31 protein-coding genes (1 of these 31 cut by a window edge) are annotated in these 49,354 nt (G+C 71.7%); 16 read left to right on the forward strand and 15 right to left on the reverse strand.

Annotated features, from left to right (window positions below):
- The 4 genes from ACGFNH_RS28155 to ACGFNH_RS28170 form a co-directional block, all read left to right on the forward strand.
- Nucleotides 1-737: the 3' portion of an FtsK/SpoIIIE domain-containing protein gene (locus ACGFNH_RS28155; protein WP_393658465.1), read on the forward strand. It extends 3,151 nt beyond the left edge of the window; the window shows 737 of its 3,888 coding nt (coding positions 3,152-3,888); its start codon lies beyond the left edge, outside the window; the stop codon is at nt 735-737.
- 1,133 nt (nt 738-1,870) lie between these two features.
- Nucleotides 1,871-3,274, forward strand: coding sequence for an ABC transporter substrate-binding protein (locus tag ACGFNH_RS28160; protein WP_393658381.1), 1,404 nt, complete (start codon nt 1,871-1,873; stop codon nt 3,272-3,274).
- Nucleotides 3,275-3,289: 15 nt separating this feature from the next.
- Complete coding sequence (locus ACGFNH_RS28165; RefSeq protein WP_393658383.1) at nt 3,290-4,657, forward strand: carbohydrate ABC transporter permease; 1,368 nt, start codon at nt 3,290-3,292, stop codon at nt 4,655-4,657.
- Nucleotides 4,654-5,589, forward strand: a complete 936-nt coding sequence (locus tag ACGFNH_RS28170) for a carbohydrate ABC transporter permease (protein ID WP_393658385.1) — start codon at nt 4,654-4,656, stop codon at nt 5,587-5,589. The genes ACGFNH_RS28165 and ACGFNH_RS28170 overlap by 4 nt, the downstream gene beginning before the upstream one ends.
- A gap of 113 nt (nt 5,590-5,702) precedes the next feature.
- On the opposite strand, the gene ACGFNH_RS28175 is transcribed toward ACGFNH_RS28170, so the two are convergent.
- Complete coding sequence (locus tag ACGFNH_RS28175; RefSeq protein WP_393658387.1) at nt 5,703-7,220, reverse strand: glycosyltransferase family 39 protein; 1,518 nt, start codon at nt 7,218-7,220, stop codon at nt 5,703-5,705.
- Between the two features lie 416 nt (nt 7,221-7,636).
- Here ACGFNH_RS28175 and ACGFNH_RS28180 point away from each other — a divergent pair, with 416 nt between their 5' ends.
- Both ACGFNH_RS28180 and galE read left to right on the forward strand, forming a co-directional pair.
- A complete protein-coding gene (locus tag ACGFNH_RS28180; protein WP_393658389.1) occupies nt 7,637-9,328 on the forward strand; it encodes a glycosyltransferase family 2 protein in 1,692 nt (563 codons plus the stop codon).
- Between the two features lie 61 nt (nt 9,329-9,389).
- The gene (galE, locus tag ACGFNH_RS28185; protein ID WP_393658391.1) at nt 9,390-10,376 is read left to right on the forward strand and encodes a UDP-glucose 4-epimerase GalE; all 987 of its coding nucleotides are present in this window, start codon (nt 9,390-9,392) and stop codon (nt 10,374-10,376) included.
- Between the two features lie 128 nt (nt 10,377-10,504).
- Here the strand turns inward: galE and ACGFNH_RS28190 are convergent, their stop codons facing one another.
- The 3 genes from ACGFNH_RS28190 to ACGFNH_RS28200 all read right to left on the reverse strand — a co-directional run bounded on the left by ACGFNH_RS28190 (nt 10,505) and on the right by ACGFNH_RS28200 (nt 16,692).
- Nucleotides 10,505-11,650: a glycosyltransferase gene (locus tag ACGFNH_RS28190; protein ID WP_393658393.1), complete on the reverse strand. Its 1,146-nt coding sequence runs from the start codon at nt 11,648-11,650 to the stop codon at nt 10,505-10,507.
- Nucleotides 11,647-14,571 (reverse strand): CDP-glycerol glycerophosphotransferase family protein, encoded by a 2,925-nt coding sequence (locus tag ACGFNH_RS28195; protein ID WP_393658395.1) that lies wholly within the window; start codon nt 14,569-14,571, stop codon nt 11,647-11,649. The genes ACGFNH_RS28190 and ACGFNH_RS28195 overlap by 4 nt, the downstream gene beginning before the upstream one ends.
- A 138-nt stretch (nt 14,572-14,709) precedes the next feature.
- Entirely contained in the window at nt 14,710-16,692 is a 1,983-nt protein-coding gene (locus ACGFNH_RS28200; protein WP_393658397.1) for a stealth conserved region 3 domain-containing protein, read from the reverse strand.
- Between the two features lie 272 nt (nt 16,693-16,964).
- On the opposite strand from ACGFNH_RS28200, the gene ACGFNH_RS28205 reads away from it, so the two are divergent.
- Nucleotides 16,965-18,173 (forward strand): hypothetical protein, encoded by a 1,209-nt coding sequence (locus ACGFNH_RS28205; RefSeq protein WP_393658399.1) that lies wholly within the window; start codon nt 16,965-16,967, stop codon nt 18,171-18,173.
- Nucleotides 18,170-21,007, forward strand: coding sequence for a stealth conserved region 3 domain-containing protein (locus ACGFNH_RS28210; protein ID WP_393658401.1), 2,838 nt, complete (start codon nt 18,170-18,172; stop codon nt 21,005-21,007). The genes ACGFNH_RS28205 and ACGFNH_RS28210 overlap by 4 nt, the downstream gene beginning before the upstream one ends.
- A gap of 198 nt (nt 21,008-21,205) precedes the next feature.
- Here the strand turns inward: ACGFNH_RS28210 and ACGFNH_RS28215 are convergent, their stop codons facing one another.
- Nucleotides 21,206-26,161 (reverse strand): NAD-glutamate dehydrogenase, encoded by a 4,956-nt coding sequence (locus tag ACGFNH_RS28215; RefSeq protein WP_393658403.1) that lies wholly within the window; start codon nt 26,159-26,161, stop codon nt 21,206-21,208.
- Between the two features lie 416 nt (nt 26,162-26,577).
- Between ACGFNH_RS28215 and ACGFNH_RS28220 the strand changes: the two genes are divergently transcribed.
- The gene (locus tag ACGFNH_RS28220) at nt 26,578-27,144 is read left to right on the forward strand and encodes a DJ-1/PfpI family protein (protein ID WP_393658405.1); all 567 of its coding nucleotides are present in this window, start codon (nt 26,578-26,580) and stop codon (nt 27,142-27,144) included.
- Nucleotides 27,145-27,643: 499 nt separating this feature from the next.
- Here the strand turns inward: ACGFNH_RS28220 and ACGFNH_RS28225 are convergent, their stop codons facing one another.
- The gene (locus ACGFNH_RS28225; RefSeq protein ID WP_393658407.1) at nt 27,644-28,327 is read right to left on the reverse strand and encodes an HAD family hydrolase; all 684 of its coding nucleotides are present in this window, start codon (nt 28,325-28,327) and stop codon (nt 27,644-27,646) included.
- A 38-nt stretch (nt 28,328-28,365) separates the two neighbouring features.
- Nucleotides 28,366-28,881, reverse strand: coding sequence for a DUF6912 family protein (locus ACGFNH_RS28230; protein WP_393658409.1), 516 nt, complete (start codon nt 28,879-28,881; stop codon nt 28,366-28,368).
- 286 nt (nt 28,882-29,167) lie between these two features.
- Between ACGFNH_RS28230 and ACGFNH_RS28235 the strand changes: the two genes are divergently transcribed.
- The gene (locus ACGFNH_RS28235; RefSeq protein ID WP_393658410.1) at nt 29,168-29,770 is read left to right on the forward strand and encodes an Rv3235 family protein; all 603 of its coding nucleotides are present in this window, start codon (nt 29,168-29,170) and stop codon (nt 29,768-29,770) included.
- A gap of 392 nt (nt 29,771-30,162) precedes the next feature.
- On the opposite strand, the gene secA is transcribed toward ACGFNH_RS28235, so the two are convergent.
- Nucleotides 30,163-32,991, reverse strand: coding sequence for a preprotein translocase subunit SecA (gene secA / locus ACGFNH_RS28240; RefSeq protein ID WP_393658412.1), 2,829 nt, complete (start codon nt 32,989-32,991; stop codon nt 30,163-30,165).
- 360 nt (nt 32,992-33,351) lie between these two features.
- Here secA and ACGFNH_RS28245 point away from each other — a divergent pair, with 360 nt between their 5' ends.
- Nucleotides 33,352-34,521: a winged helix-turn-helix domain-containing protein gene (locus ACGFNH_RS28245; RefSeq protein WP_393658414.1), complete on the forward strand. Its 1,170-nt coding sequence runs from the start codon at nt 33,352-33,354 to the stop codon at nt 34,519-34,521.
- Nucleotides 34,522-34,879: 358 nt separating this feature from the next.
- Here ACGFNH_RS28245 and ACGFNH_RS28250 read toward each other — a convergent pair whose 3' ends face one another.
- From ACGFNH_RS28250 to mtnA, 7 genes are all read right to left on the reverse strand, one after another.
- Nucleotides 34,880-35,623 (reverse strand): response regulator, encoded by a 744-nt coding sequence (locus ACGFNH_RS28250; protein WP_393658416.1) that lies wholly within the window; start codon nt 35,621-35,623, stop codon nt 34,880-34,882.
- 266 nt (nt 35,624-35,889) lie between these two features.
- Complete coding sequence (gene hpf, locus ACGFNH_RS28255; RefSeq protein WP_393658418.1) at nt 35,890-36,579, reverse strand: ribosome hibernation-promoting factor, HPF/YfiA family; 690 nt, start codon at nt 36,577-36,579, stop codon at nt 35,890-35,892.
- A 475-nt stretch (nt 36,580-37,054) separates the two neighbouring features.
- A complete protein-coding gene (locus ACGFNH_RS28260) occupies nt 37,055-37,765 on the reverse strand; it encodes a ComF family protein (RefSeq protein ID WP_393658420.1) in 711 nt (236 codons plus the stop codon).
- Between the two features lie 162 nt (nt 37,766-37,927).
- On the reverse strand, nt 37,928-39,718 hold the full coding sequence (locus tag ACGFNH_RS28265; RefSeq protein ID WP_393658422.1) for an LpqB family beta-propeller domain-containing protein: 1,791 nt from the start codon (nt 39,716-39,718) through the stop codon (nt 37,928-37,930).
- A gap of 37 nt (nt 39,719-39,755) precedes the next feature.
- Complete coding sequence (gene mtrB / locus ACGFNH_RS28270; protein ID WP_393658424.1) at nt 39,756-41,696, reverse strand: MtrAB system histidine kinase MtrB; 1,941 nt, start codon at nt 41,694-41,696, stop codon at nt 39,756-39,758.
- 1 nt (nt 41,697) lies between these two features.
- Entirely contained in the window at nt 41,698-42,387 is a 690-nt protein-coding gene (gene mtrA, locus ACGFNH_RS28275; RefSeq protein WP_393658426.1) for a two-component system response regulator MtrA, read from the reverse strand.
- Between the two features lie 4 nt (nt 42,388-42,391).
- Nucleotides 42,392-43,540: an S-methyl-5-thioribose-1-phosphate isomerase gene (gene mtnA, locus ACGFNH_RS28280; protein WP_393658428.1), complete on the reverse strand. Its 1,149-nt coding sequence runs from the start codon at nt 43,538-43,540 to the stop codon at nt 42,392-42,394.
- A gap of 185 nt (nt 43,541-43,725) precedes the next feature.
- On the opposite strand from mtnA, the gene ACGFNH_RS28285 reads away from it, so the two are divergent.
- The 5 genes from ACGFNH_RS28285 to ACGFNH_RS28305 are packed head-to-tail and all read left to right on the forward strand — an operon-like array spanning nt 43,726 to nt 49,211.
- Nucleotides 43,726-44,973, forward strand: coding sequence for a hypothetical protein (locus ACGFNH_RS28285; protein WP_393658430.1), 1,248 nt, complete (start codon nt 43,726-43,728; stop codon nt 44,971-44,973).
- 7 nt (nt 44,974-44,980) lie between these two features.
- Complete coding sequence (locus tag ACGFNH_RS28290) at nt 44,981-45,670, forward strand: DUF4129 domain-containing protein (protein WP_393658467.1); 690 nt, start codon at nt 44,981-44,983, stop codon at nt 45,668-45,670.
- Nucleotides 45,667-46,920, forward strand: coding sequence for a DUF4350 domain-containing protein (locus ACGFNH_RS28295; RefSeq protein WP_393658432.1), 1,254 nt, complete (start codon nt 45,667-45,669; stop codon nt 46,918-46,920). Before ACGFNH_RS28290 ends, ACGFNH_RS28295 begins: the two co-directional genes overlap by 4 nt.
- Nucleotides 46,917-47,882 (forward strand): AAA family ATPase, encoded by a 966-nt coding sequence (locus tag ACGFNH_RS28300; RefSeq protein WP_393658434.1) that lies wholly within the window; start codon nt 46,917-46,919, stop codon nt 47,880-47,882. The genes ACGFNH_RS28295 and ACGFNH_RS28300 overlap by 4 nt, the downstream gene beginning before the upstream one ends.
- Before the next feature lie 18 nt (nt 47,883-47,900).
- Nucleotides 47,901-49,211: a DUF58 domain-containing protein gene (locus tag ACGFNH_RS28305; protein ID WP_393658436.1), complete on the forward strand. Its 1,311-nt coding sequence runs from the start codon at nt 47,901-47,903 to the stop codon at nt 49,209-49,211.
- Nucleotides 49,212-49,354 lie beyond the last annotated feature (143 nt).

Below are 49,354 nucleotides of genomic sequence, written 5' to 3' on the forward strand. Positions count from 1 at the left end.
GTCCGCAGGGCGAGCGCGGCACATCCGGCGAGCAGAGTCCGTACGGCGAGCGGGGCCCCCACAGCGACAGCTCCTGCGCCGAGCGGGGCGACCAGCAGGCGGCGGAGCGGCGCGGGGACCTCGGCGACGTGGAGTCGACGCGCAGCGGAACGCTGAAACTGCGCGCCGCCGGGCCGACGCCCGAGGACACACGAGCGCAGGAGGACCGGCTGCCACGACTGGTCGTCCTCGTCGACGACTTCGACGAGTTGGTGGACCCCGCCCTGGGAAGCCGGGGCCGCCCCTCGGCGGGTTCTGTCGTACGGGCCCTGGAGTCGGTGGCACGAGACGGCGCACGGCTCGGGGTGCATCTGATCGCGGCGGTCGGCCGGCCGGACCGTACGGCGGAGACGGCCGCCGCCGCACGGGCGGGCCTGCGGGTCACCCTGGACCTGCTGCCCGCGCGGGCCGAGGGCCCGGACGCCGGAGAGGCGTCGGCGGGCCGCGGGCGGCTGGTGCGCAGCGACGGTTCGCAGGCCGCCTTCCAGGCGGGGCGGGTGACGGGCCGTATCCCGCGGACCGCCACCCAGCGGCCGACGGTGGTGGCGCTGGACTGGGAGCGGATGGGCGACCCGCCCGCGCGCCGTCCTCTGCGTGAGCTCGGCAACGGACCGACGGACCTCGCCCTTCTGGCCAGCGCCCTCCAGCGCGCCGCGGAGCAGTCCGCGCCGCCGTCCACGCCGCTCCGGCTGCTGTGACCTTCTGCGGCTGACCGCCGGTCTCCCTGTCGGCCCCGGCCCCTCTCCGGATCCTGTGCGGACGGCGGCGAACTGCCAGGAGTCGTAAGTGCGTTGGGCGTGGCCGCCGCGGGCCGTGCGGCGGTCACGCCAGGGCGGCCCGCGGGCGAGCCGGGTCCGAAGCCGGGGAACAGCACGGGAAGGTCAGGGCCCACTCCTCGTGGACGCGGGACCCGCGCGCGTGGTCGAGTTCGTGCGCGGCGGTCGACTCGGCGCAGATCCGGCAGAGTTGCGGGCGCGGGGGCGTGCACACTGCCGGCGAATCGTTCGTGAAATGCCGCGTCAATCGTGGTCAGGCTCCCCGATCGCGGACCAGCCCCGTACCGGCCGGTGGGTGGCCTTCGGTCGCAGGAGCCGCGGATCGCGGATCGCGGATCGCGGATCGCGGATCGCGGATCGCGGATCGCGGATCGCGGATCGCGGATCGCGGATCGCGGATCGCGGATGGACGGTGGCCTCCCTCTCGTACGCCGATCTCGGCGGCGAGGTCCGACCGTCGGTCGATCAGCGGTCGGAGCGGAGGAGCGGTCCGTGCCGGAGAGCGCGTGGCGCAGCCGGGCCAGTTGGAGTTCCGGGCGGGCAGGCCACAGGACGGGCCGTGCACGAGGACGAGCCGTGCACGAGGACGAGCCGTGCACGAGGACGAGCCGTGTACGAGGGGCGACCGCCCCGGTCGTCCTCCGCGGCGGGAACAGGCATGGGCGCGGGCGGAGCCGGATCAGGCACGGACGGGTGGCGGCGCCCAAGGCCACCCGCACCCGTACGCCACCGGGTTCGGCCGGTGCACACGTACCTCGCGTGGTGCGGTCGTGCCCCCCACGCCCCGTCCCGCGTCACCCGGCAGGCCCGCGCCGCCCCTCTCCGCGCAGGTGGCGCGGCATCCGCACCGGTGGCCGGCATCGCGTCGAGAGGCGGGGGCGCACAGGCGGCGGTGGCCAGGATCACAGCACGGTCACATCCGGCATTCGCGTCGAAGGCGGTATTGCGGGTGGCGACGATCCGGGCGTAGGACTGTCCGCACCGGACGTACGGAGCACCTGTGCGCGGCCGTCGAGCCGGGTCCGCGACATGGCGCAGCGGGGAGGACCCTTCAGATGCGTACAGCCACCAGACACACCGCCCGATCACCGCGCTCCGGCAGACGGAGCCGGGCGACGCGCGCCTCGCTGGCGGTTCTCGCCGCGGGCGCCCTCGCGTTCACCGCCGCGGGCTGCGGCGGCAGCGAGGACGGGAAGAGCTCTTCCGGCAGCGGCGGGAAGGACGGCGCGCCGTCGGTGAAGCTGCCCAAGCTGGACGGTCAGAAGCTCCAGGTCGCCGCCGTGTGGACGGGCGCCGAGCAGAAGAACTTCAACGCCGTCCTGGACGGGTTCGAGAAGCAGACCGGCGCCGAGGTCTCCTTCGTGCCGACCGGCGACAACATCTCCACCTTCCTCGGTACGAAGATCGAGGGCGGTGAGCCGCCGGACGTGGCGGTCCTCCCCCAGGTCGGCGTGCTCCAGCAGTTCGCCGACAAGGGCTGGATCAAGCCCGTCGGCAGCACCGTCGAGGACGAGCTCGGCAAGAACTTCTCGCAGGGCTGGCGGGACCTCGGCGCCCACAAGGGCAAGCAGTACGGGGTCTACTTCAAGGCCGCCAACAAGTCCCTGGTCTGGTACAACACGGCGGCCTTCGAGGCGGCGGGCACCTCCGAGCCGAAGACCTGGGAGGAGTTCCTCGACACCGCCGAGACGATCTCGGCCTCCGGTGTCTCGCCGGTCGCCATCGGCGGCGCCGACGGCTGGACCCTCACCGACTGGTTCGAGAACGTCTATCTCTCCCAGGCGGGCCCGGAGAAGTACGACCAGCTCGCCCAGCACAAGATCAAGTGGACGGACCCGTCCGTGAAGAAGGCGCTGGAGACGCTCGGTGAGCTCTTCGGCGAGAAGACGCTGATCGCGGGCGGGCAGAAGGGCGCGTTGCAGGCGGAGTTCCCGAAGTCGGTCACGCAGGCCTTCGCGGGCGGCGACTCCCCGGACGCGGCGATGGTGTTCGAGGGCGACTTCGTCTCGATCAACATCGCCACCGACACCAAGGCGAAGATCGGCACGGACGCCAAGGTCTTCCCGTTCCCGGCCGTGGGCGAGGAGTCCCCGGTGGTCAGCGGTGGTGACGCGGCGGTCGCGATGAAGGACGGCAAGGCCGCTCAGGCTCTGCTCACCTACCTGGCCTCCGCGGACGCGGCCGAGATCTGGGCCAAGGCGGGCGGCTTCATCACGCCGAACAAGAACCTCGACCTCGCGGCCTACCCGAACGATGTCCAGCGCGACATCGCCAAGGGCCTGATCGCGGCGGGCGACGACTTCCGCTTCGACATGTCGGACCAGGCCCCCGCGTCCTTCGGCGGTACGAAGGGCGAGGGCGAGTGGAAGGTGCTGCAGGACTTCCTCAAGGACCCGGAGGACGTGGCCGGAGCCCAGCGGAAGCTGGAGGCCGAGGCCGCCAAGGCGTACAAGAACTGACGGGTCGTCACCGAGATGGCGACAGCGACCGCGGGGGGCGCGGCCGTGCCCGGTACGCCACCCCCCGCCGTACCCCCGAAGAACAGGGGTCGGGGCGCGCTGGGCACCCGCCCGTGGGTGGCCGTCTGCTTCCTGCTGCCCGCCCTGGCCCTGCTCGGCGCGCTCGTGGTCTACCCGATCGGGTACACGGCCTACCGCAGTCTCTTCGACGCGTCCGGCACCTCGTTCGTCGGGCTGGACAACTTCGTCGAGATCTTCTCCGACGAGGGCACCTTCACCGCCATCAAGAACAACCTGATCTGGGTGACGGTGGGGCCCACGGTCGCCACCGCACTCGGGCTGATCTACGCGGTGCTGACCGAACGCGTCCGCTGGAGCACCGCGTTCAAGCTGATCGTCTTCATGCCGATGGCGATCTCGATGCTCGCGGCGGGCATCATCTTCCGCCTGGTCTACGAGCAGGAACCGGACCGCGGTGTGGCCAACGCCGTGTGGGTGGGGGTGCACGACAGCTTCGCCGAGGCGTCGGCCTATCCGGGCGCGCATCCCCTGCCCGTCTCGGGTCTCGCGGAGTCGGGTGGCGGCTCCTACACCACCAAGTCGTCCGTACGGGCCGGGGACGCGGCCGATCTGCCGCTCGTCGGCGTCAAGGCCGGATCGATGCCCGGGGACGCGCCGGACGCGAAGACCGCGCCCACCGCCGACGGAAAGATCACCGGCACGGTCTGGCTGGACTTCGTCAAGGGCGGGGGCGGCAGGCCGAACGTCATCGATCCCGGCGAGAAGGCGCTGTCCGGGATCACGATCGAGGCGGTCAAGGACGGCAAGGTCGTCGCCACGGCGAAGGCGGGCGCCGACGGCACGTACGCCCTGCCCGCCGACAAGGCCGCCGGGGCACAACTCCGGCTCCCCGCCTCGAACTTCGCCGAGCAGTACAACGGCGTGGACTGGCTGGGCCCGTCCCTGGTCACCCCCGCCATCATCGGCTCGTACGTGTGGATGTGGGCGGGCTTCGCCATGGTGCTCATCGCCGCGGGGCTGGCGGGCGTCCCGCGCGAACTGCTCGAGGCGGCGCGGTGCGACGGCGCGAGCGAGTGGCAGGTCTTCCGCCGGGTGACGGTGCCCCTGCTCGCGCCGGTGCTGGTCGTCGTCCTGGTCACGCTGATGATCAACGTGCTGAAGATCTTCGACCTGGTCTACATCATCGCGCCGGGGTCGACACAGCAGTACGCCAATGTGCTGGCGCTGGAGCTGGTCCTCACCTCCTTCGGCGCGGACGCCGACCAGGGTGTCGGCAGCGCCATCGCCCTGCTGCTGCTCCTGTTCGTCGCCCCCGTCATGATCGTCAACGTCCGCCGCATACGCAGGGAGGGCCGGCGATGACCGCACCGACGTCGACCGACGCGCTGCCCGCACCCCCGACCGGTGCCGCCGAGGCGCACACCGAGAAGGTCAAGGGCGCCCGGCCGTCCCTCGCCTCCCGCCTCGCGGCGCGGGCGAGCGGCGGTGCGGTGCAGGTCTTCCTGATCCTGGTCGCCCTGTTCTGGCTCATGCCGACCGTGGGGCTGCTGATCTCCTCGCTCCGGGACCCGACCGACATCGCCACCTCGGGCTGGTGGGAGGTCTTCACCGCGCCGGCCCAGCTCACCACGAGCAACTACGCAGGGCTGCTCGACAACGACGTGATCGCGGGCTCCCTGCCGACGACCGTGCTCATCACCGTCCCCTCCACCGTGCTGGTCGTGGTCATCGGCTCACTCGCCGGATACGCCTTCGCCTGGCTGGACTTCCCCGGCCGCGACTGGTGGTTCCTGCTGGTGGTCGGGCTGCTGGTGGTGCCGGTGCAGGTGGCGTTGATCCCGGTGGCCAAACTCTTCGGCGTCCTGGGGATCTTCGAGACGACCGCGGGGGTGGTCGTCTTCCACACCGCCTTCGGGCTCCCGTTCGCGATCTTCCTGTTGCGCAACTTCTTCGCCGAGATCCCGCGGGAGCTGCTGGAGGCGGCGCGGCTGGACGGGGCGGGCGAGGTAGGGCTGTTCACTCGGGTCGTGATGCCGCTGGGCGGGCCCGCGATCGCCTCGCTGGGCATTTTCCAGTTCCTGTGGGTCTGGAACGACATGCTGGTGGCGCTGATCTTCGCGGACGCCGGATCACCGCCGATCACGGTGGCGCTGCAGCAGCAGGTACGGCAGTTCGGCAACAACATCGACATCCTCGCGCCCGGAGCGTTCGTGTCGATGGTGATCCCGCTCGCCGTGTTCTTCGCCTTCCAGCGGCAGTTCGTCACGGGTGTGATGGCGGGCGCGGTGAAGTAGCGCGTGGGCGCGCGTACCCACAAGGGGCACGCATGCGCGAGGGGCGGGCGCGCCCGGAATGGCTCGCCCGCCCCTCGACATCCGCCCGTACGCGGCCGGTTGCGTCCGTACGGTCAGTTGCGCACGTACAGATGCACGCTGCCGCCGTGCAGCCGCTCCACCCCCTCCCGGTGGAACCGGTCCGACAGCACCTCCTGCTTGACCCGCTCCCCCTCGCTCCGGAACACCCGCCGCTGATCGGAGTCCTCCCGGTCCAGCAGCCACACCCGCTGGGCCTTCGACAGCGCCTCCTTCAGCCGCCGCGGCGGCAGTTCGGTGCCGTAGAGCGTGCCGGAGGGGCCGGCCGGCTTGTCCAGCGCCACATCGTGCAGGCCCGCGAACATCTCCGGGTAGGTGACGGCGACCTTCCGCCGCGGGCTCGCCAGGAAGAGCACCGCGTCCCCCGGCTTCGCCTCCTGGCGGATCATCTGCGCCATCGGCAGCAGATCGTCCAGCCGGCTCTCCCCGGACCGTACGTGGTGGTGGGCGCCGAGCTGCCCGCCCAGCACCAGGGACACCATCATCGCCGCGGTCGCCGACATCGCCAGCGGCATGGCCCCGCGGAAGAGTACGAGTCCGGTGAGCCGGTCGAGCCCGGAGGCGGCGAGCAGACAGAGCCCCGGCAGCGCGTACAGCACGTATCGCTGGTCGTAGACCGGGTCGATCTGCGAGACGGCGATGAGCAGCGCGGGCGGGACCACCAGAAGCGGCAGCGCGACCGTGACGACCGAGACCGGGGGCCGGTCGAGGCGGGGTCGGCGCGGGGCGACGAGCGAGGCGGCCGCGAGCAGCAGGAGCAGGCAGGCGACCCAGCCGGACGGCCCGGCGAAGGACCGTACGAGCCGGGTCACGGCCTCCCAGCCGGGCTCCGGGATCCAGGTGAGGGCGTCCTCCTGCTGTCCGCTCGCCATCCACGCGACGGGTGCCACGGCCACGACGGCGGCGGCCGCCGACACGCTCCAGAGCCGCCACTGCCGCGCGCTGCTGCGGGACAGGAGCAGGGTGACGGCGTGCGCGGCCGGCAGCAGCAGGGCGAAGGCGTGCAGCAGCACGGTGAGCGCGGTGGCCAGGGCGTACCAGCGCCACCAGCGCGCCTCACCGGTCTCGCACGCGCGGACCAGGAAGTACGTGGCGGCCGTCGCGCCCGCCACCACGAGCGCGTGGCTGCGGCCCTCCTGCGCGTACAGGCTCACCAACGGCAGGACCGCGAAGATCATGCCCGCCACCAGTCCCACCCGGGCCCCGGCCAGCCGTGTGCCGATCGCCGAGACGAGGGCCGCGGCGAGGACCATGCCCGCGACGGAGGGGAGGCGCAGCATGAACGCGTCCGGGCGCAGCGCCAGCAGACCGTGCATCAGGAGGTAGTAGAGGCCGTGGATCGCGTCGATGCTGCCGAGCAACTGCCAGAGTTCGGAGGGGGTTCGGCGCGCGGCGCTCCAGGTGGCGGCCTCGTCGCTCCACATCCCGCGGCGGCCCAGATCCCACAGCCCCAGAAGCGCCATGGTGGCGGCGGGCAACAGCAGGGTCGCCACCGGGGTGCGGCGCACCAGGGGGACGGGCCGAAGCGGGATCTTCACCTCGGTTGTGACCATCGGCGTGCTCCTGTCGTTGGCGTCGGCTGTCCGCTTCTTGGTTCGGCATCAGCCAGGTGTGGCTTGAACTGGTGTCCCACCCGCGTGGGACGCCCGGAGCCGGCGGGAGAGGAGGAACGGGTGGAGGGGAGGGAAGTGGCCCCCGGCCGCTGTGCTCGGGGCAGGCGGACCGCGCACAGGCGGTGGGGCCGGGTGGAACGCGCGCGGGTCGGGGCTCGCGGACCTCGCGCGCGGTGGGGCGGGCGGGGAGGGCTGGCGACTCCCCGGCGGGTGTCCGGGCACCGACGGCGGGCATTCAGGGTGCCGCCGCAGGAGGTTCGCGGCGGGTACGCGTGGGCTTTTATGCGGCTCAGACGGAAAGCCCGGTATTGATGAGTTATGAACGGTTCGCGGGGAGAAATAGACTGATGTCACCTATGGCACCCAGGACTCCTCCCCCGTCGCCCGCGGCGCAGGTCAGCGTGATCGTGATCGGCTACAACGACGCCGCGCACCTCGCGGGCGCCGTGCACTCCGCCCTGCGCCAGGGCACGGCGGTCGCCGAAGTCATCGCCGTGGACGACGCCTCCACCGATGCCACGCCCGAGGTGCTGCGCGGCCTGGCCGCCCGCTACGCCCGGCTCCGCGTGGTGCGCCGCGAGACCAACAGCGGCGGCTGCGGCACCCCGCGCAACGACGGGCTGCGCCTCGCGACCGCGCCGTACGTGATGTTCCTGGACAGCGACGACGTCCTCGAGGCGGGCGCCGTCGAGGCCCTGTACCGCGCGGCCGTACGCCATGACGCGCAGGTCGTCGCGGGCCGGTGCGTGCGGCGCGAACTGCCCGGCGGGCGCGATGTGCCGTGGCAGCGGGCGCTGTTCACGGTGGAGGCCGCACACGGTTCCCCGGCGGAACTGCCCCGCCTCGTCCACGACACCGTGTGCGTCAACAAGCTCTACTCCCGGACCTTTCTGGAGGAGCACGGCATCGCCTTTCCCGACGGGGCCTTCCGCTACGAGGACTTCGTCTTCACCGCCCGCGTGCTCGCCGCCTCCCCCCGTATCGCCGTCGTTCCCGACACCGTCTACATCTGGCACGTCCGCCGCTCGGACCGGCCGTCGATCTCCCTCGCCCGCGGCGACATCGGGAACTGGCGCAGCCGTCTGGAGGCGCAGCGCCGCACCGTCGAGATCTTCGAGGAGGCCGGGCAGAAGGAGCTGACGCACGCCGCCCAGGTGAAGTTCCTCGACGACGATCTGCGCATATACGCCCGTGAACTGGCCACCCGCGACCCGGACTACCGCGCCGCGTGGTGGCGGCTGACCCGGGAGCATCTGGCGGATGCCGACGAGGCGGTGCTGCGGGCCGCCCGCGCCCCCGCCCGCTGGATCGCCCGCGTCGTCGCGGCCGCGGACGGCCCCCGCGACCTGGAGCGGATCGCCGGGCTGGCGAACCGGCCGGCCCGGCTGCTGCCGCCGTACGTGCGCGCCGGCGGGCGCCCGGTCTGGGACGCCGGCCTGCCCGGTGTGGTCCTCGACGGCCTCGACACCAAGCCCATGCACCGCCTGCCGGTCACGGTGGACGCCGAGCCCCGCCTCGAACGCGACCCCCGGCCGGGCCGGCCGGCCCGGCTGCGCCTGACCGTGCGCGTGCACGAGCTGTACGGGCGCCTGGCGGCCGCAGGTCCGTCGGCCGTGGACGTGGAGCTGCGCCACCGCGACGACGGCCGCCTCGGCGTGGCGCGCGACGCGGCCCTCAACGCGGAGGACGGCGTGTGGACGGCCGACATCCTGCTGGACCCGGGGGCCGTGGCGGCGTCCGGCCGGCGCCGGGAGGGCCGCCCGGAGCCGGACGTCTGGGACGTACGGGTCCGGCTGCGCTGCGCCGACGGCTCCTCGCTCTACACCGCGGCGCGCGCCACCGGCCCCGGTCTGCGGCGCGCGGCCGTACCGAGCGGCCGGCGCGGCCTGGTGCTGGTCCAGCCGTACGCCACCTCGGGCGGATCACTTGCGGTGCGGATCGCCGCGGGGCCGGGCGCGGCGACCGCCCTCGTGCGACGTAGGCTGCGACGGCTGGCGGTGCGCGGCCGGCGGCGGCTGGGCGTCCGCCGGGCGCACGGCGGCCGGTGACCGGGCGCCGGCCCGGCCCGGGTCCGGTGAGACGGCTCGATGCGGAGAACTGGGGAGAGGCATGTCCTTCTTGATCACAGGCGGCGCCGGTTACATCGGAGCCCATGTCGTACGCGCCATGACACAGGCGGGCGAGCGGGCCGTCGTGGTCGACAACCTCTCGTCGGGCGACGCGGCACGGCTGCCCGAGGGCGTGCCGCTGGTCGTCGGCTCGGTCCTGGACCGCGAGCTGCTGGACCGTACGATCGCCGAGCACGGGGTGACGTGCGTGGTGCACCTGGCCGCGAAGAAGCAGGTGGGCGAGTCGGTCGAGCAGCCGCTGCGCTACTACCGCGAGAACATCCACGGCCTGGAGACGCTGCTCGCGTCCGTAGTGGCGCAGGGCGTGCCCCGCTTCGTCTTCTCCTCCTCGGCAGCGGTCTACGGCATGCCGGATGTGGACCTGGTCACCGAGGAGACCCCGTGCCTGCCGATCAACCCGTACGGGGAGACCAAGCTGGCCGGGGAGTGGCTGGTCCGGGCCACCGGCCGGGCCCATGGCATCACCACCGCGTGCCTGCGCTACTTCAACGTCGCGGGCGCGGCCGCCCCGGAGCTGGCCGACACCGGGGTGTTCAACATCGTCCCGATGGTATTCGAGCGGCTGACGGCCGGTGAGCCGCCGCTGATCTTCGGCGGCGACTACGCGACCCCCGACGGCACCTGCATCCGCGACTACATCCACGTCGAGGACCTGGCCGACGCCCACCTGAGCGCGGCCCGGAGGCTCGCCGAGCCGGGCCGGACGGGCGACCTGACCGTCAACATCGGCCGCGGGGAAGGCGTTTCGGTGCGCGAGATGACCGATCTCATCGCGGAGGTCACCGGCTACCGCGAGCCGGTGCCCGAGGTCGTCGGGCGCCGGGCGGGCGACCCGGCGCGGGTGGTTGCCTCCGCGGCCCGGATCGCCTCCGAGCTGGGCTGGAAGGCGCACCACGACGTCCGTTCCATGATCGCTTCGGCGTGGGAGGGCTGGTGCCTCAACCACCCGGAGGCCCGCCGGGCCTGATCCCGTACGGGCGCCCCGGCCGGACGCACGACCGGCCGGGCCGTCACCCGCCGGGCACCGTCACCGCGGGAGCCATCACCGCCGGGCCCGTCACCCGACCCGGCGGTCCGCCGGGTCGGCCCGCCAAGTCAGCGCTCCAGGAAGGCGAAGAGCTCCTCCCAGCGCCGGACGATCTCCGCGGGCACATAGCGCCGGACGTTCACCCGCGCCGCCTCCCCCATCCGGTCGCGCAGCGGCTGGTCGGCCATCAACAGGCCCAGGCGCCGGGCCAGTTCACTGGTGTTGCCGGGCGGCGCCAGCAGGCCGTCCTCGCCGTCCCGGATGATGTCGCGTACCCCGGGGGCGCAGTCGAACGCCACGCAGGGAACGGCCGTCGCCATCGCCTCCATCAACGCGAGCGGAAATCCCTCCCCGCGCGAGGACTGGACGAACAGCGAGCTGCGGCGCAGCGCGCCCGGTACGTCGTTGGTCCGCCCCATCCACGCCACCGAACCGTCCAGGCCCAGATCGGTGCACTGCCGGCGCAGCGCCTCCTCGTCCTCCCCCGCCCCGTAGATCCGCAGGGTCCAGCCGGGGTGGCGGGGGGCGGTCTCGGCCCAGGCGTCGAGCAGCATGTCGATGCCCTTCTGGTCCGTGAGCCGGCCCATGCTGGCGACGGTCTTCTCGGTGCGCGGCGAGGGCTCACCGGGCATGAAGGGCAACGGGTTCGGCATGTAGCCGGTGTTGTCCAGGCCCCGGCGGATCCACAGGTCGGCGTCCTCGCGGGTGAGGACGAGCATGCGGTCGGCCGCGGGGTAGTACTGCAGCACCCGCTGGTAGCGGGAGGTCCGGCGGGAGTACTCGTAGCTCTCGTGGCTCATGCCGATGACGGTGGCTCCCGCGGTGTCGGCGAGGACCACCCACTCCATGGCCCACACCTGGGTGACGATGACGACCGCGCCGGGCCGGGCCGCGCGGAACATCGCGCTCAGCTTCGCCGCCTGGCCGCGCATACCGGCCGCGCGGGCGCGGCGGCGGTACAGCGCCACAGGGTCGAGCATCCCCCACACCCCGCTCACCGGGCGCAGCTTCTGCGGCTTGACGTCGTAGAGCGTGGTCGTCGGGTAGGGGAGGCCGTCGCCGAGGTCCTGCGGGACGTCCGGGGCGGTGATGCCGACGACGTGCACGCGGTGGCCGCGCTCGGTGAACAGCCGGGCCATCTGGTGGGACCAGCTCGTCACGCCCCCCAGCTCGTCGACGCTGTTGGAGACGAAGAAGATGTCGCGGCCCCTCACGCGCCACCCCCGATGGTGAAGAAGGTCTGCACGACGCTGCGGGCAGCGTCGCCCCGGTCGTACTCGCCGAACTCCTCGGCGAAGCGGCGGCGGGCGTCGGCGTACTCGGTGTCCGCGCGCTTGAGTTCGGCGACCGCGGCGAAGAGCGCGTCCTCGCTCTCCACCACCGGTCCTGGCGCCTTCTCGCGGAGGTCGAAGTAGGTGCCGCGGGCCTCTCCCGCGTACTCCTCCCAGTCGTACGCGTAGAAGATCATCGGCCGGTCCAGGAGCGCGTAGTCGAACATCACCGAGGAGTAGTCCGTGATCAGGGCGTCGGTGAGGGCGAGCAGCGGGGTGACGTCGTGCCGGCCGCTGACGTCGAGGACGGTGCCGCGCACCGACGGCGGCAGCACCACGTGGTTGAGGTAGTGGGAGCGGATCAGCAGGACGAAGCGGTCGCCGAAGCGGTGCGCGAACTCCTCGACGTCAAAGGGGAGTTCGAAGCGGCGGACCCGGCCGGAAGCGGAACTGCGGAAGGTCGGCGCGTACAGCAGGACCTGCCGGTCGTCGGGGATACCGAGTTCGGCGGCCAGCGGCCCGCGCTCGCGCGTCCCGGTCCCCTCCGTCCGCCGCCGGACGGCGACGAGCGCGTCGTTGCGCGGGTAGCCGGTCCGCAGCAGCACGTCCTCCCGCAGCCGCAGGGCACGGGCCAGGGTGCGGACATCGTGCTCGGAGCGGACCAGGAAGTGGTCGAAGCGGTCCAGGACGCGCTGGTAGTCCTCCTGCTCCGTCCGGCTGAGCAGCTTCTTGCCCGGCTCGTCGAAGCCCATCCGCTTGAGCGCCGAGCCGTGCCAGGTCTGGATGTATGTGGTGCCGGGGCGCTTGGTGAGCTTCAGCGGGAAGCCCTGGTTGTCGATCCAGAACTCGGCCTGCGCGAGGGCCCGCAGATAGGGCCAGCTCCAGCGGCGTACGAGCACGGCGCTGTCGGGGAAGCCCTGCGGCTTGCGGCCCGCGTAGGACCAGACGGGTTCGAAGACGACGTCCTGCCGCCGCATCTCCTCGTAGATCGCTCGCGGGTTGTCGCTGAACTGCTTGCCGAGGTGGCTCTCGAAGACGACCAGGCCCTTGCGGATGGGGAGTCTGCACAGCACCGCGTGGTACGCGCGGATCTTCGTGTCGCCCGAGTCCAGCCTGCGCTTGGCCTGACGGGCTGTGCGGAAGCCGGACTTGGCGAGGTCACCGGCCCGGCTGTGCACGGCCGCGTCGACGGCCCGGCGTGTGCGCTCGGCCGCACGCCCCCGCGCGGCCAGGACGAAGGAGAGATGGCCGCGCCGGGAGATCCGCGGTTCGAGGCGGTCGGCGACCAGCCGGGTCAACCGCGGCCGTACGTGCAGGGGGCGGGCGCGTTCGAGAGCCAGGCCGTCCGCGCTGAGCCGGGTGCGCAGCCGCTCCCCGCCGACGTCCAGCAGCAGCCGTACGTCCCACACCGCGTCGATGACGCCCAGCGGTCGCAGCTGCCGCCCGAGGTCGGCCTCGGCGGTCCACTCCAGGTGCTCCCCCGCGTGCCGCAGCGCGAGCAGGGGGAAGCGGAAGGTCTGCAGGCTGCGGCGGCGGGCCCGGAACTCCAGCTGCCCGCGGACCGGTACGTCCGGGCGGATGCGGCCGAGCGGATTGACGACCGCGCCGGAGAGGCGGATGGTGCCGCGGCCGTCGTCCGCGTAGTCGGTGAGGCGGTTGCGCAGGAAGAAGGTGCCCAGCTCGGCGGTGTGGTAGCCGAGGTCGGTGACGTCCAGGACGCGGCGGCCCTCGGGGTCGTCGAGGTGCTCGGCGCACCAGTAGATGCGGCCGTCGCGCTCGGCGAGCGGTGAGGAGATCTTGTCGCGGTTGGTCAGGGTGTCGGCGGCCGGCAGGAGGTTGTCCCAGTCCTCGCGGGCCAGCAGATACGCGCAGATGGCCTGGATGGGCTGGGCCTCGGCGTACGCCTCGGGCCCGATGGACTCCAGATAGCCGCCCACCAGCTCGGCGAAGCGGCGCCGGTACTCCTCGTCCAGCAGGGGCAGGTCGCGCAGGTGGAGGACGAGGTCGTGCTTGAGGAACTTCACATCCTTGTGGAACTTCAGCTCGGGCAGCCGCCGCCGCTCCAGCAGTTCGTCGATACGGCGGTGGATCTCCATGCGCTGCGCGAAGTTGGCGATCTCGTGGCGGCGGTTGCTGATGGACCGCGCACCGTCGGAAGCGGTCGGCTCGGCGACGTTCCAGTAGTAGACGTGGTTGGGGATGAGGGCGATGCGGCCGGCGGCGAGGTAGGCGCTCGCGGAGAAGAGCAGGTCCTCGTAGTGGATGCCGACGGGGAAGATCAGGTTCTGCTGGAGCAGGAAGTCCCGGCGGTAGCACTTGTTGGTCGAGAGGGTGTCGTAGACGAACAGATCGGGGAGTTCGGCGACCGAGTCCAGCGTGCGGGTGGCGGAGTAGAGCCAGGGGTACCACTCGACCGTCTTGTGGTGGCGGCTGTCGACATGGACGCGGAGGCAGAGGCCGGAGACGAGGTCGGCGCCGGTCTCCTCGGCGGCCTCCAGCATGTTGCGGCAGGCGTTCCCCTCCAGCTCGTCGTCGCTGTCGAGAAACATCAGATAGCGGCCGCGGGCCTCCTGCATGCCCCGGTTGCGCGGCGCCCCGCAGCCGCCGCTGTTCCGCTCCAGCCGGAACGCCCGGACCCGGTCGGGATGGTCCGCGGCCAGCCCCCGCGCGACCTCGTACGTGCCGTCGGTGCTGCAGTCGTCCACGATCACGATCTCCGTGGAGCGCAGCGTCTGGGCGAGGGCGGAGCGCACGGCGGTGGGGAGCCGTGCGGCGTCGTTGTAGGCGATCACGATCACCGACACATCGGGTTCGGGCGCCGGGGTGTCCGTGCGTTGCGTACCTGTGGTGTCCGTGGCGCCCATCCGCCCCTCCGATCGGCCGAAACCAAAGCCGATCATAACGCGGCAAACTAGACATCTCGCTTGGTGGGAGGCCGTGCGGGGACGGCGATGAGGACCGGGCCCCGGGGGTGACCGGGGACGGCGGCGGACCGGTCCCCGTCAGCCCGGCAGCTCGTACGGGGCGGGCAGCGGGAAGTATGCGTCGAGGAAGGGGTGCAGCAGCGCCACCTGCCCCGTGATGTCGGCCTCGTCCGACTGGGTGTCGTTGAGGCAGAAGACCGCCCGGTCGCGGTCGGCGAGCAGCCGGTCGAGCCGGGCCGCGGCATTCGGCCGGGAGAGGTCGATATAGGCGTAGTCGAGATCGCTGGGCAGCGCCCGCCCGGTGTGGAACGCGTAGTAGTGGTGCAGCGAGGACGGGATGGCGATGTCCGCGCGGCTGCGGAAGCGGTGGGCGGCCGTGGCCCGGTGCTGCTCGCCGAACTCCTCCTCGATCTCCGCCAGCACGCTGCGCCGCAGCGCGTGCGGCACATGCTTCATCTTCTGCACCGGGGTGGTGCCGAAGCGGGCCTCGATCAGCGCCCGGTTGTTCTTGCCCGCGACCGAGACGGGCACATCCGTCTCGGACGGCGGACCGAGCGGTACGAGCGCGGGCGAGGGGAAGAACTTCGTCAGCCCGTTGGCCAGGAAGAAGTCGTCCGGCACGGCCTCCTGGCCGAGGAAGACGTCGTCGTTGAAGTAGAGGAAGTGCTCGGACAGGCCCTCGATGCGGTGGAGCTGGCTCTCGATGGCGTGCGAGTTGAACGTCGGCAGCACCTCCGGATCGCGGAACATCTCGCGGTGGCTGACGACCGTGACGCGCGGGTGCGCGGTGTCGAGCCAGGCGGGGGTCTGGTCGTCGGTGACGAGATAGACGCGGCGCACCCAGGGGGCGTACGTCTCCAGCGCGCGCAGGGAGTAGCGGAGTTCGTCGCGGTTGGCGTAGCGGGCGGCGTTGGCGGCCTCGTCGTGATAGGCGCGGTCGGTGAACCGGGCACGGCGGCCCAGCCAGGCGGGATCGGCGCCGTCGACCCAGGTGTAGACGGCGTCGACGGGGAAGGCGATGTCGCCGGGCAGGGGGTGGGTGAACTCCTCGCGGGTGCGTACGGTCAGCAGGCCCGCGAGTGGCGCGCCGGCAGCGAGAGCCGCGCGGGGTTCGGGGGTACCGGGTTCGGGGGCGCCGGGTTCGGGGGCGCCGGGGGCCGGGGTGCGAGGCTCGAAGGTGCCGGGCGTTGGGGCGCCGGGCACGGGGGCGCCGGGTTCGGGGGCGCCGGGAACGGGGGCGCCGGTCGGCCCGTACGGCGTGGTGAACAGCGCCGCTGGGACCCGCACCGGGACGCCGTCCACGGGCACGGACTCGGTGACGGCGTTGCGGCGCGGCGCGGTGAGCCGCCCGTCCTCGCGAGCCCAGAACTCCACGTCGCAGCCGTGTCGGCTGCCGAGCACCAGCCGCTGCCGCGGATCGGTGCGGTACCAGGTCAGGCGCAGCGCCTCCGCCGCCGCGAACCGGCGCCAGACGCCCGGCGCGTAGCCCGGGACGGCGTGCCGGGGGTCGCGGTTGCCGTGCGCGAGCGGACTCACATAGCCGGGCAGGGTGCGGCACAGCCCGGCGAGCGCGGTCAGCGCGCGGTCGCGGTCGTCCCGGGCGACGGCCACCACGGTCGCACCGCGCGCCCTGCCCCGTACGCAGAAGTACGGGACACCCGCCGCTTCCAGCGCGCCGGTGACGACGACGAGGTTGGCCGTACGGGCGCGCTCCGGCGACAGATCCCGTTCGACGAGGGCGATCCGGGGCTGGCCGTCCACCAGGGCGACCGTGCACCCGGCGGCGGCGAGCAGCTCCTGGTGGCGGCCGGCCAGATGCGCGGCGCGCAGCCGGTGGACGGGGCGGCCCGAGGTGAGGGCGCCGATGTGCCGTTTGACGGTGCGCCGCAGCTCGGGTGAGGAGCGCCCGGCGATCGCGCGGCGGACGCCGACCGGGATCGCCCTGCGGTACGCCGACACCAGTGCCGACGCCTCCGGGTTGACCGGCAGGCCGGTCGCGGTGGCGCGGCCGCGCGGATCCGCCGCCCCCGGACGGGGTTCGGCGACGCTCTGTCCCTGCACCTGACTCCCCCTCCGCCGGTGAACCGCCGACACCTCGTTGGACTCACGACCCCGGGGCCGAGTTGTGCGGATTGAGGCGGCAGTTCGTGATTGACCCGGCTGATTGCGACTCGTTGCGACTCGTTGCGATCTGTCGTGCAACCCCTCTGGCGAGGTGGTCGTCTAACGGACAGACGGGGGAATGGCGACATCTGTTGTTCAACGCCCTGGTGACCTGAATCACCCCATGAGAGGACAAACGCAGTTTTGAGCGCGTCCGGAGGTGCGTCCCGATGACCGGCACCCTGCTGACCCACGCCGTCGGCGCCGCGCGGAAGGCGCGGACCACGGCGGTGCGGGTGCGCCGTCGCGCGGAACGCATGAACACGGTTCCGGCGCTCGGCGGAACCGGCCGGCGCCGGCCGCTGCTGCGCCCCGTCCACCTCTCCGTGCTCGGCGGCCGCACCCTCAACGCCGCCGTCCCCTTCCCCCGACCCGCCTCCGGCATCGCCGCCGCCCGGCTCGAACTGCGGCACGGGGGTCACCGCGAGACCGTGCCGCTGGAGCCGGAGCCGTACGCGACGGGGGCGCCGGGCGAGGATCGCTGCGTGCTGCTGACCGCCACGGCGGCGCTGTCCTCGCCGTACGGCACGGGGTCGTGCCCGCCTCGGCCGTGTACGGCCGAGCGGCGTGCGTTCCAGCCGCCGGAGACCGGGCCGGCCGCGCCGCAGCCTCGTACGACCGGCCCGGTCCTGAGCGAGGGGGTGTGGCGGATCGCGGTCGTGGTGACCGACGGCGCCGGCCGCGAATTGCGGGCCGGTCTCGCCGCGCCGGCGCCGCGCCGCGCCGACGGGCCCACGCTGCCCGGGGCTCCCAGCCCGGAGTGCGGCACCCTGTTCCGGCCCGTACGGTCGGTCGACGGCCACGCCATGCTCAAGGTCACGCCCCCGCGCCGCCAGGCCGAACTCACCGCCCTCGGCCTGCGCTGGGACCGGGTGACGGTCCGCGGCCGGCTGGTCGGCAACCGCGCGCAGCAGGCCGCGCACACCTCGTACACCGCGGAAGCCGTACGGCGCGGCGCGGGCGCGCCGGGCAGGACCGTCCCGGCCGCCCTGATGTGGGACGGCGACGGGTTCGCCTTCGACCTGCCGCTGGCCGCGATGGCCGCGGGCGAGCGGGTCCAGCGCACCTGGGACGTGCAGCTCCGCTCCGGCCGCACCCGGCTCAAGATCGCCCGGCGCCTCACCGACGTACGTCACCCCCGGCGGGTGTTCCGCACCCCGTACCGCGTCATCGCCCTGGAGGACGGCGCCCTCCTGCGCGTGCACGCCCATGTCACGGCGGCCGGTGCACTCGCGGTGACCTGCGCCGCGATCACCGCGCACACACCGGCCGGGCCCACCGGCGACCCGGCCGGTCCCGCGCACACCCCGGCCGGACCGGCGGAGGCCATGACCGGACCCGTGCACGCCCCGACCGGAAGACCCGACGAGGACTCATGAAGATCACGTATCTGCTCACCTGGGGCGACGAGATGGGCGGCACCGAGATGGCCGCCTATACCCAGGCCGCCCACCTCGCGCCGCGCCATGAGGTCGAGGTGCTGAGCGTCTTCAGGACCCGGACCGAGCCGTTCTTCACCGCCGCCCGGTCCGTTCCTCGCCGCTATCTGGTCGACCGGACCGGACCCTACGAGCGGCCGGTGCGCCCCACCGCGCTCGGCGAGGACGCCTGCCGCACCCTCGCCTCGCTCCCCAGCGAGCTGATCCGGCCGTCCTGGGAGTCCACCTTCGACCGGCTCTCCGACATCGAACTCACCGCCGCTCTCGGCGCGTTGGACTCCGACGTCCTGGTCACCACCACACCCGCGCTGCTGGCCGCCGCGGCCGAGCTGACCCCCGCCCGCACCATCACCGTCCACCAGGAGCACCGGGCGTCCCAGCTCCGCGGCGTGAGCGGCGAGCCGCTGCTGGTGTACGCGCCGCGCATCGACGCCCTGGTCTCGCTGACCGAGCGGACCCACGACTGGTTCGCGGACTCCCTCGGCGCGTCCGCCCCCGAGCTGGCCGTCATCCCCAACGCCGTGCCCGACGGCTTCCGGCCGCGCTCCGACCTCGGCAGCCGGACCATCGTCCTGGCCGCCCGTATGACACCGGAGAAGCAACTCGACCACGCCGTCACCGCGTTCGCACGGATCGCGGACGATCACCCCGGCTGGCGTATGCGGATCTTCGGCGACGGCCCGCAGGAGGTGGCGCTGCGCCGCCTCGTCGAGGGGTTCGGCCTGCACGACCGGGTCGAACTCCTCGGCCGCTCCCCGGAGATGGAGCAGGAGTGGGCCACGGCGAGCCTGTGCCTGCTGCCCTCGCGCAACGAGGCGTTCCCGCTCGTCCTGCTCGAAGTCTTCGCGGCGGGTGTGCCCGTGGTGGCGTACGACATCGTGACGGGACCCGCCGAGATCGTCCGGCACGGGACCGACGGCCTGCTCGTGCCGCCCGGCGACATCGACTCCCTCGCGGTGGCCATGGACAAGCTGATGGGCGACGACGCGACACGGAACGCCTACGGCCGGGCCGCCCGGGAGGGCGTGCAGGAGCGCTTCTCCGCCGCGCGCGTCACCGCCCTGTGGGAGGAGCTGTTCGAGCGCTTGGCCGCCCGCCGCGACTCCCCCGGGCGGCTCGCCGCACGCGCGGACCGCACCGCGCTGCGCATCGCCGCCGGCGGCACCCGCAGCTTCGCCGTCGCCGCGCCCGCGACCACCCTGGCCGCCTCCGGCGACGAGCAGAAGGCGCGGGAGGTACTGATCCAGGCCCAGGACCGTACGGGACGGCTGGTGCGCTCGGCCGGAAGGCTGGCAGAGGTGCGGGACGACCTCACCGCGAGCGCCATGGCCGACCTCAACCTGGACATCGCCGCCGGGGCACTGGAGGCCGCCGGGGTTCCGTACCTCCTGCTGCGCGACTCCCGGACCGGACACCGGGTCGCCGTCCCCGTCGAGCACCGGAAGCAGGCATGCGAGGCCCTGGCCTCCGCCCTCCAGGGGATGCCCGTGTACGCGGAGCCGATCGGCCCGCGCGGCGCGGCACCCGGCGCCCTGCTGGCGGAACGGCTGCGCGAGGCGGGCGAGGTGACGGGCCTGCGCGTCTTCAAGCCGGTGACGTCCCAGAGCAGAACCCTGAGGTACGGGCCCGCGTACGGCTGCACCGTCGAGTTCTGGGCGGAGGACGACGGCGACCACGGCGACGCCTGGGCAACGGGCTGGCGCCGCGCCCCGCGCGGCACCACGCTGCGCGGGACGCGCCTGCCCTCGCTGCGCCCGGACGCGACGCACCGCGTCGGCGACCGCGAGCACCCGGCGTCCTCGGCGTTCACCGAACTCCTCATGTGGGACGTCGACTTCCCCATCGACGTCGTCTACACCTGGGTGGACGACAGCGACCCGCGCTGGCGCGAGAAGCGGGCCGCGTGGACGGAGTCCGCGGGCGGCGGCGGGGACGCCGACAGCGGCGACGTCCGCTTCCGCAACCGCGACGAACTGCGCTACTCCCTGCGCTCCCTGGCGATGTACGCGCCCTGGGTGCGCAACGTCTTCCTCGTCACCGACGGCCAGGTGCCGGACTGGCTGGACCCTGCCGTACCGGGCCTGCGGGTGGTGGACCACCGGGAGATCTTCGCCGACCCCGGCGCGCTGCCGACGTTCAACTCCCATGCCATCGAAAGCCAGTTGCACCGGATCGACGGCCTGGCCGAGCACTTCCTGTACCTCAACGACGATGTGTTCCTCGGGCAGCCGCTGCGGCCCGACACCTTCTTCCAGAGCAACGGGGCCGCACGCTTCTTCCGCTCGCCGACCGCGGTCCCCCCGACGGCCGTCACCCCGGACGACGAGGGCTACATCGCGGCGGGCAAGAACAACCGCGAACTGCTGAGGGGGACCTTCGGACGCGTCGCCACCCACGGCTTCCTGCACGCGCCGCATCCGCTGCGGCGCAGCGTGCTGGAGGAGATCGCCGAACGGTATCCGGAAGCCGTCGCCCGTACGGCGGGCAGCCGCTTCCGGGCGCTCACCGATCTGTCGGTGACGTCCTCGCTCCACCACCACTACGGCTACCTCACCGGCCGCTCCGTCCCTTCGACGCTCTCCTGCGCGTTCGTGAACGCGGGCCGCTACGACCACCACGCGGTGCTGAGCCGCCTGCTGGCGGGGCGCAGCCACGCGGTCTTCTGCATCGGCGACTCCGCGGAGGCGGAGGTCCCCGCGCAGGAACAGGACCGGGTGCTCCGGGCCTTCCTCGCGGCGTACTTCCCGGTCCGGTCCCCGTACGAGAAGTCCTGACGGGGCCCGGACCGGGGGCCCTGCCCGGCCCGTACGCCTCCCTGGCCGCCGCCGGTTCGGCACGCCCCGGAACTCCTTCGCCCCGGAACTCTCTCGCCCCGGTCACGCGCAGCGGCGGCCGGAACGCGCCGGAGCCCGGCGGCCGATGTGCGCCGCCGGGCTCCGGGTCGAGGGCTGAGAAGAACCCTTACCGATGTGTCACTGGTGCGCCCGCAGAAGCTGCCGCATCGTCCGCATCGCCACCGACAGGTTCGCCAGGTCGAAGGAGTCCGACCCCTGGATCTCGTCGAGCGTCGTCCTCGCCCGCGCCAGGATCGCCGCGTTCTTCTGCTCCCAGTTGCGGAAGCGCTCCTCCGGCGTCGCCCCGCCGTTCGCGGAGGCGAGGATGTCGGAGGTGAGCGCCGCGTGCGCGGCGAACAGGTCCTCGCGGATCGCGGCACGAGCCATCGACTGCCACCGGTCGGTGCGCGGCAGTTCGATGATGCGGTCCATGAGCCGGCTGATCTTCAGGCGGTCGGCGAGGTCGAAGTAGACCTCGGCGACCTCCAGCGGCGTCTTGCCCGTACGGTCCGCGATGGCCACCACGTCCAGCGTCGGGAAGGCGGACGAGAAGCCCGCGACGCGCTGCGCCAGCTCCGCCGGAACCCCCGCGTCCGTCAGCTCGTCGTAGATGTTCTGGTACCACTCCAGGTCGCCGCCCTTGAGCAGCTTCGGCAGTTGGGCCCAGACCTCGGCGACCCGCTCACCGAAGAACTCGATGTTCTCGGCGAGCCGCAGCGGCTGCGGCCGGTTGCCCAGCAACCAGCGGGTGGCGCGCTCGACCAGGCGCCGGGAGTGCAGCCGGATACGGGTCTGGACGTCGGCCGCGACCTTGGTGTCGAGGGCTTCGACCTCGTCCCAGACATCGCCCAGCTTGAAGATCGCGCGGGCCGCGGTCTGGGCGCGCACGACCTCCTCCGTGGAGGCCCCGGTCTCCTCGCGCATACGGTGGAGGAAGGTCGTACCGGCACTGTTGACCGTGTCGTTGACGAGCACCGTGGTGACGATCTCGCGGGCCAGCGCGTGGTTGTCGATGTGCTCCATGAACTGCTCGTTGAGCGCGCCCGGGAAGTACGCGTGCAGCAGCCGCTGGAGATACGGGTCGTCCGGCAGGTCGGTGGCGATCAGTTCCTCGGCGACCGTGATCTTCAAGTAGGCGAGGAGGACGGCCAGTTCGGGCTGCGTCAGCCCGCGTCCCGCGCTCAGGCGCTCGCGGATCTGCCGGTCGGAGGGCAGGAACTCCAGCTCGCGGTCCAGACGGCCGTCGCGCTCCAGCCGGCGGATGTAGCGCTGGTGGGCGTGGAGCAGGCTGGGCGCCTGGGCGACGGCGTTGGCCAGCGCCACGTTCTGCGCGTAGTTGTTGCGCAGGACGAGCGCACCGACCTCGTCCGTCATCTCCGCGAGCAGCTTGTTGCGCTGCTTGACGGTCATGTCGCCGTCCTCGACGACCTTGTTGAGCAGAATCTTGATGTTCACCTCGTGGTCGGAGGTGTCCACACCGGCGCTGTTGTCGATCGCATCGGTATTGATCTTGCCGCCGTGGGAGGCGAACTCGATCCGGCCGAGCGCGGTCAGGCCCAGGTTGCCGCCCTCCCCGACGACCTTGGCCCGCAGGTCCTGGCCGTCCACCCGGATCGCGTCGTTGGCCTTGTCGCCGACCTCGGCGTGCGTCTCGGTCGACGCCTTGACGTACGTGCCGATGCCGCCGTTCCACAGCAGGTCGACCGGCGCCTGGAGGATGGCCTTCATCAGGTCGGCCGGGGTCATCTTGGTGACCTTCGACTCGAGCCCGAGAGCCGCCCGCATCTGCGCGTTGATCTGGATCGCCTTGGCCGAACGCGGGAAGACGCCGCCGCCCTGCGAGAGCAGCGAGGTGTCGTAGTCCTCCCAGGAACTGCGCGGCAGCTCGAACAGCCGGCGGCGCTCGGCGTACGAGACGGCCGCGTCCGGCGCCGGGTCGACGAAGATGTGGCGGTGGTCGAAGGCGGCCACCAGGCGGATGTGCTCGGAGAGCAGCATGCCGTTGCCGAACACGTCACCGGACATGTCGCCGACGCCGACCGCCGTGAAGTCCTGGGTCTGGCTGTCGTGGCCCAGCTCCCGGAAGTGGCGCTTGACCGACTCCCACGCGCCGCGCGCGGTGATGCCCATGCCCTTGTGGTCGTAGCCGGCCGAGCCGCCGGAGGCGAAGGCGTCGCCCAGCCAGAACCCGTACGCCGTGGCGACCTCGTTGGCGATGTCCGAGAACGTCGCGGTGCCCTTGTCCGCGGCGACGACGAGGTAGGTGTCGTCCTCGTCGTGCCGGACGACGTCCTTGGGGTGCACGACCTCGCCGCCGACCAGGTTGTCGGTGATGTCGAGCAGACCGGAGATGAACGTCTTGTAGCAGGCGATGCCCTCCGCCAGCCACGCGTCGCGGTCCACGCTCGGGTCCGGCAGCCGCTTGCCGACGAACCCGCCCTTCGCACCGACCGGCACGATCACGGTGTTCTTGACCATCTGCGCCTTGACCAGGCCGAGGATCTCCGTACGGAAGTCCTCACGGCGGTCGGACCAGCGCAGGCCGCCGCGCGCGACCTTGCCGAAGCGCAGGTGGACGCCCTCGACGCGGGGCGAGTACACCCAGATCTCGTACGCCGGGCGGGGCGCCGGGAGGTCGGGGATGGCCTGCGGGTCCAGCTTCATCGAGAGGTAGCCGTGCGGGCTCCCCTCCGTATCGCGCTGGAAGTAGTTGGTCCGCAGCGTCGCGGTGATGACGGTGAGGAAGGAGCGCAGGATGCGGTCCTCGTCCAGGCTGGCCACCTGGTCCAGCGCCGCGTCCACCTCCTCCATCAGCGCGTCGGTCAGCTCGACGCCCGCGCCCTGGCGGGCCGGGGACATCCGGGCCTCGAAGAGGTTCACCAGCAGCCGGGTGGTGTGGACGTTGTCGCGGAGGGTGTCCTCCATGTAGTCCTGGCTGAAGGTGGAGCCCGCCTGGCGCAGGTACTTGGCGTAGGCGCGCAGCACCGACGCCTGCCGCCAGGTCAGCCCGGCGCGCAGCACCAGCACGTTGAAGTTGTCGTTCTCGGCCTGACCGGTCCAGACGGCGGCGAAGGCGTCCTGGAAGCGCTCGCGGGCGTCGTCGGCCAGCAGGTCACCGCCGTTCTGCGTCGGCGCGGGCATGCGCAGCCCGAAGTCGTAGATCCAGGCGCTGGAACGGTCGTTGCACCGCAGCTCGTTCGGCCGCTCGTCGACGACCTCCACACCGAGCCGGGTGAGGACCGGCAGCACGGCCGAGAGGGAGACCTGGCCGCCGGAGCGGTAGATCTTGAAGCGGCGCTCGCCGGGGGCCGCGCCCACCGGCTCGTACAGGCTCAGCTCGAAGTCGCGCTCGCCGCCCTCGGGCGTGAGCTGCTCCAGGTGCTGGAGGTCGGAGACGGCGGCGCGCGGCGAGTAGTCGGCCTTGTAGCCCTCCTCGAAGGCGTTGGCGTAGCGCCGCATCAGCTCCGCGGCGCGCTCCTCGCCGACCTCGGCGTTCAGCGCCTCGGAGAAGCCGTCCTCCCAGGAACGGGCAGCCTCCGCCAGCCGGGACTCGATGCGCTCGGCGTCGGCCTCGGTCAGATCGGGCAGGACGGTGCCGGGCTCGACACGGATGACGAAGTGCAGCCGGGTGAGCACCGACTCGGTGCTCATGAGGGTGAAGTCGGCGCTGATACCGCCCAGTTCCTCCATGAGCATGTTGGTGAGGCGCTGCCGGACGGTGGTGTTGAAGCGGTCCCGCGGCAGGAACACCAGCGCCGAGTAGTAGCGGCCGTACTCCTCCTGGCGCAGGTAGAGCCGGAGCCTGCGGCGCTCCTGGAGGTAGAGGACGCTGGTGACCGTCTCGCGCAGCTTGTCGACGGGCGTCTGGAACAGCTCGTCGCGCGGGTAGGTCTCCAGGATCTGCAGCAGGTCGCGGCCGTCGTGGCTGTCCGGCGAGAAGCCCGCCTGCGCCAGCACCTCCTTGACCTTGCGGCGGATGACCGGGACGCGGCGCACGGACTCGGTGTACGCGGCCGAGGAGAAGAGACCGAGGAAGCGGCGCTCGCCCACCACCGTGCCCTGCTCGTCGAACTTCTTGACGCCGATGTAGTCGAGGTAGGAGGGGCGGTGCACGGTGGCACGGCTGTTGGCCTTGGTCAGGACGAGCTGCTTGTGCTCCCGCGCCTTCGCGCGGGCATCGGCGGGCAGCCGGTTGAAGGACGGCGAGACCGGGTGGCCGTCGCTCTCCGCGTGGGAGGGGTCCGAGCGCAGTATCCCGAGACCGGTGCCGGGGACGGCGGTGAGCACGTCCTCCTCGTCGCCGTTCGTCGCCTCGGTGGTGAGCTGATACTCGCGGTAGCCGAGGAAGGTGAAGTGGTCGTCGCTCAGCCAGCGCAGCAGCTCGCGGGCCTCCTCGACCTCCTCCTGCGGCAGATCCTCCGGGCGGGCCTCGGACGGCATGGTGTCCGCCAGGCGGAGCGCGGCGTCACGCATCTTCTCCCAGTCCTCGACGGCCTCGCGGACGTCGGAGAGGACACGGAGCAGACCCGCGTGGATCTGCTTGAGGTCGGCGCGGTCGGTCTCGCGGTCCATCTCGACGTGGATCCAGGACTCCACGAGCGCGTCGTGCGGCAGATCCGCGCCGCCGCGGGCCGACGTCTCGGGCAGGACCTCGATCAGCTGTCCTGTGAGGTCCCGGCGGACGACGATCTGCGGGTGGACCACGACGTGGATTCCGCGGCCCTGGCGGGACAGCTCATTGGTGACCGAGTCCACCAGGAACGGCATGTCGTCGGTGACGACCTCGACGACCGAGTGGCTGCAGGTCCAGCCGTTCTCCTCGACGGACGGGGTGTGGACGCGCACATTCGCCGTGCCCTGGGGACGGGACTCGGCGAGGCGGTAGTGGGAGAGCGCGGCCCCGAGGATGTCGTCCGGGTCCCGGTCGGCGAGATCCTCGGGTGCGGTGTGCAGGTAGTAGCGCTGGAGGAACGTTGCGAGAGCCTCCGGTTCGAGGCCCTGGACCGGATGTTGCCCCCCGGCAGGGCTGTTCTCAGCTACCCGGGCCGCCCGTGCGAGCAGCTCGATCTTGGCTTCGTCCAGCTTGATCTGCATGTCCTCTAGCTCCTGTCGCGCGCCGTTGCGTGACGTAGGTGGTGATGGTGGTGAGGGCGGCGGTACGCCGTGACACGGGGTCTCCGGTCGTGGTCGACGTTATGCCTCGATGAGAGATGGCCGGGGCGTCCACGGGCGTGTTGGCCGTCCGCTCCCGGAGCGAGGGATCAGCGGCGTCCGGGGCTGTATGGCTCTCCGGGCGCAGGGCAGGGGCCTCGATGCCCCCGCGAGATATCGCGCTGATCACGGGACAAGGCTATCGCCCCCTCCGGGGGCGCCGTCATGGGCCGTTTGTGTACAAAACCCGGCCCGGAAGTTTGACGTTCTGGACAGCGACGCGGCGGCTCTTGGCAAACCGTCATGCGCGGTGTTGGTTGGCCTTGGGGGACGAATCGGACACTGCGGAGGTGGGAGCGATGGCGCCCAAGATCTTGATGGTGACCGGGGACGCCGCGGAGTCGCTGGAGGTGCTCTACCCCTACCAGCGGCTGCGCGAGGAGGGCTACGAGGTGCACATCGCCGCCCCCAGCCGGAAGAAGCTCCAGTTCGTGGTGCACGACTTCGAGGACGGCTTCGACACCTACACCGAGAAGGCCGGCTACACCTGGCCCGCCGACCTGGCCATCGCCGACGTCGACCCGGGCCAATACGTGGCCCTGGTGATCCCCGGCGGCCGGGCGCCCGAGTATCTGCGCAACGACCCTGAGCTGCGGAAGGTCCTCAAGTCCTTCTTCGACTCCGACAAGCCCGTCGCCCAGATCTGCCACGGTCCGCTGATGACGGCGGCGATCGACGGGCTGAGCGGGCGGCGGGTGACCGCGTATCCGGCGCTGGAGCTGGACATGCAGGCGGCGGGAGCGTCGTACCGGGACGCGGAGGTCGTGGTCGACGGGTCGCTGGTCTCGTCCCGGGCCTGGCCGGACCACCCGGCGTGGATGCGGGAGTTCCTCACGGTGCTGCGGGACAAGGCGCCGCTGAGCTGACGCGCAGTCCGGGCTGTCCGGGCCGTCCGGGCCCATCGGGCGCAGGGGAGGCGGGGGGCGGCAGGGGGCGGCAGGGGGCGGCACGGCGCCTCGACGGTAGAGAGGCCCGCACGGGCCGGTCGTCAGCACCGCACCAGCACGCGTCAGGGCCTCCTGGACGGCGCCAGAACCCGCGACCGGCTCGGGACCCCGCGTGGGCGGTATGACGGATCTCACGGCCTGCGTCAGGACGTACCGCCGCGTGACAAACCTCACAGGGGTGTCCGGGCGCGTGGCCGGTGTGAGAGGCCGCGTGGCTCGCGCCAGGATCCGTGGGCAGGCGTGCGACCCCGCGTGAGGCGCTCAGGACACGGTTCACGGTCCAGAACCCGGGTCGGTGTCAGGACCTGAGCCGGTGTCAGGACCCGGGTCGGTGTCAGGACCCGGGTCGGTGTCAGGACCCGGGCCGGTGTCAGGACCCGGGCCGGTGTCAGGACCCGGGCCGGTGTCAGGACCCGGGTCAGGTCCCCCGACCGTAGAGGTCCTCGGCCGCCTCGACCGCCTCGGCGAGGCTGTCGACCACGGGCACCCCGGCCGTCTCCAGGCTGGCGCGGCTGTGCGAGCCGCCCGTGTAGAGCACGGCCCGCGCGCCGACATGAGCCGCCGCGACAGCGTCGTCCACCGCGTCGCCGATGACGACGACACAGTCCGGGACGACGGCGCCGTCGAGACCGGCCAGATGGCGGACCATGTGCGCGGCCTTGCCCGTGTCGGAGGGCCCGACGCGCCCGTCGACCCGGATGAAGTGCTGCTCGATGCCATGGATCCGAACGATCGGCAGCAGCCGGTCGTGCGGGGCGAGCGAGCACAGGGACTGGGTGAGCCCGGCGTCCTGCCGGTCGGCGAGCAGTTGCCTGGCGCCCTCGGTCAGACCGGCGGTCTCGGCTCGCAGCCAGTAGTGGCGGTGGAAGGTCTCGTCCATGGTCTCCCACTCCTCGTCGGTGGGGAGCCGCCCCATCAGGCGCTCGTAGAACCGGGGCACGGGGACGCAGTACAGCTCGCGGTAGCGGGCGAGGGTGATCGGCGCCAGCCCGATCTCGGCGAACGAGGCATTGGTCGCCTCGATCACGGCGTCGATGTCGTGGAAGAGCGTCCCGTTCCAGTCCCAGACGATGTGCGTCCCGTGAGCAGCGTGCGTCCCCATGGAGAGACCGTACCCAGTGGGTACGACAGTCCTGCCCGTCAGGCGTCCCCGCCGACGATGTTCGGGATCTCCTGCGTCGCGTACCAGAGCAGCTCGTGGTCGGCGGCGCCGTCGACCGTGAACTGGGCGTCGTCGTCGCCGACGTCCGCGGCCCCCAGCACGTCCGCGGCCGCCGCGACATCCGCCTCGGCGTCGTCGGCGTCCACATGCACGGCCGCGATCCGGGCGAACGGCACCGGGCGGGCGATGCGTACGGCACCCAGCGACGAGGCGTCCAGCCCGCGGTCCGGATCGGCGGGCGCGCTGCCGTCGGGGACGTCCACGGCGACGACGACCCTGCGGCGCGGGGCCCGCGGGTCGCCGGCGAGCATGCGCAGCGAGGCCTGGGCCGCGCGGCTCAGCGCCGCGTACTCCAGCTCCTCGATGTCGTCGGAGACGTACCACTCGCGCAGAGCGGGGGTGACGGCGAAAGCGTCCAGCGGGCCGGGCCCCAGCTCGCCCGCTTTGTAGATCGCTGTGAGGCCGGGGAGTGTCGTGGGGACGTAGACGCGCATGGCTGCAGCATACGGGGCCCGGGTCCCCCTTCGGGGTGAAGCGGGTCCCCGCTCGCGCCCGCCCGGGCGGCTGCCAACGCCCGTTCGTCCGGCGTCTTTTCGCCGTACGGGCCCTGTCTGACGGGCGTCCCAGACGTGTCGTCACCCGGATAGGTGAACCCCTCCAAGGGCCTGGGGAGCGGGGTGCGGTCGTTGCACGCCGCCCCTGCGCACCGTAGAAGTCTGCGCAGCGAAGTTACTGCCCGGTACTGAAACGGACCGGCCGACACCGCGGGGGCATGAACACATGGACCACACCAGGAGGCGGCCACCCGGCCGCGCCACCGACCGGCGCACCGAGAGCCGCCGAACCGCACACCGGCAGGGGCCGGGCCGCGGACCGCTCACCGGGCCCGGCCGGGGACCGCTCACCGCCGCGGGCGTGGCGCCGCCGCGGAGGGGCGACGCGGTCAGGCCACCGGGCCGCCCGGGGCCCGGCGGTGGCCCGGCGTCCGCCGCCGCGCTGCGCAGGCGCGAGCGGGAGCAGCAGCCGCGCTACTGGTTCGCCCACCGGCTGCTGCTCGTCCTGAGCGGGGAGAAGCCCGTCCACTGGATGCTGGGGCACACGCTCGGCGCCGCGTACGACCAGCTCGTACAACTCGCGCCACTCACACCCCTGCGCCCTCCGGCCGGCCCGGGAGGACGCTCGGCGACGCCGGTGGTGACCGGCTGCGGGGAGTACCGGCCGGCGCCGGGGGTCATCGAGGCCTTCGCCCGTGTGCGGTCCGGCGACCGCCTGCGCGCGCTGGCCTTCCGGCTGGAACGCGGCCGGGACGAACGCTGGCGCTGCTCGGCCGTGGAACTGGGCGGCCCCTCCCCGCAGCCGAGCGGCGCCACCCGGCGAGCCTGACGTACGACGCCCGACGCCACGACCCGACGGACGTAAGAGCGACCACAGCGCGACGCCACGGGCGTACGACGACCGACAACACGGCACGGCGGGCGTACGACGGCGACAGTGCAACGCCACGGGCACGACGCCCGACAGCGCGACGCGACGGACGTACGGCACCCACACAGCGCGACGCGACGAACGTAAGGGCGACCACAGCGCGGCGCTTCGGGCGCACGACCGGCAGCGGGACGTGGCGGGTGTACGACGGGCCCGGCCGCGCACCTACGGGTCAGTGGCGCCCGCGGCGGGCGAGGGGCCGGCGCGGGCGGGCGCAACACGACGGGCCGGGCCGCCTCGGGGAGGCAGCCCGGCCCGTTACGCCATGGCGCGCGGTGTCGCTCGCGCTCCTACTTCTTGCGGCGGCGGCCTGCGGACTTCTGCGCCTTGCGGCGCTCGGCCCGCGTCATCCCGTCCGCCTCCGAGCGGGCGGGCCCGCCGTCGGTCGAGAAGTCGCCCTCGACGATGTCGCCCTCGCCGTCGACCTTCGGCGCGGAGAAGTGCAGCCGGTCCGGGCGCTGCGGGGCCTCCAGGCCCTTGGCACGGATCTCCGGGCGCCCCGGAGCCCCGGCCGGGATGGCGTCCTGCGGAGCCTTCTCCAGGCTGGCCTTCTCGGCGGGCTCGGAGACCGGAACCTCCTCGACCTGCTGCTCGACCTGGACCTCCAGGTTGAACAGGTAGCCGACCGACTCCTCCTTGATGCCCTCCATCATGGCCGTGAACATGTCGTAGCCCTCGCGCTGGTACTCGACCAGCGGGTCCTTCTGGGCCATGGCGCGCAGGCCGATGCCCTCCTGGAGGTAGTCCATCTCGTAGAGGTGTTCGCGCCACTTGCGGTCCAGGACCGACAGCACCACGCGCCGCTCCAGCTCACGCATGATGTCCGAGCCGAGCTGCTTCTCGCGCGCCTCGTACTGCTCGTGGATGTCGTCCTTGATCGACTCGCTGATGAACTCGGCGGTGATCCCGGCACGGTCGCCGGCCGCGTCCTCCAGCTCCTCGACGGTGACCTTGACCGGGTAGAGCTGCCGGAAGGCGCTCCACAGACGGTCGAGGTCCCACTCCTCCGCGAAGCCCTCGACGGTCTCGGCCTGGACGTATTCGTCGATCGTGTCGTCCATGAAGTGGCGGACCTGCTCGTGCAGATCCTCGCCCTCCAGGACGCGGCGGCGCTCGCCGTAAATGACCTCGCGCTGCCGGTTGAGGACCTCGTCGTACTTCAGTACGTTCTTACGCGTCTCGAAGTTCTGCTGCTCGACCTGCGACTGGGCGGAGGCGATGGCACGGGTGACCATCTTGTTCTCGATCGGCACATCGTCGGGAACGTTGGCCATCGCCATCACGCGCTCGACCATCTGCGCCTTGAACAGACGCATCAGGTCGTCACCCAACGACAGGTAGAAGCGGGACTCGCCCGGGTCGCCCTGACGGCCGCCACGACCGCGGAGCTGGTTGTCGATACGGCGGGACTCGTGCCGCTCGGTGCCCAGCACATAGAGGCCGCCGAGGGACTTGACCTCCTCGAACTCGGCCTTCACCGCCGCCTCGGCCTTCTCCAGGGCCGCGGGCAGGGCCGCCGCCCACTCCTCGGGGTGCTCGACCGGGTCCAGGCCACGCTGCCGCAGGTCCGTCTCGGCGAGGTCGTCGGGGTTGCCGCCCAGCTTGATGTCCGTACCGCGGCCGGCCATGTTCGTCGCGACCGTCACGGCGCCCTTGCGGCCCGCCTGGGCGACGATCGTGGCCTCACGGTCATGCTGCTTGGCGTTGAGGACCTCGTGCCGGACACCGCGCTTGGAGAGTTGCTGCGAGAGGTACTCGGACTTCTCGACGGACGTGGTGCCGACCAGGACCGGCTGGCCCTTCCGGTTCTTCTCGGCGATGTCGTCGACGACCGCGTCGAACTTCGCGGGCTCGGTGCGGTAGATCAGGTCGGACTGGTCGACACGGGCCACCGGCCGGTGGGTCGGGATCGGGACGACGCCCAGCTTGTAGATCTGGTGGAACTCGGCCGCCTCGGTCATGGCCGTACCGGTCATGCCGCAGAGCTTGTCGTACAGGCGGAAGAAGTTCTGCAGGGTGATCGTGGCGAGAGTCTGGTTCTCGTCCTTGATGTCCACAGCCTCCTTCGCCTCGATCGCCTGGTGCATGCCTTCGTTGTAACGGCGGCCGGCGAGGATACGGCCGGTGTGCTCGTCGACGATCATGACTTCGCCGTCCATGACGACGTAGTCCTTGTCGCACTTGAAGAGTTCTTTGGCCTTGATGGCGTTGTTGAGGTACCCGACGAGCGGGGTGTTCACCGACTCGTAGAGGTTGTCGATGCCCAGCCAGTCCTCGACCTTGGTGACGCCGGACTCATGGATGGCCACGGTCCGCTTCTTCTCGTCGACCTCGTAGTCGCCGGTCTCGTCCAGGCCCTTCTGCGGGTTGGCGGCCTCGCCCCGGCTCAGACGGGTGACCAGCTTGGCGAAGTCGCCGTACCACTTGGTGGCCTGGTCGGCCGGACCGGAAATGATCAGCGGGGTACGCGCCTCGTCGATGAGGATCGAGTCGACCTCGTCGACGATCGCGAAGTTGTGGCCCCGCTGGACCAGTTCGTCCTGCGACCACGCCATGTTGTCGCGGAGGTAGTCGAAGCCGAACTCGTTGTTCGTGCCGTACGTGATGTCGCAGGCGTACTGCTCGCGCCGCTGCGCCGGGGTCATGTTGGCGAGGATGCAGCCGACCTCGAGACCGAGGAACTTGTGGACCCGGCCCATCCACTCGGAGTCACGCTCGGCCAGGTAGTCGTTCACCGTGATCAGGTGGACGCCCTTGCCGGACACCGCGTTGAGATAGGCGGGCAGGGTGCCGACGAGGGTCTTGCCCTCACCGGTGCGCATCTCGGCCACATATCCGAGGTGGAGCGCCGCGCCGCCCATGAGCTGGACGTCGTAGTGGCGCTGCCCGAGCACGCGCTTGGCGCCCTCACGGACGGTCGCGAAGGCCTCGGGGAGCAGGTCGTCCAGGCTCTCACCGTCGGCGTACCGCTCCTTGTACTCGTCGGTGAGCGCCCGCAGCTCGGCGTCGGAGAGGTTGACGAAGTCCTCTTCGATGGAGTTGACCTGGCCCGCGATGCGGTGCAGTTTGCGCAGGATCTTGCCTTCGCCTGCACGCATGAGCTTGTTGAAGACGGACACGTAGGTTGGTCTCCTTGCCGGTCGGGCCTGGCACGGTCGGGGTGCGCGGGCACGGCGGGGTCAGCCCCCGCCGCAACGGCCATCGTAAGTCAGGACACCTCCGTGCCGGGAGGTCCGTGGGTACGAAGGGCCGGTGTCACCCTCAGAAGAACGGACGACCCCCGCCGATGGTTTCCGGATCACTGCTCCGGAGGGGCCGTACGAGGGTCCGTGCGGAAGTCCTGTACGGAGGCGGTGGCCGGGAGGCGCCGGGAGGCGCCGTCGTTGCGTGCGGTGGCCGGTCGAACGACGCCCCGGCATCGGGGCGAGGCCTCCGGCGCCCGGGGCGCATTGTCAGTGCCCGGGTCTAGGGTGCCGCGCATGACGACGATGCCACCGCCAGTGACGGAGCTCTCCGCGGACGAGGCGCGGCGGACGGCGCTGCGCGCCCAGGGCCTGCTCGGCGCGCCGGACCGGCGTGCCGGGGCGCGGGGGGTGCTGCGTCATCTCGGCGCGGTGCAACTGGACACGATCTCGGTGCTGGCGCGCTCCCATGAACTCGTGCCGTACGCACGCCTGGGCGCAGTGGGGCGCCCCGCGGTCGAGTCGGCGTACTGGACCGGGACACATGCCTTCGAGTACTGGTCCCATGCGGCCTGCATCCTGCCCATCGAAGAATGGCCGCATTTCGCCTTCCGTCGCCGGGCGTACCGTAACCGGCCGCACTGGCACCACGAGCTGTCCGACAGCGCCTACGACACCGTGATCAAGCAGCTGCGGGCGGAGGGGCCATTGACCGCCACCGAGCTGGGCGGCGCCAAGAACGGCGGCGAGTGGTGGGACTGGTCGGAGACCAAGATCGCCGTCGAGCGGGCGCTGATGTACGGCGAAGTGGTCTGCACCGAGCGACGCAGCTGGAAGCGGGTCTACGACCTGGCCGAGCGCGCCGTCCCCGGCGCGCTGGCGCACGACGAACTGGACGACACCGAGTGCATGCGGCGGCTGGTGCGACTGGCCGGGCAGTCGCTCGGGGTCGGGACGCGGGCGGATATCGCGGACTACCACCGGCTCAAGGGCGAGCAGGTCGACGCGGTGATCGCGGACTCGGGTCTGGTGCCGGTCGAGGTCGAGGGGTGGGGGAAACCCGCGTGGGCGGATCCTGAGGCGCTGGCATCCGAGCCGCGCGGGCGGCACCGTACGACCTTGCTGTCGCCGTTCGACTCGCTGATCTGGGACCGGCCCCGCACGGAGCGGATCTTCGGCTTCACCCACCGTCTCGAGGCATACGTTCCCAAGCCCCGGCGGATACACGGCTACTTCGCGATGCCGCTGCTTTCCGGCGGGCGGCTGATGGGCCGGGTCGATCCCGCACGGGAGGGAAAGACGCTTGTGGCGCGGCAGGTGTCGCTGGACGGGCGGAAGGCGGTGCGGCCCATGGCTCAGGCGTTGCGGGAGGCCGCGTCGTGGGTGGGCTGCGAGACGGTGCGCGTCGAGCGGGTCATGCAGCCGGAGCTCGCAGCTGCGCTGGTCGAGGCACTGACCACCGACTGACGCGGATCGGCCTCAGGGGATCGGCCCTCCGCACTCCGGCACGGGCGTGGCCGGAGCGGTCCTGGTCCGGCGACCTCGAGTACGGGCGGGCTCTGTGCGAGCGGGCTACGTACGGGCGGGCTCCGTGCGGGCGGGTGCGGCCTCCGGCGCGAGGGACGGCCTCGGTGCGGCCCAAAGCGCGAGGGTGCGGCCTTTGTTGAGTGTGGCCCCGGGCGCGAGGCGTCCCAGTACGCGAGGGCGGCCCAGTACGCGAAGGGCGCTCGGATGCTGCCGATTCTGCAGGTTCGGCGGTACGGCGGTACGGCGGTACGGCGGTACGGCTGAAGTCCCTCAGCCGACAGTGCCCTGCCGGCGTCTGCTACCTGATCTCGAGGATCTTCTCGCGCATCGCGTAGACCACGGCCTCCATACGGGAGTGGAGCTGCAGCTTCTCCAGGATGTTGCGGACGTGGTTCTTGACCGTGTTCTCGCTGATGAACAACTGCTTGGCGATGTCACGGTTGTTCATGCCCGTCGCAACGAGCTTGAGGACCTCGAGCTCGCGGTCGGTCAGCCGGGGCGCGGGCACCAGACGACGTTCATCGGTGCGCTGGATCATCGACTTGAACTCGGTGAGGAGCTTCGATGCCATCGAGGGGCTGATCTGGGACTGACCGTCGGCGACCGCGCGAATCGCGGTGGCCACCTCGTCGGTGGAGATCTCCTTGAGGAGATAGCCGGTGGCACCGGCCTTGATCGCGTCGTAGAGATCGGCCTCCTCGTCGCTGATCGTCAGCATGATGATCTTCGCGCTGGGGGCCACCTCCTTGATGGACGTGCACGCCTCGATCCCGCCCCGCTTGGGCATCCGGACGTCCATCAGCACGATGTCGGGCAGCAGATCGGCGGCCTTGTCCACAGCCTCCGCACCGTCGCCCGCCTCACCCACGACCTGGATGTCCTCCTCCTGCGCGAGGACGATCTCAAGACCACGGCGGAAGAGGGCATGGTCGTCCACGACGAGGACCCGGATCGGCTCCTTCCGTGGCCGGCCCGTGTCCGAACCGGCTGTGTCGACGCATTCGTCGTACGCGCCGGGTCCGGGCCCGAAGCTGTCCGCCATCGTTCCTCCCCCTGAAGTCCATGGCCCTGGGTTGTCTGCCGGGCCAACCGGTCTGAAGAGAGCGCGGGTTGGCTGCGCCGCCATGATTCCATGACGGGAGGCCGCCGCGTTGCCCTCGTGGTCGCACAATGGTGCCCTCGGGAGCACCGTCCGCGCTCCCGAGGGCACCTAATCCGGCCTCTGTTCAGCGATTTCCGGCGACTGGCCGCCCATCCTCCGTAAGCTTCGCCGGCTTCAGGGGCTTCGCGGGCTTCATGAGCCCTGCATCAGCCTCCGAGAGCGCCGCCCGCCCCGTGCGGGGCCATTTCGACCATGGGATCGGACTCCAGGTGGATCACGCCGTAGTCGTAGGCGTGACGGCGGTAGACGACACTCGGCTGCTTGGTCTCGGAGTCGATGAACAGGTAGAAGTCGTGTCCGACCAGCTCCATCTCGTAGAGAGCCTGGTCGAGCGTCATGGGCGCGGCGGCATGGGTCTTCTCGCGGACCACCAGCGGTCCGTCGCCCTGGATTTCGAGGGAACCGATCTTCTTGGTGGGGATGGTCTCCTCAACGCGCGTCGTCTCGGCTGCGATGTCTCCGTTGAGCCGGGCGGCGAGTGGTGCGGTGGCGGCTGCGACGCTGGTCGGCGTCCGGCTGCCGCCTCGGTGGACCCTGCGCTTGTCGGCCTGCTTGCGCAGTTGCGCTTCGAGCCTTGCGGTGGCCGCGTCGAGTGCGGCGTAGGCGTCTGCGGCCGAGGCTTCCGCGCGGATGACGGGTCCACGGGTGCGGAGCGTGATCTCCACTCGGTCGCAACGGTCCGACTGACGGGGATTGTGTTCCTTGGACACCTCGACGTCGAGGCTGATCACCTTGCCGTCGATCTTCTGGATCTTGTCCAGCTTCAGCTTCTCGGCCACGTGCTTACGAAAGCGCTCAGGCACCTCGGTCTTGCGGCCCTTGACGACGATGTCCACGCAGAACTCCGTTCCCGGATCGCTCCGCTTCAGCGCGGTTCGATCCCAACTTGCCCTGAGACCGGTCGGGTCGCCTTCTCTACCGGCGGTGGCCGTCCGGCACTGCGTTTGCTGCATCGCCACGCACCCGGGCGTCATCCGGAGTCGCGGCGTTGCGACTTTCACGTCCTCCTCCCCAGTCGACAAGATCACAACCCCATCGACTTCAGAGACGGCGAAAAGTCCCGAAGCACGCTTGTCCGACATTCATGGCAAAAGGTCCGCCACTTCCTCACAACCGAACATAGCTCGACCGGATGGGTGTCGGCACCCCCTACCGGTGCGTACTTGGGCTCCGGAACTCCTTCCCCTCACACCACGAGCAACGACGATCGATTCACGCCAGTTCCCTCTCCGTTCAGCGCAGGGATGATCCACCGCACCACGGTCGTCACCTCCGGCAACCGCCTTTCGGAACACTCGGCCACACCCGGGGTCAGAACGCCGTCAGAGGAGCGGCGACCACGGCCCCGCCCACAACCCGGCCACCGGCCGCCGTGACCGCTCGCGCCCCTTCCGCGAGCGACGCCCCCGTCGTCATCAGATCGTCCACGAGCACCACGGAGGCACCCTCCGGCACCGCGGAGCGGCCGCGTAGAAGCCCTGCGGCGCTCGCCGGGACCATCAGGGCACCGGCAAGGTTTCCGAGCCGCTGCGGGCCGGTCAGCCCGGTCTGGTCCGCCACTGCGCGCCGCTGCCGCAGCACCGGAGCCACCCGCGCCGGTCTGCCACCGCGTCTCAGCCCCGCCGCCGCGGCCCGGGCGACCCTTCGCGTCGGATCGTGCCCCCGCGCCGCCACCGCCCGCCGTGCCGACGGGATCGGCACCAGCAGCAGCCTGCCCCGCCCACCCGAGCACGCCCGTATCGCACCGGCCAGCGCCTCGCCCAGCGGCCCGGCCAACGCCATGGCTCCACGCTCCTTGTGGGCGAGCAGCACGGCCCGCACCTCGTCCCCGTACGGCGCCGCCGCATGGACGGGCGGCAGGCCCGCCGGCTCCGGACTCGGCCTGACCCGGCGCGGCTCCTTGCCGCTCAGCGCCGTACGGCACCGGTCGCACAGCACGCTCCGCGGCCGCCCGCACCCCGCGCACCCGACCGGCAGGACGAGCCCCGCGATCTCCTGCCACCACCTCTGGATCCCCCGCATGGCAGCCACTCTGCCGGGCCGGACCGCAGCCCACCAGCCCTGTGGATAACCCTGAGAGACACCCCGGGCACGCGTTAACGGCCGGCCGAAAGGCCCTGGCCAGAGCAGGCTCCACCCGCCTCGGGCCGGGTGGCGACCGCCTCGGCCCGGGTCGGCGCCGCCTCAGCCCGGGTAGACGGGGGCCGTGCCCTTGTCGGTCACCAGCTTCCAGTTCGCGTCGACGGGCAGCCGCACGATCCCGTCGTCCGAGTGCGCGACCAGCGGCTTGCTCTCGTCCTCCGAAGCCGCGACCGCCTCGACGCCGCTGATACCCGGCAGCGTCGGCGTGTTCGACGACGAACCGTCGGTCTCCACGTACTGGAGTTGCTGCACCCCGCCGGGCTCCCGGCCCACGACGACCAACCGGCTGGTGCCCGCCCAGGACGCGGACTCCACATGCTCGAGTTGCGGCGCGACCGACAGCAGATCGTTCACCGCCAGAGGCGGCTTCCCGGCCCCGCCGCCCGTCCGCTCCACACGCCCCAGCTCCAGCGACGTACGCCCGTCCCGCGTGATCAGCAGGGCGATCCGCACACCGTCCGACGAGACACGCAGACCCTTGATCCGGCCATCGCCGAGCGACGGCACCTCGACCTCCTGCGCCTCGTCCGTGCCCGCCGCCAGCCGCAGCAGGCGCGGGCGCTTCGGATCACGGTCGGCGATCCACAGGTTGCCGTGACCGTCCCAGCTCGGGGCGGTGAGGGCGTCCTTCTCGCTCTTCGCGCGGGACCGCAGCTTGGCGTCCCCCCGCTCGGCGCCCGAGCTCATCGGCGCCACGTACAGCGACCGCCCGTCCAGGGACACCCCGGCGGCCTGGCGCTCATGGCGGTCGACACCGACCGATCCCAACTGCACGGTGCCGTCACCGAACGGGCCCTCCACCCTGCTCGGCTCGTCGCTCGCATCGGAGAGGCTGGCCAGCCGGTGCTCCCCGTCGATGAAGTACTGACGCTCGGCGTGCCTGCGCAGGCCCGCGGGCGCGTACACGGCCGCCTCCCCGGCACTCAGCCCGCACAGCTCGCCCCCGTCCCGGTCGGCCAGATCCACCTTGCTGATCTTGGCCGAGGCCTGGTCCTGGACGGTGTAGAGGAGCTGGGCGGCCATCCTGGTGCACTGCACCCGGCTGAGGTCCGATCCCCGGCCGCTCAGCCGCACCTTCAGCCCGTTCGAGTCGTCCAGCGTCAGCGAGGAGTCCACGAACTTCGTACCGCTGGGGAACTTCGAGTCGACAACCCCCTCCATCCAGCTCGTCGGCCCGTCCAGCAGCGCCTTCACGGTCGAGGTCAGCGGGTCGATGTAGCGCCGCAGATAGATCGGATCCGCGACAAGGACCTGCTTCTGGGCCCCCGAAGCCCGGTCGTCGCGGTCCGTGGACGCGAAGTAGTACTTGTTGACCGAGCGGTAGTTGCGATCGAAGTCGGACTTGCCGAGCACCAGCCCCGTGGGCGGGATGTCGATGCGCCACTCACCGCTCGCCTTGGTCAGGTGAACCGTCGTCCGGTACGAGCCCTCCGCCGGCTTGTACGCCTGCTTCCGGTCCACCGTGGCTATGCGGTGGCCGCTGACCTCGGCGACGGCGGTCTTCTGCTCCGGATCCCGCATGGGCCCGTCCATGGTGGGGTTCGGCCCGTCCTCGAGCACCGTCGTCTGCGAGGACGGCCGCCAGCTCGTGGACGCCGCCTTCGTCAGGTACAGGCGCGCAGTCTTGTAGTCCGCCTCGTCGCTGGTCACGGCCTCGAGGAAGCCGCGCACGATGTCGTTCGGCCCCTCGCCCGCCCTCGGAGGCACGCCGAAGACCCGCACCTGCCCCTCGGCGTCCGCGCGCGGCGAGGCGTCGACCCGGTGCACCTCGCCGCTGTCGGGCATCGAGGCGCAGCCCGCCGCCAGCAGGGCTCCCGAAGTGAGCAGGACCACCTCCCGCAGCGGGCTCCGTCGACTCTGTGTGTGCCGGTCAGAGGCCACGCGGCCCGCCCTTCCGCTCCGGTTCCCGGACCTCCGCCGGCGCCATCTCCACCTGTGGCGCGGTACGCGGCTGCGGCGGCACGGCGGCCACCTTGCGGCCGTGCGGCAGCCCCGCGTCGATCAGCCCACGGTTCCGCCTCGAGTCCTCGGGTTCGAGCGGGATCGGCGACCCGCGCAGGGACTCCCCCGCCGTGCAGGGCAGGGTCAGCCGGAACTGCGAGCCGCCGCCCGGCTCGCCCCAGGCCTGCAGCCAACCGCCGTGCAGTCGTGCGTCCTCGATGGCGATCGACAGGCCGAGACCAGTACCACCCGTCGTACGCGCCCGGGCCGGGTCCGCCCGCCAGAAACGGTTGAACACCCGCGTGGCCTCGCCCGGCTTCAGCCCCACCCCATGGTCGCGCACGGCCACCGCCGCGGCGCCACCCGCGGTCGCGAGCCGTACGACCAGGTCACGACCTTCGCCGTGCTCCACGGCGTTGACCACGAGATTGCGCAGCACCCGCTCGACGCGGCGGGCATCGGCCTCGACGATCACCGGGTGCTCGTCGCCGCGGACCAGGATCCGGCTGCCCTTGCGCTCCGCGAGCGGCTCGGCGCCCTCGATCACCCGGTGGACGATGTCCCGAAGGTCGACCGGCGCCGCCTCCAGGGCGGCTGCCCCGGCGTCGAACCGGCTGATCTCCAGCAGGTCGGACAGCAGCGACTCGAACCGGTCGAGCTGGCCTCGCAGCAGCTCCGCCGACCGGGCCGTCGCCGGATCGAAGTCCTCCCTGGCCTCATGGATGACATCGGCGGCCATCCGTACGGTCGTGAGCGGGGTCCGCAGCTCGTGCGACACGTCCGAGACGAAGCGCCGCTGCATCCGCGACAGCTCCTCGAGCTGCTGGATCTTGACCTGGAGGTTCTGCGCCATCTTGTTGAAGGACTCGCCGAGGCGTGCGATGTCGTCCTCGCCGGTGACCTTCATCCGCTCCTGCAGCATGCCGGCCGCCAGCCGCTCGGAGATCCCGGCCGCCATCCGTACGGGGGTGACGACCTGCCGGACCACGAGCCAGGCGATGGCGCCGAGCAGCACCACCACGAAGACTCCGGCCGTCGCCAACGTGCCCTTGACCAGGCTCAGCGACTTCTCCTCCTGGGTGAACGGGAAGAGGTAGTAGAGCTGGTACGCGTGGCCGTTGACGTCGTTGAGCTGCCGACCGATGGCCAGCCCCGGCTCCCCGGAATCGCCCTGGCCACGGAAGATCCTGGTGTGCTGCTCATGGGTCCCCGGCTCGTCGTCCACGGACTTCCGCAGCTCGTCCGGAACGCTCTTCACCGGGTCCACGAAACCGGAGGCGCGCGGCGCCCGCGTACCGCGGCTGTCGTTGACCAGGGCCTGCTCCGTCTCGGAGCTGAGCGCCACGACCGCATACACGCCCTGCCCGCCACTGGCGAGCTGCGCGACGAGCTCGCTCAGCCACTCACTGGAGTTCTGTGAACCGCGGGCGCCGACCTGACCGTCCTTGCCGCGCGCGTCGGAGTCCGCCTTCTCGCGGGCTACGTTGAAGCCGCCGACGGCCTGACTCTGCGCCGCGCCCTGCTTGGCGTCCTGCAGACCGTTGCGTACCTGCCCGATGACGACGACGCCGAGCAGCAGCACGACACCGAGCGACATGAGCAGCGTCGTGGCGACCACGCGGAGCTGGATGTTGCGCCGCCACAGACGCAGCGCGGGCAGCATGGGCCTGCGGAACCAACGCCACAAAAGCCGCAGCACGGGATGGACGGGGCCGCCCGGGGCACCGTCCTGCAGCAGATTCCCGCCCTGCCAGAACCGTTCGAACAATGAGATCTTGCCCACCGGGTCGACGGGCCGCCCCGAACGCGATCCCCCCGAGGGCTCGGCCCCCGGAGCTCCGGCCTCCGGAGCAGCACCGTTCCCGGCCATGTCAGCTCGGCCCGGCCTTGTAGCCGACGCCGCGCACGGTCACCACGATTTCCGGCCGCTCGGGGTCCTTCTCGACCTTCGAGCGAAGCCGCTGGACATGTACGTTCACCAGCCGGGTGTCGGCCGCGTGGCGGTAGCCCCAGACCTGCTCGAGCAGCACCTCGCGGGTGAACACCTGCCACGGCTTACGGGCCAGCGCGACGAGCAGGTCGAACTCCAGCGGGGTCAGCGCGATGGACTGACCGTCCCGCTTCACCGAGTGACCCGCGACGTCGATGACCAGATCGCCGATGGCGAGCTGCTCGGGCGCCGGTTCCTCGGAACGACGCAGCCGCGCACGGATACGGGCGACCAGCTCCTTCGGTTTGAACGGCTTGACGATGTAGTCGTCGGCACCGGACTCCAGTCCGACCACCACGTCGACCGTGTCGCTCTTCGCGGTCAGCATGACGATCGGTACGCCGGACTCGGCCCGGATGAGCCGGCACACCTCGATGCCGTCCCTGCCGGGCAGCATCAGATCGAGCAGCACCAGATCGGGCTTGACCTCGCGAAATGCGGCGAGAGCCTTGTCCCCGTCCGAGACGAACGACGGTTCAAAGCCTTCTCCGCGCAGCACGATGCCGAGCATCTCCGCCAGTGCGGTGTCGTCGTCGACGACCAGGACGCGTCCTTTCATAATCGACATCATCCCATTAGCTAATCGTTACCTGGCGTGACCTGGCACACAGCTCTGCGAGCCCCGTGCCCGTGACCGGCGACAGCACCCCGGCCTCGGTGACGATCGCGGTCACGAGATCCGGTGGCGTGACGTCGAAGGCGGGGTTGTACGCCTGGGTCCCCAGCGGCGCCACCGGTATCCCGGCCCCCGGCTCCGCCACCGCCCCCGGCGCGGTCGGCGCCGCGAATTCCGTCACCTCGTACCCCGGCCTCTGCTCCACCTCTATCGACGCCCCGTCCGGGCTCTCCAGATCCACGGTCGTGACCGGCGCCACCACGATGAACGGCACATGGTGATAGCTCGCCAGCACCGCCAGCGGATAGCTGCCCACCTTGTTCGCCACCGAGCCGTCCGCCGCGATCCGGTCGGCGCCGATCAGCACGGCATCGACCTCCCCGGCCGCGAACAGCGAACCCGCCGCGTTGTCGGTGAGCAGCGTGTACGGCATATCGCTGCGCGACGCCTCGTAGGCGGTCAGCCGGGCACCCTGCAGCAGCGGCCGCGTCTCATCGATCCACAGTCGCCGCAGCTCGCCGGCGCGGTGTGCGGCCCTGGCGACCGCGAACGCCGTGCCGTCGCCGCCCGAGACCAGAGTGCCGGTGTTGCAGTGGGTGAGAATGCGGTGCCCGCCGCCGGGGAGCAGCTCGCCGAGCAGCGCGAGACCGTGCTCCGCCATGCGAACGCTCGCCTCGGAGTCCTCCCGGTGCACCGCACGGGCCTCGACGAGAGCGGCTGCGGCCGCCTGATCCGGGCCGGCCCCTTCCTCGGAGGCCCGGTGGTATGCGGCCGCGGCCCTGCGCACTCCGTAGCCGAGGTTGACGGCGGTGGGGCGCGCGTGCGCCAGCAGCTCGGCGGCCTCGTCCACGTCGTAGCCGCGTGCGGCGGCGAGGGCGATGCCGTAGGCGCCGGCGATGCCAAGCAGCGGCGCCCCGCGGACGGCCAGCGTGCGGATGGCGTCGACCAGTGCCGGTACGTCCGTGCAGGCCAGCTCCACCTCCTCGGCGGGCAGTCGGGTCTGGTCGAGGAGCACCAGCATGGGCCCCTCAGGCGGTTCGTCCCAGCGCAGTGAAGGAACAGCGGGTGGCCCTCCGGCCACCGGAGGTACCGCGTCCTGATCAGCCATTCGCCCAGTCTGCACGGTCGGGTACGGGTATTTGAAGGTGCGGCGGGGGTAGAGGGCCAGGTACGAACGCCGACGGGCCGTGGCACGATGGCAGCCAACCGGCCGCAGCTGCGGTTCTCCCGGGGCTCTTCCCCCGTCACCGGAGCCCAGCCGACACCGCGGACGGGCACCGTGAAGGAGCGATGATGAACGACTCTCCGGGCTGGGCATCGCCCGGGTCCTCCCCCTCCGACGATGCGGGGCGGGAGAAGTCCGGACCCAACCCACCTCCCGGCCCGGGTGGCGGCCCCGCCTGGGACGGCCGGAGCGACTGGGGTGGTCAAGGCGGCTCGGGCGGTTGGGGTGGCCAAGGAGGTTGGGGCGGCCAGGGCGGCCCAGGAGGCCAGGGCGGCTGGGGCTCCGGCTGGGCACGGCCTCCGGCGGCCAAGCCGGGCATCATTCCGCTGCGTCCCCTCGGCGTCGGCGAGATCCTGGACGGCGCCGTCTCCACGATGCGCGCCCACTGGCGCACGGTGCTGGGCATCTCCCTCGTCGTCGCCGTCCTGACCCAGGGCGTCTCCACGCTCGCGACCGGCCTCTGGTTCCGCGACACGTCCAGCATCGAGGGCCTGGAGAACAACCCGAATCCATCGCTCAACGAGACCCTTGACGCCCTCGGCGGCACCCTGAGCAGCACCGGCGTGGCCTGGCTGATCAATATGCTCGGCACGATCATCGCCACCGCCATGCTGACCATTGTGGTCAGCCGCGCCGTCCTGGGCCGCTCCGTGTCGACCTCCGAGGCATGGCGGGGTTCCCGGTCCCAACTGCCGCGCCTCTTCGGCCTGTTGTTCCTGATCCCCGTGCTCATTCTGGGCGTTGCCGCGGTCGGCGTGGCACCGGGCCTGATCGTCTCCCAGTCCGGCAACACCGGTGCGGGAGCGGCCCTCGCTCTGTTCGGGGGACTGGTCGGCATGGTCGCCGCCATCTGGCTCTGGATCCGCTACAGCCTCTCGGCCGCCGCCCTGATGCTCGAGAAGCAGGGGGTGCTCGCCTCGATGCGCCGCTCCGCCAAGCTCGTACGGCGCGCCTGGTGGCGGGTCTTCGGCATCCAGCTCCTCACGGTCATCCTGATCACCGTCGTCTCGGGGGTCATCGAGGTTCCCGTGGGTATCGTCGGCGTGTTCGCGGGCGGCGAGGGCGCCATGGACTGGCTGTCCGGCGAATCCTCCGTCACCACATGGCCGTTCCTGATCATCATGGGTGTCGGCGCGGTGCTCAGCTCGACGATCACCCTTCCGATCGGCGCCGGGGTCACGGCGCTCCTCTACATGGACCAGCGCATCCGCCGCGAGGCGCTGGACCTCGAACTGGCCCGTGCCGCCGGCGTTCCCGGATACGGCGAACCGGAGCCGAGCGGCTACCCTGCCCACGACACCGCACCGGGGAGTTGATGCGGTGATCCCGACGGGGGGCACGGCCGCACTGACGGGCTTCCTCGTGCGTGCCGGCGACGAAGGACCGGTGACCACCCCGCGCGTCCCCGCACGGGAGGCGGCGGAGCGGGAGCTCTCCAAGCCGATGTACCAGGAGCACGAACCGGGGCTGTTCCAGCGGGCCTTGGACTGGTTCTGGGAACGCGTCGACGGCCTCCTCGGCGCTGCCTCGGGTGCCACTCCCGGCGGCACCGTCGGCGTGGTCGTCATCGCCGCGGTCGTGGTCCTGCTCGTGATCGCTCTGCGCCTGCGGCTCGGCGCCCTGCGACGCGCCCCCACGACCGGCGGCACGCTCTTCGACGACCGCCCGCGCAGCGCAGCCGAACACCGCGCCGCCGCCGAGCGCCACGCCTCCGAGAACCGCTGGGAGCAGGCCGTCCAGGAGCGCATGCGGGCCGTGGTCCGCTCCCTGGAGGAACGCGCCCTGCTCGATCCGCGCCCGGGCCGCACCGCGGACGAAGCCGCGGCCGAGGCGGGCCGCTCCCTGCCCGAGCGGGCCGACGCCCTCAAGGCGGCCGCCCGCGCCTTCGACGACGTCACATACGGCGGCCGCGAAGCCACCGCCGACGCATACGCACGCATCGTCGAACTGGACACCGACCTCCAGCGCAGCAAGCCCCGCCTCCACAACACCCCGGCCGGAGGCGCCCGATGACCGCGGCAGCCACCGTCTCCACGTCCACCTCCCCCACCGGGCGGCAGATGTGGACCCGCTCCCGCGGACTGCTGCTCGGCTTCGCCATCCTGGTCATCGCGGGCGTCATCCTGGCCGTGCTCCGCTCCGGGGAGCAGCGGGGTCTTCTGGACCCCCGTTCCGCGGACCGGTACGGCAGCCGTGCGGTCGCCGAACTCCTCGCCGACCGCGGCGTCTCCACGGAGTTCGTGACGACCACCGATGCCGCCACAGCAGCTGCCCGTCCCGGCACGACCGTCCTCATCGCGGAGCCCGACCGCCTCACCGAAGGACAGCAGCGGAAACTGCACGGCGCCCTGGGGAAGTCCGGTGGACGCACGGTGCTCGTCGGCGCCGGTGAGTCCTCCGCCGGCGCCCTCGCCCCGGGCGTACGAGCCGCCGAGCCGGTGGACGTCGGCACCCGCTCCCCGGGCTGCGATCTGTCCGCCGCCGAGCGGGCAGGAAAGGCCGAACTCGGCGGGAACCGGTACGACTCCTCCGGCCGTGACGCCGATGCCTGCTACCGCAGCGGCGGCCTGCCCACACTGCTCCGCATGCCGGGGGCGAACGGCGGTGACACCGTCCTCCTCGGCTCCCCCGACATCCTCTTCAACGACCGCCTGGCGAAGGAGGGCAACGCCTCTCTCGCTCTCCAACTCCTCGGTTCCCACGACCATCTCGTCTGGTACCTCCCCTCGCTCTCCGACACAGCCGCCGGTGAGGGCGACCGCAGCTTCACCGATCTCATCCCCGAGGGCTGGCACTGGGCCGTGCTCCAACTCACCGTCGCCGCAGTCCTCGCCGCCCTCTGGCGTGCCCGCCGGCTCGGCCCGCTGGTCACCGAGCGGCTGCCCGTCGTCATCCGGGCGTCGGAGGCCACCGAAGGCCGCGCCCGGCTCTACCGGAAGGCGAACGCCCGCGACCGTGCGGCCGAGGCTCTGCGTTCCGCCACCCGTACCCGGCTCGCACCGCTCGTCGGCGTACCCGCGGCGGCGGCCCACAGCCGCCAGGACCTCGTTCCGGCGGTCTCAGGCCATCTCCCGCTGCCGGCACCGGACATCGACGACCTGCTCTTCGGCCCGGCACCCGCAGACGACTCCGCTCTGGTCCGTCTCGCCGATGAACTCGACGAACTGGAGCACCGCATCACATCGAGCAGCACCCGTCACACCGACTCCGTGTCAGCCCCGCACCCCGCTTCACCTCCGATCGAAAGGGACCGCACTCCGTGAGCGCCCCGACTCCCGACAGCGCCCGCGCCTCGCTCGAAGCGCTGAGAACCGAGATCTCCAAGGCCGTGGTCGGCCAGGACCCCGCCGTCACCGGCCTGGTCGTCGCCCTGCTGTGCCGCGGCCACGTCCTGCTCGAGGGCGTCCCGGGAGTCGCCAAGACACTGCTCGTACGAGCCCTGGCCGCATCGCTCCAACTGGAGACGAAGCGCGTGCAGTTCACCCCGGACCTCATGCCGAGCGACGTGACCGGCTCGCTGATCTACGACGCGCGCACGGCGGAGTTCTCCTTCCAGCCCGGCCCGGTCTTCACCAATCTGCTGCTCGCCGACGAGATCAACCGCACTCCTCCCAAGACACAGGCATCACTTCTCGAAGCCATGGAGGAACGCCAGGTCTCGGTCGACGGAACACCCCGGCCCCTCCCGGACCCGTTCCTCGTCGCCGCGACACAGAACCCGGTCGAGTACGAGGGCACCTACCCCCTCCCCGAAGCCCAACTCGACCGCTTCCTGCTCAAACTGACGGTGCCTCTGCCCTCCCGTGAAGACGAGGTCAACGTCCTCACACGACATGCCGAAGGCTTCGACCCACGGGACCTGAACGCCGCCGGGCTGCGCCCCGTAGCGGGACCCGAGCACCTGGCGGCCGCCCGCGAGGCCGTCGCCAAGACATCGGTCTCCCCCGAGATCGCCGGCTATGTCGTCGATATCTGCCGTGCCACGCGTGAATCCCCCTCGCTCTCCCTCGGCGCCTCCCCCCGTGGAGCCACCGCCCTGCTCGCCGCCTCGCGCGCCTGGGCCTGGCTGACAGGCCGCGACTACGTCATTCCTGACGATGTGAAGGCACTCGCCCTGCCCACACTCCGCCACAGGATCCAACTCCGCCCCGAGGCCGAGATGGAAGGCGTCACCGCCGACTCCGTCATCACGTCGGTCCTGGCCAACGTGCCCGTGCCCCGCTGAGGCGACAGGAACGGAACCTTGGCTCTCACCGGACGGACCGCCCTGATCGCCGCACTCGGCGCTCTGCTCACCGGTCTCCTCTTCCCCCACTGGACCGGCTTCCTCGCCCTCAACTCCCTCCTCGCACTCGCAATTCTGTGCGACCTGATGCTCGCCGCACCAGTGCGAAGCCTCCGCTTCACTCGATCCGGTGACACATCCGTTCGACTGGGAGAACAGGCGCAGGTACAACTCGTTCTGGAGAACCCGTCGAACCGCCCCCTGCGGGCACATCTCCGCGACGCCTGGCCCCCCAGCAGTTGGCCGGCCTCCGCCGGGCCTGCCGCATCCCGACACCGACTCGCGGTGCCGCCGGGCGAGCGACGGCGCCTCACCACGGTGCTGCGGCCCACGCGCCGCGGAGACCGCAGGTCCGAGCGCGTCACCGTCCGCTCCCACGGCCCCCTCGGCCTGGCTGCCCGGCAGGGTCACCACACAGTCCCCTGGACGATCCGCGTCCTTCCGCCCTTCACCAGCAGGAAGCACCTGCCTGCCAAGCTCGCGCGCCTCCGCGAACTCGACGGCAGGACAAGCGTCCTGACCCGAGGCGAGGGCACCGAGTTCGACAGCCTCCGTGAGTACGTGCCCGGCGACGACACCCGGTCCATCGACTGGCGCGCCACAGCACGCCAGTCCGCCGTCGCCGTCCGCACCTGGCGCCCCGAGCGCGACCGCCGCATCCTGCTGGTGCTCGACACCGGCCGCACCTCGGCGGGACGTGTCGGTGACGCTCCACGCCTCGACGCCGCCATGGACGCCGCCCTGCTCCTCGCCGCTCTGGCCACCCGCGCCGGCGACCGTGTCGACCTGCTCGCCTACGACCGGCGTACCCGTGCCTCCGTACAGGGCCGCGCCGCCGGGGATGTACTCCCCGCCCTGGTCAACGGTCTGGCGACACTCGACCCGGAGCTCGTGGAGACGGACGCCCGCGGACTCACGGCCACGGCCCTGCGCGCCGCACCCCGGCGGTCCCTGATCGTGCTGCTCACCGGCCTCGACGCCGCGGCCGTCGAAGAGGGGCTGCTGCCCGTCCTCCCCGGACTCACGCATCGCCACACGGTCCTGCTGGCCTCGGTCGCCGATCCGCGCATTCAGGAGATGACCCGATCCAGGGGCTCGCTCGACAGCGTCTACGAAGCGGCGGCGGGAGCCCGAGCCCAAGCGGAACGCCTTCGTACGGCGGACCGTCTACGGCGCCACGGCGTCACCGTCGTCGACGCGACTCCGAACGAACTCGCTCCAGCTCTGGCCGACGCCTACCTCTCCCTGAAGGCCGCAGGCCGGCTCTGACGCCGGAGCCCCTCCCATCATGTGGGCGGATGGGCTGGCCTTTGAAGCGAAAGGCCTTACGAACGCAAAAAAGCCGTGGGGGTTGGGGCGCCAATTTTAGGTGGGTATCCCCCCCCGAAAGAATTTTTTTGGGGGGGGTGAAA

The sequence above is a fragment of the Streptomyces sp. NPDC048639 genome (assembly GCF_043199075.1).
GTDB lineage: Bacteria > Actinomycetota > Actinomycetes > Streptomycetales > Streptomycetaceae > Streptomyces.

Excerpts from the sequence above, each read along its gene's own strand:
- ACGFNH_RS28160 (WP_393658381.1), top strand. The coding sequence starts at position 1,871 with ATGCGTACAGCCACCAGACACACCGCCCGATCACCGCGCTCCGGCAGA.
- ACGFNH_RS28165 (WP_393658383.1), top strand. The coding sequence starts at position 3,290 with ATGGCGACAGCGACCGCGGGGGGCGCGGCCGTGCCCGGTACGCCACCC.
- ACGFNH_RS28170 (WP_393658385.1), top strand. The coding sequence starts at position 4,654 with ATGACCGCACCGACGTCGACCGACGCGCTGCCCGCACCCCCGACCGGT.
- ACGFNH_RS28175 (WP_393658387.1), bottom strand. The coding sequence starts at position 7,220 with ATGGTCACAACCGAGGTGAAGATCCCGCTTCGGCCCGTCCCCCTGGTG.
- ACGFNH_RS28180 (WP_393658389.1), top strand. The coding sequence starts at position 7,637 with ATGGCACCCAGGACTCCTCCCCCGTCGCCCGCGGCGCAGGTCAGCGTG.
- galE (WP_393658391.1), top strand. The coding sequence starts at position 9,390 with ATGTCCTTCTTGATCACAGGCGGCGCCGGTTACATCGGAGCCCATGTC.
- ACGFNH_RS28195 (WP_393658395.1), bottom strand. The coding sequence starts at position 14,571 with ATGGGCGCCACGGACACCACAGGTACGCAACGCACGGACACCCCGGCG.
- ACGFNH_RS28205 (WP_393658399.1), top strand. The coding sequence starts at position 16,965 with ATGACCGGCACCCTGCTGACCCACGCCGTCGGCGCCGCGCGGAAGGCG.
- ACGFNH_RS28210 (WP_393658401.1), top strand. The coding sequence starts at position 18,170 with ATGAAGATCACGTATCTGCTCACCTGGGGCGACGAGATGGGCGGCACC.
- ACGFNH_RS28215 (WP_393658403.1), bottom strand. The coding sequence starts at position 26,161 with ATGCAGATCAAGCTGGACGAAGCCAAGATCGAGCTGCTCGCACGGGCG.
- ACGFNH_RS28220 (WP_393658405.1), top strand. The coding sequence starts at position 26,578 with ATGGCGCCCAAGATCTTGATGGTGACCGGGGACGCCGCGGAGTCGCTG.
- ACGFNH_RS28225 (WP_393658407.1), bottom strand. The coding sequence starts at position 28,327 with ATGGGGACGCACGCTGCTCACGGGACGCACATCGTCTGGGACTGGAAC.
- ACGFNH_RS28230 (WP_393658409.1), bottom strand. The coding sequence starts at position 28,881 with ATGCGCGTCTACGTCCCCACGACACTCCCCGGCCTCACAGCGATCTAC.
- ACGFNH_RS28235 (WP_393658410.1), top strand. The coding sequence starts at position 29,168 with ATGGACCACACCAGGAGGCGGCCACCCGGCCGCGCCACCGACCGGCGC.
- ACGFNH_RS28245 (WP_393658414.1), top strand. The coding sequence starts at position 33,352 with ATGACGACGATGCCACCGCCAGTGACGGAGCTCTCCGCGGACGAGGCG.
- ACGFNH_RS28250 (WP_393658416.1), bottom strand. The coding sequence starts at position 35,623 with ATGGCGGACAGCTTCGGGCCCGGACCCGGCGCGTACGACGAATGCGTC.
- ACGFNH_RS28260 (WP_393658420.1), bottom strand. The coding sequence starts at position 37,765 with ATGCGGGGGATCCAGAGGTGGTGGCAGGAGATCGCGGGGCTCGTCCTG.
- mtrB (WP_393658424.1), bottom strand. The coding sequence starts at position 41,696 with ATGGCCGGGAACGGTGCTGCTCCGGAGGCCGGAGCTCCGGGGGCCGAG.
- mtrA (WP_393658426.1), bottom strand. The coding sequence starts at position 42,387 with ATGATGTCGATTATGAAAGGACGCGTCCTGGTCGTCGACGACGACACC.
- mtnA (WP_393658428.1), bottom strand. The coding sequence starts at position 43,540 with ATGGCTGATCAGGACGCGGTACCTCCGGTGGCCGGAGGGCCACCCGCT.
- ACGFNH_RS28285 (WP_393658430.1), top strand. The coding sequence starts at position 43,726 with ATGAACGACTCTCCGGGCTGGGCATCGCCCGGGTCCTCCCCCTCCGAC.
- ACGFNH_RS28295 (WP_393658432.1), top strand. The coding sequence starts at position 45,667 with ATGACCGCGGCAGCCACCGTCTCCACGTCCACCTCCCCCACCGGGCGG.